The sequence below is a fragment of the Pseudomonas mendocina genome, from assembly GCF_003008615.1.
GTDB lineage: Bacteria > Pseudomonadota > Gammaproteobacteria > Pseudomonadales > Pseudomonadaceae > Aquipseudomonas > Aquipseudomonas mendocina_C.
Genome location: NZ_CP027657.1, coordinates 57672 through 112725, shown reverse-complemented (window position 1 = coordinate 112725; position 55054 = coordinate 57672). Strand labels below are relative to the sequence as shown.

Annotated in this window: 56 protein-coding genes, 3 tRNA genes and 1 riboswitch (2 of these 60 only partly in view); of the genes, 38 read left to right on the top strand and 21 right to left on the bottom strand. The window is 63.6% G+C overall.

What is annotated here, in order from left to right; genetic code table 11:
• The 3 genes from C7A17_RS00625 to C7A17_RS00615 all read right to left on the bottom strand — a co-directional run.
• Positions 1 to 290 carry the 5' portion of a cytochrome b gene (locus tag C7A17_RS00625; protein ID WP_106742656.1) on the bottom strand. 259 nt of this gene lie to the left of the window's left edge, so the window shows 290 of its 549 coding nt (coding positions 1-290); the start codon lies at positions 288 to 290; the stop codon falls past the left edge of the window.
• A 135-nt stretch (positions 291 to 425) separates the two neighbouring features.
• A tRNA-Met gene (locus tag C7A17_RS00620) sits at positions 426 to 502 on the bottom strand.
• Between the two features lie 116 nt (positions 503 to 618).
• A tRNA-Met gene (locus tag C7A17_RS00615) sits at positions 619 to 695 on the bottom strand.
• A 144-nt stretch (positions 696 to 839) separates the two neighbouring features.
• Here C7A17_RS00615 and dinB point away from each other — a divergent pair.
• Positions 840 to 1892 (top strand): DNA polymerase IV, encoded by a 1053-nt coding sequence (dinB, locus tag C7A17_RS00610; RefSeq protein WP_106736153.1) that lies wholly within the window; start codon positions 840 to 842, stop codon positions 1890 to 1892.
• 83 nt (positions 1893 to 1975) lie between these two features.
• On the opposite strand, the gene C7A17_RS00605 is transcribed toward dinB, so the two are convergent.
• Genes C7A17_RS00605 through C7A17_RS00590 form a run of 4 tightly spaced genes read right to left on the bottom strand, consistent with a single transcriptional unit; the run spans position 1976 to position 6593 of the window.
• Entirely contained in the window at positions 1976 to 2374 is a 399-nt protein-coding gene (locus tag C7A17_RS00605; RefSeq protein WP_106736151.1) for an META domain-containing protein, read from the bottom strand.
• A 4-nt stretch (positions 2375 to 2378) separates the two neighbouring features.
• Entirely contained in the window at positions 2379 to 2810 is a 432-nt protein-coding gene (locus C7A17_RS00600; protein ID WP_037004099.1) for a hypothetical protein, read from the bottom strand.
• A gap of 27 nt (positions 2811 to 2837) precedes the next feature.
• Positions 2838 to 3833, bottom strand: a complete 996-nt coding sequence (locus C7A17_RS00595) for a 2-hydroxyacid dehydrogenase (protein ID WP_106736149.1) — start codon at positions 3831 to 3833, stop codon at positions 2838 to 2840.
• A 9-nt stretch (positions 3834 to 3842) separates the two neighbouring features.
• Entirely contained in the window at positions 3843 to 6593 is a 2751-nt protein-coding gene (locus C7A17_RS00590) for a response regulator (protein WP_106736147.1), read from the bottom strand.
• 119 nt (positions 6594 to 6712) lie between these two features.
• Between C7A17_RS00590 and C7A17_RS00585 the strand changes: the two genes are divergently transcribed.
• The 7 genes from C7A17_RS00585 (at position 6713) to C7A17_RS00555 (ending at position 15059) form a co-directional block, all read left to right on the top strand.
• On the top strand, positions 6713 to 7423 hold the full coding sequence (locus tag C7A17_RS00585) for a response regulator transcription factor (protein ID WP_394337059.1): 711 nt from the start codon (positions 6713 to 6715) through the stop codon (positions 7421 to 7423).
• Entirely contained in the window at positions 7420 to 8757 is a 1338-nt protein-coding gene (locus C7A17_RS00580) for a sensor histidine kinase (protein ID WP_106736145.1), read from the top strand. Before C7A17_RS00585 ends, C7A17_RS00580 begins: the two co-directional genes overlap by 4 nt.
• Positions 8758 to 8855: 98 nt before the next feature.
• Positions 8856 to 9761 (top strand): cysteine synthase CysM, encoded by a 906-nt coding sequence (gene cysM / locus C7A17_RS00575; RefSeq protein ID WP_106736143.1) that lies wholly within the window; start codon positions 8856 to 8858, stop codon positions 9759 to 9761.
• Positions 9761 to 11119, top strand: coding sequence for a 23S rRNA (uracil(1939)-C(5))-methyltransferase RlmD (rlmD, locus tag C7A17_RS00570; RefSeq protein ID WP_106736141.1), 1359 nt, complete (start codon positions 9761 to 9763; stop codon positions 11117 to 11119). The genes cysM and rlmD overlap by 1 nt, the downstream gene beginning before the upstream one ends.
• 134 nt (positions 11120 to 11253) lie before the next feature.
• Positions 11254 to 13497 (top strand): GTP diphosphokinase, encoded by a 2244-nt coding sequence (gene relA / locus C7A17_RS00565; protein ID WP_106736139.1) that lies wholly within the window; start codon positions 11254 to 11256, stop codon positions 13495 to 13497.
• Between the two features lie 12 nt (positions 13498 to 13509).
• The gene (gene mazG / locus C7A17_RS00560) at positions 13510 to 14340 is read left to right on the top strand and encodes a nucleoside triphosphate pyrophosphohydrolase (RefSeq protein ID WP_106736137.1); all 831 of its coding nucleotides are present in this window, start codon (positions 13510 to 13512) and stop codon (positions 14338 to 14340) included.
• A gap of 179 nt (positions 14341 to 14519) precedes the next feature.
• Entirely contained in the window at positions 14520 to 15059 is a 540-nt protein-coding gene (locus C7A17_RS00555) for a DUF2058 domain-containing protein (RefSeq protein ID WP_106736135.1), read from the top strand.
• Positions 15060 to 15162: 103 nt separating this feature from the next.
• Here the strand turns inward: C7A17_RS00555 and C7A17_RS00550 are convergent, their stop codons facing one another.
• Both C7A17_RS00550 and C7A17_RS00545 read right to left on the bottom strand, forming a co-directional pair.
• Complete coding sequence (locus C7A17_RS00550; protein ID WP_106736133.1) at positions 15163 to 15435, bottom strand: Rho-binding antiterminator; 273 nt, start codon at positions 15433 to 15435, stop codon at positions 15163 to 15165.
• Between the two features lie 122 nt (positions 15436 to 15557).
• The gene (locus C7A17_RS00545) at positions 15558 to 16805 is read right to left on the bottom strand and encodes an OprD family porin (protein ID WP_106736131.1); all 1248 of its coding nucleotides are present in this window, start codon (positions 16803 to 16805) and stop codon (positions 15558 to 15560) included.
• Positions 16806 to 17128: 323 nt separating this feature from the next.
• Between C7A17_RS00545 and C7A17_RS00540 the strand changes: the two genes are divergently transcribed.
• Positions 17129 to 18268, top strand: a complete 1140-nt coding sequence (locus tag C7A17_RS00540) for a DUF5610 domain-containing protein (RefSeq protein WP_106736130.1) — start codon at positions 17129 to 17131, stop codon at positions 18266 to 18268.
• A 48-nt stretch (positions 18269 to 18316) separates the two neighbouring features.
• On the top strand, positions 18317 to 18553 hold the full coding sequence (locus tag C7A17_RS00535; RefSeq protein WP_106736128.1) for a glutaredoxin family protein: 237 nt from the start codon (positions 18317 to 18319) through the stop codon (positions 18551 to 18553).
• A 62-nt stretch (positions 18554 to 18615) separates the two neighbouring features.
• Here C7A17_RS00535 and C7A17_RS00530 read toward each other — a convergent pair.
• The 3 genes from C7A17_RS00530 to mobA form a co-directional block, all read right to left on the bottom strand.
• Positions 18616 to 18692 (bottom strand) — tRNA-Pro (locus C7A17_RS00530).
• 131 nt (positions 18693 to 18823) lie between these two features.
• Complete coding sequence (locus tag C7A17_RS00525; protein ID WP_106736126.1) at positions 18824 to 19045, bottom strand: YgdI/YgdR family lipoprotein; 222 nt, start codon at positions 19043 to 19045, stop codon at positions 18824 to 18826.
• Between the two features lie 88 nt (positions 19046 to 19133).
• Positions 19134 to 19724 (bottom strand): molybdenum cofactor guanylyltransferase MobA, encoded by a 591-nt coding sequence (gene mobA, locus C7A17_RS00520; protein WP_106736123.1) that lies wholly within the window; start codon positions 19722 to 19724, stop codon positions 19134 to 19136.
• A gap of 68 nt (positions 19725 to 19792) precedes the next feature.
• On the opposite strand from mobA, the gene moaB reads away from it, so the two are divergent.
• The 22 genes from moaB to C7A17_RS00415 all read left to right on the top strand — a co-directional run bounded on the left by moaB (position 19793) and on the right by C7A17_RS00415 (position 39127).
• Positions 19793 to 20332: a molybdenum cofactor biosynthesis protein B gene (gene moaB / locus C7A17_RS00515; RefSeq protein WP_106736121.1), complete on the top strand. Its 540-nt coding sequence runs from the start codon at positions 19793 to 19795 to the stop codon at positions 20330 to 20332.
• On the top strand, positions 20329 to 21543 hold the full coding sequence (locus C7A17_RS00510; RefSeq protein WP_106736119.1) for a molybdopterin molybdotransferase MoeA: 1215 nt from the start codon (positions 20329 to 20331) through the stop codon (positions 21541 to 21543). The genes moaB and C7A17_RS00510 overlap by 4 nt, the downstream gene beginning before the upstream one ends.
• Before the next feature lie 149 nt (positions 21544 to 21692).
• Positions 21693 to 22316 (top strand): C40 family peptidase, encoded by a 624-nt coding sequence (locus C7A17_RS00505; RefSeq protein WP_106736117.1) that lies wholly within the window; start codon positions 21693 to 21695, stop codon positions 22314 to 22316.
• 127 nt (positions 22317 to 22443) lie between these two features.
• Positions 22444 to 22968: a C40 family peptidase gene (locus C7A17_RS00500; protein ID WP_106736115.1), complete on the top strand. Its 525-nt coding sequence runs from the start codon at positions 22444 to 22446 to the stop codon at positions 22966 to 22968.
• A 6-nt stretch (positions 22969 to 22974) separates the two neighbouring features.
• A complete protein-coding gene (locus tag C7A17_RS00495) occupies positions 22975 to 23295 on the top strand; it encodes a hypothetical protein (RefSeq protein WP_106736113.1) in 321 nt (106 codons plus the stop codon).
• A 33-nt stretch (positions 23296 to 23328) separates the two neighbouring features.
• A riboswitch (cobalamin riboswitch) is annotated at positions 23329 to 23538 on the top strand.
• A 192-nt stretch (positions 23539 to 23730) separates the two neighbouring features.
• Positions 23731 to 24342, top strand: a complete 612-nt coding sequence (gene cobO / locus C7A17_RS00490) for a cob(I)yrinic acid a,c-diamide adenosyltransferase (protein WP_106736112.1) — start codon at positions 23731 to 23733, stop codon at positions 24340 to 24342.
• Positions 24342 to 25634: a cobyrinate a,c-diamide synthase gene (locus tag C7A17_RS00485; protein ID WP_106736110.1), complete on the top strand. Its 1293-nt coding sequence runs from the start codon at positions 24342 to 24344 to the stop codon at positions 25632 to 25634. The genes cobO and C7A17_RS00485 overlap by 1 nt, the downstream gene beginning before the upstream one ends.
• Positions 25631 to 26284, top strand: coding sequence for a 5,6-dimethylbenzimidazole synthase (gene bluB, locus C7A17_RS00480; protein WP_106736108.1), 654 nt, complete (start codon positions 25631 to 25633; stop codon positions 26282 to 26284). The genes C7A17_RS00485 and bluB overlap by 4 nt, the downstream gene beginning before the upstream one ends.
• Before the next feature lie 3 nt (positions 26285 to 26287).
• Positions 26288 to 27196, top strand: a complete 909-nt coding sequence (gene cbiB, locus C7A17_RS00475; protein ID WP_106736105.1) for an adenosylcobinamide-phosphate synthase CbiB — start codon at positions 26288 to 26290, stop codon at positions 27194 to 27196.
• Positions 27189 to 28199, top strand: coding sequence for a threonine-phosphate decarboxylase CobD (cobD, locus tag C7A17_RS00470; protein ID WP_106736103.1), 1011 nt, complete (start codon positions 27189 to 27191; stop codon positions 28197 to 28199). Before cbiB ends, cobD begins: the two co-directional genes overlap by 8 nt.
• A complete protein-coding gene (locus C7A17_RS00465; RefSeq protein ID WP_106736101.1) occupies positions 28199 to 29650 on the top strand; it encodes a cobyric acid synthase in 1452 nt (483 codons plus the stop codon). The genes cobD and C7A17_RS00465 overlap by 1 nt, the downstream gene beginning before the upstream one ends.
• Positions 29651 to 29707: 57 nt before the next feature.
• Positions 29708 to 30229, top strand: a complete 522-nt coding sequence (gene cobU / locus C7A17_RS00460; RefSeq protein WP_075746796.1) for a bifunctional adenosylcobinamide kinase/adenosylcobinamide-phosphate guanylyltransferase — start codon at positions 29708 to 29710, stop codon at positions 30227 to 30229.
• Complete coding sequence (cobT, locus tag C7A17_RS00455) at positions 30226 to 31281, top strand: nicotinate-nucleotide--dimethylbenzimidazole phosphoribosyltransferase (protein WP_106736099.1); 1056 nt, start codon at positions 30226 to 30228, stop codon at positions 31279 to 31281. The genes cobU and cobT overlap by 4 nt, the downstream gene beginning before the upstream one ends.
• On the top strand, positions 31278 to 31853 hold the full coding sequence (cobC, locus tag C7A17_RS00450; RefSeq protein ID WP_199796429.1) for an alpha-ribazole phosphatase family protein: 576 nt from the start codon (positions 31278 to 31280) through the stop codon (positions 31851 to 31853). The genes cobT and cobC overlap by 4 nt, the downstream gene beginning before the upstream one ends.
• Positions 31850 to 32581 (top strand): adenosylcobinamide-GDP ribazoletransferase, encoded by a 732-nt coding sequence (locus C7A17_RS00445; protein ID WP_106736094.1) that lies wholly within the window; start codon positions 31850 to 31852, stop codon positions 32579 to 32581. Before cobC ends, C7A17_RS00445 begins: the two co-directional genes overlap by 4 nt.
• A 72-nt stretch (positions 32582 to 32653) precedes the next feature.
• A complete protein-coding gene (locus C7A17_RS00440; RefSeq protein WP_106736092.1) occupies positions 32654 to 33058 on the top strand; it encodes a MarR family winged helix-turn-helix transcriptional regulator in 405 nt (134 codons plus the stop codon).
• A gap of 52 nt (positions 33059 to 33110) precedes the next feature.
• Positions 33111 to 34316, top strand: a complete 1206-nt coding sequence (locus tag C7A17_RS00435; protein ID WP_106736091.1) for an MFS transporter — start codon at positions 33111 to 33113, stop codon at positions 34314 to 34316.
• A complete protein-coding gene (locus tag C7A17_RS27175) occupies positions 34313 to 34438 on the top strand; it encodes a hypothetical protein (RefSeq protein WP_267895744.1) in 126 nt (41 codons plus the stop codon). Before C7A17_RS00435 ends, C7A17_RS27175 begins: the two co-directional genes overlap by 4 nt.
• 221 nt (positions 34439 to 34659) lie before the next feature.
• On the top strand, positions 34660 to 35211 hold the full coding sequence (locus C7A17_RS00430) for a glutathione peroxidase (RefSeq protein ID WP_106736089.1): 552 nt from the start codon (positions 34660 to 34662) through the stop codon (positions 35209 to 35211).
• A gap of 126 nt (positions 35212 to 35337) precedes the next feature.
• The gene (locus tag C7A17_RS00425) at positions 35338 to 36264 is read left to right on the top strand and encodes an esterase/lipase family protein (protein ID WP_106736087.1); all 927 of its coding nucleotides are present in this window, start codon (positions 35338 to 35340) and stop codon (positions 36262 to 36264) included.
• A 44-nt stretch (positions 36265 to 36308) separates the two neighbouring features.
• Positions 36309 to 37367, top strand: coding sequence for a lipase secretion chaperone (locus C7A17_RS00420; protein ID WP_106736085.1), 1059 nt, complete (start codon positions 36309 to 36311; stop codon positions 37365 to 37367).
• 11 nt (positions 37368 to 37378) lie between these two features.
• Positions 37379 to 39127 carry a hybrid sensor histidine kinase/response regulator gene (locus C7A17_RS00415; RefSeq protein WP_106736083.1) on the top strand — a complete coding sequence of 583 codons (1749 nt, stop codon included), beginning with the start codon at positions 37379 to 37381 and terminating at the stop codon, positions 39125 to 39127.
• Here C7A17_RS00415 and C7A17_RS00410 read toward each other — a convergent pair whose 3' ends face one another.
• The 4 genes from C7A17_RS00410 to C7A17_RS00395 form a co-directional block, all read right to left on the bottom strand.
• Positions 39128 to 39739 (bottom strand): response regulator transcription factor, encoded by a 612-nt coding sequence (locus C7A17_RS00410; RefSeq protein ID WP_106736081.1) that lies wholly within the window; start codon positions 39737 to 39739, stop codon positions 39128 to 39130.
• Between the two features lie 63 nt (positions 39740 to 39802).
• The gene (locus C7A17_RS00405; protein ID WP_106736079.1) at positions 39803 to 41077 is read right to left on the bottom strand and encodes an OmpP1/FadL family transporter; all 1275 of its coding nucleotides are present in this window, start codon (positions 41075 to 41077) and stop codon (positions 39803 to 39805) included.
• 151 nt (positions 41078 to 41228) lie between these two features.
• Entirely contained in the window at positions 41229 to 41708 is a 480-nt protein-coding gene (locus tag C7A17_RS00400; protein WP_106736077.1) for a hypothetical protein, read from the bottom strand.
• Between the two features lie 200 nt (positions 41709 to 41908).
• Positions 41909 to 42763 (bottom strand): sulfurtransferase, encoded by an 855-nt coding sequence (locus C7A17_RS00395; protein ID WP_106736075.1) that lies wholly within the window; start codon positions 42761 to 42763, stop codon positions 41909 to 41911.
• Between the two features lie 308 nt (positions 42764 to 43071).
• Between C7A17_RS00395 and gdhA the strand changes: the two genes are divergently transcribed.
• The gene (gdhA, locus tag C7A17_RS00390) at positions 43072 to 44409 is read left to right on the top strand and encodes an NADP-specific glutamate dehydrogenase (RefSeq protein ID WP_106736073.1); all 1338 of its coding nucleotides are present in this window, start codon (positions 43072 to 43074) and stop codon (positions 44407 to 44409) included.
• Positions 44410 to 44487: 78 nt separating this feature from the next.
• On the opposite strand, the gene C7A17_RS00385 is transcribed toward gdhA, so the two are convergent.
• Positions 44488 to 45387: a LysR family transcriptional regulator gene (locus C7A17_RS00385; RefSeq protein WP_106736071.1), complete on the bottom strand. Its 900-nt coding sequence runs from the start codon at positions 45385 to 45387 to the stop codon at positions 44488 to 44490.
• 93 nt (positions 45388 to 45480) lie between these two features.
• Between C7A17_RS00385 and C7A17_RS00380 the strand changes: the two genes are divergently transcribed.
• Entirely contained in the window at positions 45481 to 46224 is a 744-nt protein-coding gene (locus C7A17_RS00380) for a sulfite exporter TauE/SafE family protein (RefSeq protein ID WP_106736069.1), read from the top strand.
• Positions 46225 to 46253: 29 nt separating this feature from the next.
• Positions 46254 to 46730, top strand: a complete 477-nt coding sequence (locus tag C7A17_RS00375) for a PaaI family thioesterase (RefSeq protein ID WP_106736066.1) — start codon at positions 46254 to 46256, stop codon at positions 46728 to 46730.
• A gap of 79 nt (positions 46731 to 46809) precedes the next feature.
• Here C7A17_RS00375 and C7A17_RS00370 read toward each other — a convergent pair whose 3' ends face one another.
• Positions 46810 to 47862, bottom strand: coding sequence for an SMP-30/gluconolactonase/LRE family protein (locus C7A17_RS00370; RefSeq protein ID WP_106736064.1), 1053 nt, complete (start codon positions 47860 to 47862; stop codon positions 46810 to 46812).
• 161 nt (positions 47863 to 48023) lie between these two features.
• On the opposite strand from C7A17_RS00370, the gene rnd reads away from it, so the two are divergent.
• Genes rnd through C7A17_RS00355 form a run of 3 tightly spaced genes read left to right on the top strand, consistent with a single transcriptional unit; the run spans position 48024 to position 50383 of the window.
• On the top strand, positions 48024 to 49157 hold the full coding sequence (rnd, locus tag C7A17_RS00365) for a ribonuclease D (protein ID WP_106736062.1): 1134 nt from the start codon (positions 48024 to 48026) through the stop codon (positions 49155 to 49157).
• Entirely contained in the window at positions 49154 to 49447 is a 294-nt protein-coding gene (locus tag C7A17_RS00360) for a YcgL domain-containing protein (protein WP_106736060.1), read from the top strand. Before rnd ends, C7A17_RS00360 begins: the two co-directional genes overlap by 4 nt.
• A 3-nt stretch (positions 49448 to 49450) precedes the next feature.
• The gene (locus tag C7A17_RS00355; RefSeq protein WP_106736057.1) at positions 49451 to 50383 is read left to right on the top strand and encodes a D-2-hydroxyacid dehydrogenase; all 933 of its coding nucleotides are present in this window, start codon (positions 49451 to 49453) and stop codon (positions 50381 to 50383) included.
• A gap of 88 nt (positions 50384 to 50471) precedes the next feature.
• Here C7A17_RS00355 and guaD read toward each other — a convergent pair whose 3' ends face one another.
• The 3 genes from guaD to xdhB all read right to left on the bottom strand — a co-directional run.
• The gene (gene guaD, locus C7A17_RS00350) at positions 50472 to 51779 is read right to left on the bottom strand and encodes a guanine deaminase (protein ID WP_106742651.1); all 1308 of its coding nucleotides are present in this window, start codon (positions 51777 to 51779) and stop codon (positions 50472 to 50474) included.
• A gap of 123 nt (positions 51780 to 51902) precedes the next feature.
• Positions 51903 to 52733 carry a xanthine dehydrogenase accessory protein XdhC gene (gene xdhC / locus C7A17_RS00345; RefSeq protein ID WP_106736055.1) on the bottom strand — a complete coding sequence of 277 codons (831 nt, stop codon included), beginning with the start codon at positions 52731 to 52733 and terminating at the stop codon, positions 51903 to 51905.
• Positions 52734 to 52943: 210 nt separating this feature from the next.
• On the bottom strand, positions 52944 to 55054 hold the 3' portion of the coding sequence (gene xdhB / locus C7A17_RS00340) for a xanthine dehydrogenase molybdopterin binding subunit (protein WP_106736053.1). 286 nt of this gene lie beyond the right edge of the window; only the last 2111 of its 2397 coding nucleotides appear in the window; the start codon falls outside the window, past its right edge; its stop codon occupies positions 52944 to 52946.

Here is a 55054-nt window from a genome sequence, read left to right as displayed (position 1 = left end):
AGTGCCAGGTGCATGAGCTTGGCGAGCAGGTTCTGCCAGCTCGGTGGCGCGGGCTGGATGGCCGGAGTAGGGCTCAGCGCGCGCGCGAGCAGGCGCAACCAGACCAGAGCAAAAACGCTGAGGCCGAGCATGAAGTGCCATTGCTTGAGCAGTTCACGGGTATCGCTGCCCTTGGGGAAATTGCCCTTGAGCTCGATGCAGGCGTAAACGGCGGCGATCAGGATCAGCATCAGCCAGTGCAGGCCGATGGACAGGCTTCCATAGCGTGGTGGGGTGTTCTTCCAGTTCATACAGGCTTCCTCGGTAATGTCCTGCATCTGCGGCAGGTGTCTCCAGCATAGGCTCGTCTGGCTTATGTGAAGCTGAGGAAGATCAATATCCGGAAACGAAAAAGGCCACTCGATTGAGTGGCCTTTATCTGAAGGTGGTTGCGGGAGCAGGATTTGAACCTACGACCTTCGGGTTATGAGCCCGACGAGCTACCAGACTGCTCCATCCCGCGTCGGCAATTCTACGCTTACTTAGAGTGCTGTCAATCGATTTGTTTGCTTCGATCAAAAAAATTAATTTTCCACCAAAGCAAAAAGGCCACTCGATTGAGTGGCCTTTTTGTGAAGCTGGTTGCGGGAGCAGGATTTGAACCTACGACCTTCGGGTTATGAGCCCGACGAGCTACCAGACTGCTCCATCCCGCGTCTGTGGGTCGGCATTCTACAGTCAGATGCTCGGCTGTCAACCGCTATTTTCAAGAAAAGTGTTTTCAACTCAGGTGCTTAGCGTCAAACAGCTGTTAGACTTCCTGGCTCCAGGCCAGGCTGGACAAGGCTTCCGAGGGTGTTGTGCGCAAGATAATTCACGTGGACTGCGACTGCTTTTACGCCGCCATCGAGATGCGTGACGACCCGAGTCTGGCCAGTCGTCCGTTGGCGGTGGGTGGTTCGGCTGATCGACGTGGGGTGATTGCCACCTGCAACTACGAGGCGCGCGCTTATGGGGTGCGTTCGGCGATGTCGTCGCGGCATGCGCTGAAACTGTGCCCGGATTTGTTGATCGTCAAACCACGTTTCGAGGCGTACCGCAGTGTCTCGCGGGAAATTCACGCCATCTTCCGCCAGTTCACCGACCTGATCGAGCCGTTGTCCCTGGACGAAGCGTATCTCGATGTCAGCGACTCGCCGCATTTCTCCGGCAGCGCCACGCGCATCGCCCAGGAGATTCGCCGCCGTGTGGCGCAGGAGCTACACATCACGGTGTCGGCTGGTGTGGCGCCGAACAAGTTCCTGGCCAAGATCGCCAGCGACTGGCGCAAACCCAATGGGCTGTTCGTCATCACACCGGATCAGGTGGACGATTTCGTCGCGGCGTTGCCGGTGAGCAAGTTGCATGGCGTTGGCAAGGTCACGGCCGACAAGCTCACGCGTCTGGGCATTCGCACCTGCCTGGATTTGCGTGAATGGAACAAGCTGGCGCTGGTGCGCGAGTTCGGCAGCTTTGGCGAGCGTCTATGGCGGCTGGCGCATGGTATCGACGAGCGTGCGGTACAGGTGGACAGCCGTCGGCAGTCGTTGAGCGTCGAGAATACCTACGATCAGGATCTGCCGGATCTAGACAGTTGTCTGGAGAAGTTGCCGGCGCTGCTCGAGGAGATGAACGGCCGTCTGCTGCGCCTGGATTCGAGCTATCGGCCGGACAAACCCTTCGTCAAGATCAAGTTTCATGACTTTACCCAGACCACCCTGGAGCAGGCCGGCGCCAGCCGGGATCTGGAGAGTTATCGGCAATTGCTGAGCAGTGCCTTTGCTCGCGGAGGCAAGCCGGTGCGCCTGCTCGGTGTTGGTGTAAGGCTGCACGACCTGCGTGGGCGTCAGGAGCAACTGGATCTGTTCGCGTAGCCCAGGCGTGTAGGGCGGGGGCAACCTGCCATCCGTCGTCAACCCGGCGGGGTTTCCCCGCCCTGCGAAACGTGCAGTGGCTTCTATTCAGCCCAGAGACGAATCGGCTTGCCGCTGGCTGGCCACAGTTGCAACTGGCCGATGCCATTGAAGTCCCAGCGCTGCACTTCGCCCAATGCTGTCAGGAAGCGTTGTTCCTGCTCCATCAGTGCTGGTGCGCACATCTTGCGGGTGCTGCCTGGAGCATCGAAGCGAATGGCCTCACCTTTGAGCGAATAACCGGCGAACCAGTGGTTGCAGCCGGCATGCCCATGGGCGCGACCATCCGCGGCGAAGGTGATGGTCAGGTGGCTGCGATCGATCAGCGGGCGTTCGCCGATCCATTCCACGCGGTAGCTGCGTTCGGTTTCCAGCTGCGGTGCGTCGCTGGCGCAGCCGGCCAGCGTGGCGGCGAGCAGGGCGAGGGACAGGGCGCGGTACATGGTGTCAGGCCTCCTGGCAGGTTCGACACAGATGGCGGCCGGCGTCGTTGCGCCAGCCCAGTTCGGCGATACGGGCCTCGGCAGCTGGCGCTTGCGCGGCCTTGCCAAGCGCCGCGTCGACGGCGAACTCGAAATCCAGCTGCTTGCCGCAACCATCGCAGTTCACTTGCCAGTTGTGGATGGCCAGCTCCTTGAATTGCGGGCCTTTGCACACGGCCAGCCACTGGCCGGGCGGGTTGATCAGATGGCGAACCTTCTCCACGTCCAGGCGCATGTGCAGGTCGCGACTGCCTTTGAGGGTGACCAGCAGCGTGTCATTGGCCTGGATCGAGCCACCGTTGCCGGTGACCTGATAGCGGCCTGGCGCCAGGGCGCGGCATTCGGTGAGGGTGTGTTGCGGGTTGAGCAGGGAATAACGGAAATCGTGTTCGGCCATGGGTCCTCCGGATCAGCCGGCATGCTATCACGCGTCGGCCTTGACCTCATTGCTCGGGCTGCCGGCGATCCAGGCGGCGATGTTGTCCAGCGTGGTGCGGGCGATGGCGTCAAGCGCTTCGCGAGTGAGAAAGGCCTGGTGCGCGGTAATGATCACGTTGGGGAAACTCAGCAGGCGGGCCAGGGTGTCGTCCTGTAGGGGCAGGTCGGAGTGATCCTCGAAGAACAGCTCCGATTCTTCTTCGTAGACGTCCAGGCCCAGGTAGCCGAGCTGGCCGCTTTTCAGTGCCTCGATCAGGGCCGGGGCATCGACCAGTGCGCCGCGGCCGGTATTGATCAGCATCGCGCCGCGTTTCATCTGGGCCAGGCGTGCGCTGTCTATCAGGTGGTAGCTCTCGTCGGTCAGCGGGCAGTGCAGGCTGAGGATGTCGCTGTTGGCGATCACTTCGTCCAGTGGTGCCTGGCGTGCGCCCAGGGTATCGAGACCGCTCAGCGGGAACGGATCGTAGATCAGCACTTGGCAACCGAAGCCCTGCATGATGCCGGCGAATACTTGGCCGATCTTGCCGCCACCGACCACGCCGACGGTCTTGCCGTGCAGGTCGAAGCCGGTCAGGCCGTGCAGGGAGAAATCCCCCTCACGGGTGCGGTTGAAGGCGCGGTGAGTGCGGCGGTTCAGCGCCAGAATCAGGGCTACGGCGTGCTCGGCCACGGCATGCGGTGAATAGGCCGGCACGCGTACCACCGGCAGGCCGAGGCGCTGCGCTGCTGCCAGATCGACATGGTTGTAGCCGGCCGAGCGCAGCGCGATCAGGCGCGTGTCGTTGGCTGCCAGTTGTTCCAGCACCGGGGCCGACAGGTCGTCGTTGATGAAGGTGCAAACCACTTCGCAGCCGCTGGCCAGCGCCACGCTGTCGACCGTCAGGCGCGTGTCGTGAAACTGCAGGTGCCAGTCAGGCGGGCAGTTCGCTGCGAGGAACGAGTCACGGTCGTAGGGCTTGCTGCTGAACAGGCAGATACGCATCTCGGCTCCTCAGGCACTTTGTGCTGCGGCTTCGGTCAGGCGCGCGATGGCATCGTCCAGATCGTCCAGCGCGCGTTGGGCTTCAGGGTCGTCCTGCTTGAGCAGCGTCTCGCTGCGTTGGCAGGCGGCGCGCAGTTGCGGAACGCCGCAGTAGCGAGTGGCTCCGTGCAGGCGATGAACCCGCTCGATCAGCGCGGTGCGTTCGCCGGCGTCGCGAGCCTGGCGGATGGCTTGGCGATCACCGGGCAGGCCGGCCAGCAGCATGCTCAGCATGTCGGCTGCGAGGTCGGCCTTGCCGGCCGCCAGGCGCAGGCCTTCCTCGGCATCGAGTATTTTGGGTTGCGATGGCGTCGGTGCGGGTGGCGCGATCTTGCTGCTGGGCTGGTTGCGCAGGTTCAGCCCCGTCCACTTGAGTACGACCTGAGCCAGTTGGCGTTCGTTGATCGGTTTGGTCAGGTAGTCATCCAGGCCGCTTTGCAGCAGGGCACGTTTTTCGTTGGCCAGGGCGTGGGCGGTGAGGGCGATGATTGGCGTGGCGCTACGGGCCTGTTCGCTTTCCCACTGGCGGATCGCTTCGGTGGCCTCGCGGCCGTCCATGCCGGGCATCTGCACGTCCATGAACACTAGGTCGAAATTGTCCTCTCGTACCGCGTCGATGGCGGCGTAACCGCTGTCCACGGCCTTGACCTGGGCGCCCAGGTCATCGAGCAGAGTCTGCACCAGCAGCAGGTTGGCCGGGTTGTCGTCGACGCAGAGAATCTTCGGCCGACGCGTTTCGTTCATCACCACCGGCTCGTTGACCGGACGCTGTGGGCAGACCATCTCGACCAGTGCCTTGTGCAGCTTGCGTGTGCAAGGCGGCTTGGCCTGCAACTGGGTGTAGGCATCAGGCAGCGATTCGTGGAACAGCCCCAGCTCGGTGGTTGGGCACAGTACCAACGCCTTGCAGCCGAGGCGGTCGAGATCCCAGATGCGCTGGCCAAGTGCGTCGGGTTGCAACTGACCAGCGGTGAGCCCCAGCACGGCGAGGCTCAGCGGATGTTCGCGCTGCTGTTGATTGAGCACGGCCTCGAACAGTTGGCCCAGATCGGCGAAGCTTTCCACCTCCAGGCCGCAGTCCTCCAGTTGGTGAGCCAGAGCCTGGCGCGCCAGTTCGTGGCTCTCCAGTACGGCCACGCGGCGCCCTTGCAGTGGTGCGCGGGGAAGATCCTCGGCGTCGTCGCGTGCTTTGGGCAGGGTCAGGCTGATCCAGAATTCCGAGCCTTCGCCGGGCGTGCTGTCGACGCCAATTTCTCCGCCCATCTGTTCGATCAGGCGCTTGGAAATCACCAGGCCCAAGCCAGTGCCACCGGCCTGGCGGCTGAGCGAGTTGTCGGCCTGGCTGAAGGCCTGGAACAGGGCACGCAGGTCTTCATCCGACAGGCCGATGCCGGTGTCCATCACGCTGATGCGCAGTTGTGCGCTGTCAGCGCTCTCGTCCTCGACCATCGCACGCATGACGATGGTGCCCTCGCGGGTGAACTTGATCGCGTTGCTCACCAGGTTGGTCAGTACCTGCTTCAGACGCTGCGGGTCGCCGCGCAGGGCCAACGGGGTATCGCGATAGATCAGGCTGACCAGCTCCAGCTGCTTTTCATGGGCGGCAGGGGCGAGGATGGTCAGGGTGTCCTGCAGCAGATCGCGCAGGTTGAAGGGGATGGATTCGAGCACCAGCTTGCCGGCCTCGATCTTGGAGAAATCGAGCACCTCGTTGATGATGCCGAGCAGGCTGTCAGCGGATTTCTCGATGGTCGACAGGTAATCCTGCTGGCGCGGGCTGAGCTCGCTCTTTTGCAACAGGTTGGTGAACCCGAGGATGCCGTTGAGCGGGGTACGGATCTCGTGGCTCATGTTGGCCAGGAACTCGGACTTGATGCGGCTGGCCTCCAGGGCTTCCTTGCGCGCGAAGTCCAGCTCGATGTTCTGGATCTCGATGGTTTCCAGGTTCTGGCGCACGTCCTCGGTGGCTTGTTCGATGCTGTGCTGCAACTCTTCCTGGGCATTCTGCAAGGCTTCGGCCATGCGGTTGATGCCGGAGGCCAGCTCGTCCATCTCATGGCTGCCCAGTGGCGGCAGACGGGTTTCCAGATGGCCGTCCTTGAGCTGGGCGACGCCTGCCTTGATCTCCCGCAACGGGCCATTGATGCTGCGACTCATGCGCAGGGCGAGCAGGGCGGTGACAGCAAGGCCGCCAGCGATCAGCAGCAGGCTGGTGAACAGGCTGCGATAGCCGATCAGCAGGGTGCCCTGGTGCGACAGTTCCAGTTCGACCCAGCCAAGCAGGCCGGTGCTGCGCTCACTTTCCGCTTCGCCGCTGAGCACCAGGTGCTGGTCGTAGACCGGTAGCAGAAAACGTGTGGCGTCCTGGCCGCTGAGCAGGCTGATACCCGCCTGGTTGTCGGGCACGGGGTTGAGCATGCTTGGGCCGGCATGCGCCAGCTGCGTGCGTTCGGCGGCGAGGAAGGTCACCGCGCGGACATCGGGGTGTTCCAGCGCCTGCTGAGCGATGCGTTCGAGCAGATCCTGATCCTGCTTTTCCAGGGCCGGGGCAGCGAGGGGGGCCAGGTGTTCGACCAGCATCTCGCCGCGTTGCAGCAGTTGCGCCTGCAGCCCCGAGAGTTGCACCCAGGTGAAATAGCCGCCCAGTACCAGCGCCAGCAGGCTGGTGGGCAGCAGGGTGAGCAACAGTACACGGCCTTTGATGCTTAGATCCTTGAACACGACCTTCCTCCTTCAGAACATCTGGGCAGTGTAGCGATTCGGCGTGCTGGAATCTGTAGGTGAGCGATTGCTGTTTAATAGGTAGAATTGTTCTCATTCTGCTCGCTCGGTTTTCCGCCATGATGATCCGCACTCCCACCTCGGCTCGTATCCTTGCCGTCGAGGACGACCCTCTGCTTGCCAGTCATCTGCAATCGCATCTGATTGGCTGCGGCTTCGACGTGACCCTGAGCCATGACGGCAGTGAGGGTTTGCATCTGGCCGAAAGCGAGGATTTCGATCTGATCCTGATGGATATCCTGCTGCCTGGCACCAATGGTCTGGAGGCGCTGCAACGTCTGCGCGAACACCGCAGCGTGCCGGTGCTGCTGATGTCGGCGCTGGGGGACGAACAGAATCGCATCGCCGGTTTCAGCCGCGGTGCTGACGACTATCTGCCCAAGCCCTTCAGCCTGGGGGAGTTGAGCGTGCGGGTGGAAGCCATTTTGCGTCGGGTCGCCTATGAGCGTCGCGAGCAGCAGCCGAGTGGTCCTGACGATGCCCTGCAGTTCGACGAGGGGCGCAGCGATGTCGCTTTTTCAGGTAAGTGGGTCGGCCTGACACCCAGCGAGTACCGCGTGCTTGAGCTGCTCTGGCGGCATCAGGACGAAGCGCTGAGCAAGCCCTTCCTTTATCAGCAGGCATTGCGCCGCGCCTATGCTCAGCATGACCGCAGCCTGGATATGCACGTCAGCCACATTCGCCGCAAATTGCAGGCGGTGGGGTACGAGGCGATGCGTGTCGATACGGTCTGGGGCAAGGGCTATATCCTGGCCCAGGCAGGAACGTGAGCCTGCCGGGGCGGCACTCGCTGCTGTGGCGTTTGGCAGGCGCGCTGGCGCTGTTCTGCCTGCTGCTGGTCAGTCTGCATGTCGACGTTGGTCGTGTGTTGCTCGACGCCACGTCCTACTTGCCCAATTCAACTAAGCAGGTTCTCCGCGGCTATGCCCGGGATGCCGAGGCCGCATGGCGAGAAGAGGGCGCGGCGGGTGTCGATGCCTTTCTGCAACGCCTGCAGGCGCGTGAGCGAGTTTGGGCGGTGGTGGTCGACTCGCACAAGGACTCGCTGTCCTCGCAGCCGCTGACGCCCGAGGAGTCGCTGCGCCTGGATTTCGTGCGCAAGCTGGACTTTCCCGTGGGTCGGCCGGGAGGCACGCCGACCTTCTATGCGCCTTTCAGCGACGGCTCGGCTCGCCTGGTCATGGAGCTGCCGCAACGCTTGAATCCGCGCAAGTACAACGAGCTCTGGGAGTTGCTGCTGCAGCGTGTGCTGCCGGCCGTCCTGGCCATTGTCGTGGCGATCCTGTTGTATCGCCTGTTGATTTCCCCTCTGGCGATTCTCAGGCGTCAGGCTGCAGCCTTGAGTGCGGGTGACCTGTCCGCCCGGCTGGGCATGCAGATGACGCAGCGTAAGGACGAACTGGGCGAACTGGCGCGCACCTTCGATCATATGGCTGAGCGCCTGGAAGGCACCGTGGGGTTTCAGCGCCAACTGCTGCGCGATCTGTCCCATGAGCTGCGCACGCCGCTGAGTCGCTTGCGCGTGGCCGGGGAGGGCGAGCAGGACGCCGATGCCCTGCGTCAGCGCCTGGCGCGTGAGGTGCAGGAAATGGAGAAGCTGGTCGGCGACGCGCTGGAGCTGGTCTGGCTGGATACGGAGCGACCGAGTCTGCCCAGCGAGGAGGTAGATGTCGTCAGGCTCTGGGACGTTCTGCGGGAAAATGCCGGTTTCGAAACCGGCTGGCCGCTCGAGCGCATGCCCTGCGATCTGCCTTGCGCCTGTTTGGTGCGGGGCAATCTCAATGGCCTGGCGCAGGCGTTGGAGAACATCCTGCGTAACGCCATTCGCCATTCCCCGGACGGTGGCGTCGTGCGCCTGGGCGGTCAGCCTGATGATGGACAGTGGCTGTTGTGGATCGAGGATCAGGGGCCCGGCGTTGCCGAGGAAGAACTGGAGAACATCTTCAGGCCCTTCACGCGTCTCAGCGCCGCGCGTCCGGGTGGTGATGGCTTCGGCCTGGGCCTGGCCATTGCCCGCAGCATGATCGAGACGCAGGGCGGGCGGGTCTGGGCCGAGAACGGCAGTCATGGCTTGCGCGTATATATGTACCTGCCGGCTGCCTGAGCGCGCCGAGCAGCCTCTGGTTACGTTCGCTGGGTGATGCCGCCGCGGGTTCGGCGTATCATGATGCCCCTTCGCGTCAGTCTGGATTCGAGCGACCCATGACCCTGCAATTCCCCACCATTGCCGACTGCATCGGCAATACCCCCCTGGTACGCCTGCAACGTCTGGCGGGTGAAACCAGCAACACCCTGCTGGTCAAGCTGGAAGGCAACAACCCGGCCGGTTCGGTCAAGGATCGTCCGGCGCTGTCGATGATCACCCGCGCCGAGCTGCGGGGCGATATCCAGCCCGGCGACACCCTGATCGAAGCCACCAGCGGCAACACCGGCATCGCCCTGGCGATGGCGGCGGCGATCAAGGGTTACAAGATGATCCTGATCATGCCGGACAACTCCACTGCCGAACGCAAGTGGGCGATGACCGCCTATGGCGCCGAGCTGATCCTGGTCAGCAAGGAAGAGGGCATGGAGGGCGCGCGGGATCTGGCCGAGAAGCTGCAGGCCGAAGGCCGCGGCAAGGTGCTTGACCAGTTCGCCAATGGTGACAACCCGCAGGCTCACTACACCGGTACCGGCCCGGAAATCTGGCGGCAGACCGGCGGCAGCATCACCCACTTCATCAGCTCGATGGGCACCACCGGCACCATCATGGGTACTTCGCGCTACCTCAAGGAACAGAACCCGGCGATTCAGATCGTCGGCCTGCAGCCGCAGGAAGGCTCGGCCATTCCCGGTATCCGTCGCTGGCCCGAGGAATACCTGCCGAAGATCTATCAGGCCGAGCGTGTCGACCAGGTAATGGACATGGGCCAGGCCGAGGCCGAGCACGTCATGCGTCGTCTGGCGCGCGAAGAGGGCATCTTCTGCGGCGTCTCGTCCGGTGGTTCCGTGGCGGGCATGCTGCGTCTGTCGCAGCAAGTGGAGAACGCAGTGATGGTGGCGATCATCTGTGACCGCGGCGATCGCTACCTGTCCACCGGTGTCTACGAAGACCCGGCGCACTGATGGCCAGACGCAGCTCCACTCTGCGCTTTCAGCCCAGCGGCGGCGCACGCGCGCCGCAGGTGCCGGTTGGCAAGAAGCAGAAGCTCTCCATCGAGCGCCTGGCCGGTGACGGCCGTGGTATTGCCTTCGAGGGTGGGCGTACCTGGTTCGTCAGCGGCGCCTTGGCCGGCGAGCAGATCGAGGCACGGGTGCTCGGTGCGCGCAGTCAGACTGTGGAGGCTCGCGCCGAACGCATCATCACCGCCAGCAGCGAGCGCCGCGAGGCGCCCTGCCGTCATGCCGATCGCTGTGGTGGCTGCAACCTGCAACATATGTCTCATGCCGATCAACTTGCCCTGAAACAGCGCACGCTGGCCGAACAGTTGTCACGCCTGGGCGGGGTTCAGCCGCAGGAGTGGGCGGCGCCGCTGACGGGCCCTGAGTTCGCCTACCGGCGCCGCGCACGGATCGCCGTGCGTTGGGATGCCAAGACGCGTCAACTGCACGTCGGTTTCCGCGCCGAAGCCAGCCAGGACATTGTTGCCATCGATGACTGCCCGGTGCTGGTACAGCCCTTGCAACCGATCCTCAAGGCGCTACCCGAGCTGTTACGGAGCCTGGAAAAACCACAGGCACTGGGGCACGTGGAGTTGTTCAGCGGCACCGCCGAAGCACTGTTGCTGCGTCACACCGCGCCGCTGACAGAGCATGATCTGCTTCGCTTGAGGGCTTTCTGCGTCCAGCACGCAGCACAGTTGTGGCTGCATGGCGAAGGGCAGCCGCAGGCCGATGATGCGAGCGCCGAACTGGGGTTCGAGCTGGCTCACTGGCAACTGCGTCTGGCGTACCGGCCAGGGGATTTTGTGCAGGTCAATGGTCTGGTCAATGAGGCGATGGTCGTTCAGGCGCTAGACTGGTTGGCAGTGCAACCGCGCGAGCGGGTGTTGGATCTGTTCTGTGGCCTGGGTAATTTTGCCCTGCCGCTGGCGCGCCAGGCGGCCGAGGTCGTGGCTGTGGAGGGTGTCGACGTGATGGTGGCGCGGGCTGCTGCCAACGCGCAAAACAATGGCTTGGGCAATGCGCACTTTTTCCGTGCCGACCTGTCCAACCCGCTGGTCGATGAAACCTGGGCGTGTGACGGCTTCGATGCCGTGTTGCTTGACCCGCCACGCGATGGCGCGTTGGAGGTCGTGCGGAAGATGAGTGGGTTGGGCGCACGGCGCCTGGTCTATGTCTCCTGCAACCCGACCACCCTGGCGCGTGACGCCGCCGAGTTGCAGCAACAGGGCTACCGCCTGCGCCGCGCCGGTATTCTCGACATGTTCCCGCAAACGGCGCATGTCGAGGCAATGGCTCTATTCGAGAAAGCCGAGGCCTAGGCCTCGGTCTAAAGCGGTACGTTCGGTACCGCAGGGATGTGCAGGATGCACATCCTTTCAGTTAATCCGACCGGCTCAGAGAAGGCCGGCGACTGCTCGGTGCGGCATATGCGCACCGTAGGGAAGGTAAGACGATGGTTCAGGTAAGGGCGCATCAGCCGGTCAACGACGACGGCAGCATCAATCTCGAGGCCTGGTTGGATCATGTAGCCAGCGTCGACCCGGCGCTGGATCGTCAGGCGCTCAAGGAGGCCTGCGAATTCGCCCGTGATGTGGAGCAGCAGGCTAACAGCATTCAGCATCACTGGAGCGAAGGCGCGTCGAGTTTCCGCGCCGGCCTCGATATCGCGGAAATCCTCGCCGATCTCAAACTCGATCAGGACTCGTTGGTCGCCGCAGTCATCTATCGCGGCGTACGTGAAGGTCAGGTTACCCTGGCTGCCGTGCATCAGCGCTTCGGCTCGGTGGTGGCCAAGCTGATCGAAGGCGTGCTGCGCATGGCAGCGATCAGCGCCAGTATCAACCCGCGTGAATCGGTGGTAGTCGGCTCGCAGACGCAGGTGGAGAACCTGCGCAAGATGCTGGTGGCGATGGTCGACGACGTGCGTGTGGCCTTGATCAAGCTGGCCGAGCGCACCTGTGCGATTCGTGCGGTCAAGGAAGCCGACGAAGACAAGCGTCAGCGCGTGGCGCGTGAGGTGTTCGACATCTACGCGCCGCTGGCGCATCGCCTCGGTATCGGCCATATCAAATGGGAGCTGGAGGATCTGTCCTTCCGCTACCTGGAGCCGGAGCAGTACAAGCAGATCGCCAAGCTGCTGCACGAGCGTCGCCTCGATCGCGAGCAGTACATCAACGACGCCATGGCGAATCTGCGCCAGGAGCTGGAAGCCACCGGCATCAAAGCCGATATCAGTGGCCGGGCCAAACATATCTATTCGATCTGGCGCAAGATGCAGCGCAAGGGCCTGCAGTTCAGCCAGATATACGATGTGCGCGCGGTGCGCGTGCTGGTTCCGGAGGTGCGTGACTGCTACACCACCCTCGGCATCGTGCACACCTTGTGGCGACACATTCCCAAGGAGTTCGACGACTACATCGCCAACCCCAAGGAGAACGGCTACCGCTCGCTGCACACCGCCGTGCTGGGCCCGGAAGGCAAGGTGCTGGAGGTGCAGATCCGCACCCACGCCATGCACGAAGAGGCCGAGCTGGGTGTCTGCGCGCACTGGCGCTACAAGGGCACCGACGTCAAATCCGGTTCCAACCACTACGAAGAGAAGATTTCCTGGCTGCGTCAGGTCATCGAGTGGCACGAGGAACTGGGCGATATCGGCGGCCTGGCCGAGCAACTGCGTGTCGACATCGAGCCGGATCGGGTCTACGTGTTCACCCCCGATGGTCACGCCATCGACCTGCCCAAGGGCGCCACGCCTCTGGACTTCGCCTACCGTGTGCACACCGAGATTGGCCACAATTGCCGGGGGGCCAAGATCAACGGCCGTATCGTGCCGTTGACCTACAGCCTGCAGACTGGCGAGCAGGTCGAGATCATCACCAGCAAGCAGGGTACGCCCAGTCGCGACTGGCTCAACCCCAACCTGGGCTACGTCACCACCAGCCGCGCGCGGGCGAAGATCGTCCACTGGTTCAAGCTGCAGGATCGCGATCAGAACGTCGCCGCCGGCAAGCAACTGCTCGAGCGCGAGTTAGCGCGCATGGCCCTGGTCGGCGCGGACTTCGACAAGTTGGCCGAAAAGGCCAACCTGAGAACTGCCGAAGACCTGTTCGCCGCACTCGGCGCTGGCGACGTGCGCTTGGCCCATGCAGTCAACCTGGCTCAGCAATTGGTCGAGCCAGAGCGTGGCAACGAACAACTGGAACTGATTCCACGCAAGGCACAGGGCTTCAAGCCGGGCAAGCGTGGCGATATCCAGATCCAGGGCGTCGGCAACCTGCTCACGCAGATGGCCGGCTGCTGCCAGCCGCTACCGGGCGACCCCATCGTTGGTTACATCACCCTGGGGCGTGGCGTCACCATTCACCGTCAGGACTGCCCAACGGCGTTGCAGCAGACTGCACGCGAGCCGGAGCGGATGATCCAGGTGAGCTGGGGGCCGGTGCCGGTGCAGACCTATCCGGTGGAGATCGTCATCAAGGCCTACGACCGTTCCGGTCTGCTGCGTGACGTGACCCAGGTGCTGCTCAACGAGAAGCTCAACGTGCTGGCGGTCAACACCCGTTCGAACAAGGAGGACAACACCGCCTCCATGTCGATCACCGTGGAGATTCCAGGGCTCGATGCCCTGGGTCGTCTGCTGGCGCGTATCGGTCAGTTGCCCAATATCATCGAGGCGCGTCGTCACCGCGTGGCTTAGCAGGAAGCTTTCATGTATCGACTCGACGACCTGCTGCACTTGATGGCCCGTCTGCGTGATCCGCAGTACGGTTGCCCATGGGATCTCAAGCAGAACTACGCGACCATCGTGCCCTATACCCTGGAAGAGGCTTACGAGGTCGCTGACGCCATCGAGCGTGGCGACTTCGATCACCTGCCGGGCGAACTCGGCGACCTGCTGTTCCAGGTGGTTTACTACAGCCAGCTGGCGCAAGAGGAAGGGCGCTTCGACTTTGCCCGGGTAGTCGATGGCATCACCACCAAGCTGATTCGTCGCCACCCGCACGTGTTTCCCGACGGTGATCTGTACGGGGCGCCTGATGCGGCGAAGCTGGAGGAGGCTGCGGTCAAGCAGCGCTGGGAAGAGCTCAAGGCCGAGGAGCGCGCCGAAAAGGCCGCTGCACCCGAGCAGCTATCGCTGCTCGATGATGTACCGACGGCGCTGCCGGCGCTCTCGCGTGCGGCCAAGCTGCAGAAGCGTGCTGCCCAGGTCGGTTTCGACTGGCCCGATGCGTTGCCGGTGGTGGACAAGGTGCGCGAAGAGCTGGATGAAGTGCTCGAAGCCATGAGTGAGAACGATGCCGAGGCGGTGGCTGAAGAGATCGGTGACCTGCTGTTCGTTGTCACCAACCTGGCGCGACATCTGAAGGTCGATCCTGAAAGCGCGTTGCGCGCTGCCAATGGCAAGTTCGAGCGGCGTTTTCGCTTCATTGAGCAAAGCGTGCGCGAGGCCGGCCGCCGCCTGGACAACTGCTCGCTGGAGGAGCTGGACGCGCTCTGGGGCGAGGCGAAGAAGCTGGAGAAGCAGTCTCCCGGTTGCTGAGCACCGTAACCCGGATGAAATCCGGGAGAGACGAATCAGCTCCTTCCCGGATTTCATCCGGGCTACGGTGGGTTTTCGGGCTGGAGCCGCTGCGCCTTAGCCCTTATGCTGGGCGCCTTGGATTGGCAGCGCGAATCTGCGTCGCTGCCGCAACTGAATCATGTTCGGGATCTTTAGTCATGGGTCTTTCCCTGCGCGACCAGCTGCTCAAAGCCGGCTTGGTCAATGAAAAACAGGCCAAGCAGGCTGGCAAGCAGCAGCAAAAACAGAAACGTCTGGTGCAAAAGGGTCAGGCCGAGCTGGATGACAGCACGCGTCAGGCCGCGCTGCAGGCGCAGGCCGAAAAGGCTGCACGCGACCAGGAGCTGAACCGTCAGCAGCAGGAAAAAGCCGAGCAGAAGGCCCGCACGGCGCAGATCAAGCAACTGATTGAGCGTTCGCGTCTGCCCAAGCTCGACGGCGAGGACTACTACAACTTCGTCGACGACAAGAAGGTCAAGCGCCTGCCGGTCAACACCCTGGTGCGCAACAAACTGTCCAACGGCTGGTTGGCCATCGTCCGTCATGGCGGTGGTTACGAAATCATTCCGCGTGAGGCGGCGCTGAAGATTCAGGAGCGTGATGCCTCGCGCATCGTCCTGCTCAATACCCACGTTGAAGAGCCGGATGCCGATGATCCGTACGCGGCCTATCAGATCCCTGACGATCTGATGTGGTAATGCCGCGTTTCTGCACGCTTGCCTAGGGTGCGCTGTGCGCACCGCAGAATAGTGCGATCGCTGTTGGTGCGTATGCTGCACCTTGCCCGTAGGTGCGCCGCCTTCAGCAGCGATTGCCGTTCAACAGCACTCGGCCAAAGCTGGCGCCTGCGTCCTGTGGCGTGATCGCCAACAGGCGATCCATACGCAGGCGCTGCTCGCCGTCGGCCGTACGCACCAGCAGAAACTCTTCCTTGCTCGCCGAGGTTTCCGTGGTCAGCGCCTGACCCAGCAGGCGGGAGCCATCGACCAGTTCGATAGCCAACTGATAACGGTGCATGCAGGCGATCTCCAGGTAGTCATAGAGATCGCAGGCCAGGGGTTGGTAGTCGTCCATCGAATCGTCCTCCGCGCTGGCCTAGAGCCTAGCCGAGAAATGACCCTGGCTGTTTTCCATACGCGATAAAAAACGCCGCAACCCTATGCAGGGTTACGGCGTTATCGTTTCGCTGGTAAGCCTTACATCAGCGGAATGGTGTAGCTGACGATCAGGCGGTTTTCGTCCAGGTCACCGATGCTCGCGTTGGAGCGCACCATCGCGTTACGCCAGCGTACGCCAAGGTTTTTCAGCGGGCCTTCCTGGATGATGTAGCTGATGTCGACGTTGCGCTCCCATTCCTTGCCGCTTGCGCCGCCCACACCATCGAAACCGTCACCGGTGACGTAGCGGACGAAGGCCGTCAGGCCTGGGATGCCGTAGCTGGCGAAGTTGACGTCATAGCGCGCCTGCCAGGATTTCTCGTCCTTGCGGGTGAAGTCGAGAATCTGGATGTAGTTGACGATGTACGGATCGGTTTCGGTCAGGAAGGGGAAGGCGTTGTCGCCGCCGACCTTCTGGTAGCCCACGCGGAAGGTGTGCGCGCCGATGCCGGCCCAGAGGTTGATCGAGGTCAGGTCGTTGTCCAGGTTGCCGCCGAGTTTGCGACCGTTGTCCTGCGAGTCGAAGTAGGCCAGGTTGCCGCCCAGTTTCCAGTCGCCGATCGGCTGTACATGGATCAGGTTGTACAGTTTCTGGTCGTAGATATCCTCCAGTTCGCCATACCACAGGCCGACGGTAGTATTGCCGTCATTGAACTTGTAATCGCCGCCGGCGAAATTGTAGCGGTCGCTCTCGCCGCCGACGTTGCTGGCGGTGATGTCGACCCGGTCGGTGGAGGCGCGCTGATTCACTTCACGCAGTTGACCGCCATTGAGGGTCAGTCCGTCGATCTCCTGCGAGGTGATCATGCCGCCAGTGAAGACCTGTGGCAGCAGGCGCGAGTCGCCGGAGCTCACGATTGGCAGCTTCGGCATGAGCCCGCCGACCTTGCCGACGGTTTTCGAGATGCGCGCTTTGACTGCCCCGCTGAGCTCGGAATACTCGTCCGGCCCCTCGTTGCCGAAACTGTTGGGTAGCAGCCCGGTGCCGGCGCGTTCGTCAGACGAGTCGAGTTTCAGGCCCAGGCCTGCATAAGCGTCCAGGCCAAAACCGACGGTGCCCTCGGTAAAGCCGGATTCGGCCTTGAGGATAAAGCCCTGTGCCCACTCCTCGCGCTTGGACTGCTGTGCAGCGGTCGTGTCGCGCAGGTCGCGGTTCATATAGAAGTTGCGCAGTTCCAGAGTGGCTTTGCTGTCGCCGATGAAGTCAGCCTGTGCCAGGCTCGGCAGGGTCATGCTTGCGCCCAGCGTGGCGAGGGCCACGGCACGGGCGAGGGGAGTCTTACTCATTATTGTTGTCTCCTCGTTGTTATAAGCAGGTCGGCCACGAAGTGACCGACCAGTTACGGCGCGGTGAAATAAAGCACTTAGCCTGCGAGTCGACTGTAAGACTTTAGTCTGGCGGGGCTTCGAGCGAAGTTGGCATATTGCTGCGCATAGGCTCTAGCTCGTGGTTGGCAGAGATTTCCCTGGGTTAGGCCATCTATCGGGAAAATTTCGCTCGAACGAAGTCGAGCTGAGAAAAATCGGCAACCGTTGGTCGATAAAGGTTAAAGCTTGCCTCCGTCCGGCCGCTAAGTTCGGCAGATAACCTGTTCGGGTACCCACCACTCATGAATCCTCTGAGCTCACTGAATTCCGCCGCCTCCCGCACTGCGCAGGCCAGTCAGTCGATGGCCTCGCGCAACAATGCTGCCGATGCACAGGCCACCTTGGCCAATCGCCTCGCCGAGAAGCTCGGCGTGCCGCCGGGCTCGCTCTCTGGGTCGCGTGATGACTACACCCCTGAAAAGGTTGCCGGGCGGATTCTCGGTTTCATCGAGCAGCGCCTGCAGAGCGAGGCGGCTGCCGGTGCTGACCCGGCCAAACTGGACAAGCTGCTGACCCAGGCCCGTGAGGGCGTGGAAAAAGGCTTCGCCGAGGCGCGCAAGATTCTCGATGGCATGGGCGTGCTGAAAGGCCAAGTGGCGGGTGACATCGACGACACCTACAAGCGCATCCAGGATGGCTTCGGCGATCTCGACAAGCGTTTCGGCAGCGCCGCCCCCAGCGCCCCGGACAAGGTGGCGGTAGCGGGTTACAGCGAGCGCTTCAGCGCGTTGGCGGAAACCTTCGACCTGTCCGTCACCACTCGCGATGGCGACCGCCTGCGTATTTCCGTGGCGCAGGCGTCGGCCAGTTGGTCGCAGAGCAGCTTCGCCGCGTCCAGCGATGGCAAGTCCACCAGTGTGGTGGGTAGCAGCCAGTCCGGCAGCATGCAGATCGGCGGCTGGCAGGTGGACGTCGAGGGCGAGCTTGATGACGATGAGATCAAGGCGCTGGAGAAACTCTTCAGTCAGGTACAGGATCTCTCCGACAAGTTCTACGCCGGTGATCTGGCAGGCGCCTTCGACCGCGCCATGGCGCTGGATATGGATGGCGAGCAATTGGCGTCGATGTCGCTGCGCCTGACCCAGACCAGCGTGCGCCAGGCTACCGATGCCTATGGCGCGGTGGCCGGGCAGGGCGCCAGTGCGGTCAACAGCGGTCTGCAGGACTATGCCCAGGGGCTGCTCGATGCGCTGCGCAGTGCTGGTGACCTGGCTCAGGATGCTGGCGGTATGCTCAAGGAACTGCTCAAGGGCGGCTTCTCGCTCGATGAGCGCTTCGATTTGCCGCGCCTGGAGAAGGCCGACAGCCTCAACCGCAGCCTGCTCGATGGCCTGCAGTCGCTGATCGCTGGTCAGCCTGGCAAGGACGCTGACGCGAGCTGATTGCCGCCGGTGCTAAACTGCGCGCCTTGCTGATAGTGAGGTGCGCTCATGACGCCTGAATGCCAACTTTTCGGAACCCTGGGCTGCCATCTTTGTGAGGTGGCCGAGGCACTACTCATGCCATTCGTCGAGAACGGCCTGCTGGTCGAGTTGATCGATATTGCCGAGCATGAAGGGATGGTCGAGCAGTACGGTTTACGCATTCCGGTACTGCGTCGCTGCGACAACGCAAGCGAACTGAACTGGCCGTTCGATGCCGAGCAGGTGGTGGCCTTTCTGAGCTGAGAAGGGCGCGTCAACGAAACGCAGGCAATAAAAAACCCGCCGATTAAGGCGGGTTTTAAATTTGGTCGGAGAGACAGGATTCGAACCTGCGACCTTCTCGTCCCGAACGAGACGCGCTACCAAGCTGCGCTACACTCCGAATGCCGCGTATTCTACCGAAAAACTTTTACTGCACAAGGGGTTAGCCCGAAAAAAACTACGAGCCGGCAACCCGGTTGCCGACTCGTATCATCCTTATGGCTGGCCGATCCAGGCGCTCAGGCTGTTGCCTCAGAGCTCCTTGACGGTCTGAACCTGATCCTTGTTGATCGTGGCACGTTTGCCGTCGAGTTGCTCGAACTCGTAGAAGCCGGATTCTTCATCGAATTTGGGCTTGTCCACGGTCTGGATCTCACGGCCGTCATTCAGCGTTATTACCGACGGGCTGGAGCAGCCGGCCAAAGCGGCAAGGCCGAGGGCAATCAGCAGGGCGGGGATGATCCGTTGGTTCATGGTCTGTCTCCTTGGGTAATACAAAGGTGTGCTTTACCCTGGCTCAGACGTAAAACCATCGTGCGAGTTCCGCCAAGGCTCTTTCAGCCTAGTCTTCCGGTGGCGTGCTCGCGAGCATCTCCGGTGTATTGAGGTTGGCCAGGCGAGTGTCGTCGAGCGAGCAGTCGATGGCCACCGGCTCAAGTCGGCCGAACCAGCGTTGCGGGCTGCGCTCGCCAGACTGCCAGGCACGTTCGAGATCCTCTTTGAGCACCGTGGGCAGCAGGCAGAACAGCGGCTGCCAATAGTTGCCCTGGCGGATCACCACCGGCCGGCTCCCGGCGTGAGTCAGCAGTGATTCGATCAGTGCGCGGTCTACCAGTGGGGCGTCGCACGGCAGCACCAGCATCTGTTCATGACGCGCTGCGGTCATGCCCGCGCGAATTCCTGCCAGCGGGCCCTGGAAGTCCTGATCCTGATCGGTCACCAGTTGATCGGCATACGGTGCATAGCGGTCATTGTTGCGGTTGCAGGAGATGATCAAATCGTCGCTCAGTGGCCTGGTCAGATCATGCAACCAGGCAATCAGCGGCTGGCCGCGCCACTCCAGCAAGCCCTTGTCGCGGCCACCCATGCGCTGGCTTCGACCGCCGGAAAGCAGCAGCACCGAGCAGGTGGGGAGGGCGTTGGGTACGGGCATGCGGGCAGTCTCCGGGGGCAGGCTGTGTGATATAACAGCGCCCATTGTCTACTAATTGGATGCCTGCCATGAACCACAAGGCCGATGCGGTTTTCGTGCCGCTGAACATCGCCGTGCTGACTGTCAGCGACACGCGCACGCTGGAGACCGACACCTCGGGGCAACTGCTGGTCGATCGCCTGACCGGCGCCGGTCACCAACTGGCCGCTCGCGTGCTGCTCAAGGACGACCTGTACAAGATCCGCGCCCAGGTGGCGACCTGGATTGCCGAGGATCAGGTTCAGGTGGTGGTGGTCACGGGCGGTACCGGTTTCACCGGGCGCGACAGCACGCCGGAAGCAGTCACCTGCCTGCTGGACAAGCAGGTCGATGGCTTCGGCGAGCTTTTCCGGCAGATTTCCGTGGCCGATATCGGTACTTCTACCATCCAGTCGCGCGCATTGGCCGGATTGGCCAACGGCACGCTGGTTTGCTGCCTGCCGGGTTCGACCAATGCTTGCCGCACCGCCTGGGACGGAATCCTCGGTGAGCAGTTGGATGCGCGGCACCGTCCATGCAACTTCGTCCCGCACCTGAAACAGGTAGGTGCCTGCGAGACCCGTGGATGAGCGGTTGCGATCATCCTGGTCTGTTGCCGATGGAGGCGGCGCTGGAGCGCCTGTTGGCGTTGGCAGAGGCGGCACCCATCGAGCAGAACGAGCTGGTTGCGTTGGCCGAGGCCGATGGTCGAGTGTTGGCCGAGCCGCTGATCGCGGCGCTGGATCTGCCGCCCTGGGCCAACAGCGCGATGGACGGCTACGCCTTGCGTCTGGCTGATTGGACGGGCCAGGCGTTGCCGGTCAGTCAGCGTATTCAGGCTGGCACTGCGCCTGTCTCCCTGCAGACGGGAACCTGCGCGCGCATTTTTACCGGTGCGCCGCTGCCCGAAGGTGCCGATACCGTCGAGATGCAGGAAAACGTCGAGCTGGATGAGGCTGGAAGCGTGCATTTCCGCGAGCCGCTCAAGGTCGGGCAGAACGTACGTGCTCAAGGTCAGGAAACCCGTATCGGAGAATGCGTGCTGCCGGCCGGCACGCGTTTGGGGCCTATCGAGCTGGGGTTGGCGGCGTCTTTGGGCGTAGCGCAATTTTCGGTGCGTCGGCGACTGCGCGTTGCCGTGCTGTCCACGGGGGATGAGCTGGTCGAGCCGGGTCAGGCACTTGGCCCTGGGCAGATCTACAACAGCAACCGGCGTTTGCTGATCGCCTGGTTGCAGCGGCTGGGCTGCAGCGTGGTGGATGCGGGAATATTGCCCGATGACCTGCAACGTACCCGCGAAGCGCTGGGTGCCTTGGGCGAAGTCGATCTGATCCTGTCCACGGGTGGCGTTTCGGTGGGTGAGGCGGATTTTCTCGGCATGGTTCTGCGTGAGGCGGGCGAACTGTCGCTGTGGAAGCTGGCGATCAAACCGGGCAAGCCGCTGACGTTCGGCCATTACCAAGGTGTTCCGGTCATCGGCTTGCCGGGCAACCCGGCTTCGACGTTGGTCACCTTCGGCTTGCTGGCGCGTCCCTATATGCTGCGTCGTCTTGGTGTACAGCGTGTCGAGCCCATGGGTTTTGCGGTGCCGGCAGGTTTTACCTGGGGCAAGCCGGGCATGCGCCGCGAGTACCTGCGAGCGCGTTTGGAGAATGGCCGCGTGGTGCCTTATGCCAACCAGAGCTCTGGCGTGCTGCGCAGTGCCGCCTGGGCTGAGGGCCTGGCCGAGGTCATGGAAGGCAGTACGCTGGCCGAAGGTCAGATGCTGCGGTTTATCCCGTTGAGCGAGATTCTCGGTTAGGTTCTGATTCGCCCGGCCAGGCAGATGGTCGGGCGCTTTAGATGGCGCGGCGAAACCACTGGGTCACATTTCTAACGATAGAATTTGCAAATGAGCGTTATAGAAGGCATAGTCGCCAACTTGTAAATTCAACCGACACGGTCGTGCCCATGCTAAAACGCTTCGCACCCCTCGTGCCTCTTGCACTCACAGTCTTTCTCGCTGCCTGCGCCGGCCACTCGCCGCAACCGCAGATCAGCGAAGCCACGGCCGAGCCAGTCACTCGCCCGCTCTCTCATCGGGTCATACCAGCCGATGACGATGAAATCACCGCACTGATCGACGACAAACCCTACGAAATGCCGCAATTGGCCGACAGCCTGCTTGATCTCGGCCGTTCGCTGATCGGTACTCGCTATCGCTACGGTGGGACCTCGGTACAGTCCGGGTTCGATTGCAGCGGCTTCGTCGGTTACCTGTTCCGCAAAGAGGTCGGTCTCGAATTGCCGCGCTCCACTCGTGAATTGATCAATCTGGATGCGCCGAAGGTGGCCCGTGCCGACCTGGAGCCAGGTGACCTGATTCTGTTCAACGATCGCGGCCGCGGTCGCGTCAGCCACGCCGGCATCTACCTGGGAGATGACCAATTCATCCATTCCAGCAGCAGTCGCAGTGGTGGCGTGCGCATCGACAGCCTGGACGACAGCTACTGGAATCGCAGTTACCTGCAAGCCAAGCGCGTGCTCGCCCTGGCTCCGGTTGAAGATCAGGTCGCTGCCAAGCGTCATAACTGATGTATACGGCGTAACCGCAGAATCTGTTCAAGGGCTGTTTCGATAGGTCTTGAACGGAGCTGAGGGTTGCGCCGTTCGTCGTGAATCGGCAGAGTAGAGCGCATTCAGGCTCTGGATCGCCTCGCTTATGCCCGTCACGACCCGTGTCGTCCTTATCTCCCTCGTTCTGCTACTGAGTGCGTGTAGCAGTCGTGCTCCCTCTCCTCAGCCTACCTACAGTCCTCCAGTCTCTTCTTCGTCCTATCAGGGCGGCGCCGAAGATGTCTTGTTCCGCGCCCTCGGTCTGGTCGGTACGCCCTATCGTTATGGCGGCAATACCCCGGAAGGCGGCTTCGACTGCAGTGGTCTGATCGGCTACGTCTACCGCGATGCAGCCGGTATCAGCCTGCCACGTTCGACCCGTGAGCTGAGCGCGATGCGTACCCCGGATGTTCGGCGCGATGCCCTGCAGAGTGGTGATCTGGTGTTCTTCGCCACCAATGGCGGTCGTGCCGTCAGTCATGCCGGCATTTATGTCGGCGAGGGGCGTTTCGTCCATGCGCCGTCCAGTGGCGGTACCGTGCGCCTGGACAGCCTCGATAACGTCTACTGGCAGCGTGTCTACCTCGATGCCAAACGAGTCATCACCCCAGAGCTCGCTCGTAACCCCTGACCCTCCATGAGCGAGCCCATTCGCCTGCCGCCTCAGCCTGAGCTCTGTGAGCTGTGCGCGCGGTCTGTCGCACTGACCCGCCATCACCTGATTCCCAAGGCGCTGCACGACAAGGTCTATGTGCAGAAACGCTTCGCTCGTCATGAGCGCATTACCGCCACGCTTTGGGTCTGCCGCGCCTGCCATAACCAGATTCACCGTCTGTTCAGCGAAAAGGAGCTGGCGCTGACTTACAACAGCCGCGAGGCGCTGCTGAGTGATGAGCGTTTGCGGACTTTCGTCGATTGGTTGGCGAGCAAACCGCCTGGGTTCATGCCCAGGCACTGAGCGGCGTTGACGGGTAGGGCTGCCAGCCTCTACCCTGCGCGCCTTGCTTCAGGTGCCCCGAGTCGCTGCGAATGACGGCCGAGGGGTGAAACAGGGAAGCCGGTTCGAATGCCGGCGCTGCCCCCGCAACGGTAGGTGAGTCAAACGCTGCTCGAAGCCACTGTGCTATGCACGGGAAGGCGCGGTGTCGAACCTTTGGGTTCGCTCACGAGCCCGGAGACCGGCCTGTCGCAGTTTCACGGCATCGCGGAGGGCGCTGTCCGGCTAACGCTCCGGTTTGACCGGGGCGTTCGTGTTTTCTGTCTTCCGCTCGCCTGACCAGCCATTGGCACCTGGATGAGGATGTGCGGATCATCGCGACCTTCTTCCTCATTGCCGTTCGCACTGTTTATCGATCAACAGGCGGCGCGGGTGCCTGACGTACAGGAGCACAGCATGAGCGAGTCCACCGAGCGCGATGCCCGCCACAAGGCGCGCATGCAGCGCAAGAAAGCCCTGATCGACGAGAAGATCGCCCAGGCTCAGGACGAATACGGCCTGCTGCTGGTGCACAGCGGCAATGGCAAGGGCAAGAGCAGCAGCGCTTTCGGCATGGTCGCGCGCGCCCTCGGTCATGGCCTCAAGGTCGGCGTGGTGCAGTTCATCAAGGGTGCCGCCAGCACCGGTGAGGAAACCTTCTTCCGCCGCTTTCCCGAGGAAGTCAGCTATCACGTGATGGGCGAGGGTTTCACCTGGGAAACCCAGGATCGCCAGCGTGATATCGCCAAGGCGCAGGAAGCCTGGGCCATTGCCAGGCGCTTGCTTGGCGATGAATCCATCGGCCTGGTGGTGCTGGATGAGCTGAACATCGCCCTCAAGCATGGCTATCTCGAACTGGATGCGGTGCTGGCCGATATCGAAGCGCGGCCGCTGCTGCAGCACGTGGTGGTAACGGGGCGGGGCGCCTTGCCGGGGATGATCGAGGCGGCCGATACGGTCACCGAGATGAGTCTGGTCAAGCATGCGTTCAAGTCCGGAGTGAAGGCGCAGAAGGGCATCGAATTCTGATGGAAGCACGTCACTGCCCGGCGCTGCTGATTGCCGCGCCAGCTTCGGGTCAGGGCAAGACCACCGTCACCGCCGCGCTGGCGCGCCTGCATACGCGTCAGGGGCGCCGGGTGCGAGTGTTCAAGTGCGGCCCGGACTTCCTCGATCCGATGATCCACGCCCGCGCCAGCGGCGCGCCGGTGTACCAGCTCGACCTGGCCATGGTGGGTGAGGCGGAGAGCCGCCGGCTGTTGTGGCAGGCCGCGGGCGAGGCCGATCTGATCCTGATCGAAGGGGTGATGGGCTTGTTCGACGGCAAGCCGTCGGCGGCCGATCTGGCCCGTTACTTTGGCGTACCGGTACTGGGCGTGATCGACGGTGCAGCCATGGCGCAGACCTTCGGCGCGCTGGCTCACGGCCTGGCCACCTTCCAGCCGGATCTGCCGTTTGCCGGAGTGCTCGGCAACCGCGTCGCCAGTACCCGCCATGGCGATATTCTGCGTGATGCCTTGCCATCGAGCATCCGCTGGTTCGGCGCTTTGCCGCGCAGTGCCGCGGTGGAGTTGCCGAGTCGGCATCTGGGCCTGGTGCAGGCAACTGAGCTGGCCGATCTGGAAGCACGCCTGGACGCCGTCGCCGACGCCCTGGCGGCCAGCGCCGATGTCGATCTGCCGCCGGCGGTGAGCTTCGCCGCGCCGCAGATCGACGAACCTGCGCCCTTGCTCCAAGGCGTGCGGATCGGTGTGGCGCGGGATGCCGCGTTCGCCTTCCTTTATCAGGCCAATCTCGACCTGCTGCAGGCGCTGGGGGCTGAGCTGCGCTATTTCTCGCCGCTGATCGATCAAGCGCTGCCGGACGTGGACAGTCTCTACTTGCCTGGCGGTTATCCCGAGCTGTACCTGGCAGAGCTGGAGGGCAACCAGGCCATGGCTGCGGCGATCCGTACCCATCACCAGGCCGGCAAGCCACTGCTCGCCGAGTGTGGCGGCATGCTCTATTTGCTCGATGAGCTGCGCGACAAGCAGGGCGGCAGTGGCCGCATGCTTGGCCTGCTCAGCGGCAGTGCGGCTTTGCAGCCACGGCTGACGGCACTGGCCCTGCAGGAAGTGACGCTGCCGGAAGGCGAGCTGCGCGGCCACAGTTACCACCACTCTCGCCTGGAAAGTCCCTTGCAGCCCCTGGCGCTCGGCCGTTGCCCGAACGGCAAGCCGGTGGCCGAGGCGGTCTATCGCCTGGGTCGGCTGACGGCCAGCTATATCCACTTCTACCTGCCGTCCAATCCGGAGGCGGCCGCCGCGCTGCTGCGTCCATGAGCGAGCATGCTTTCACTCCAGCAGAGCGTGCGGCGGTATACCGCGCCATTGCCGAGCGCCGCGACATGCGCCACTTCGCCGGCGGGCAGGTACCGCCTGAGGTGTTGGCGCGGCTGCTCGAAGCGGCGCACCACGCGCCCAGCGTCGGCCTGATGCAGCCGTGGCGCTTCCTGCGTATCAGCGATCCGCAATTGCGTGAGGCGGCCCATGCGCTGGTGGAGGTGGAGCGGGTACGCACCGCCGAAGTCCTGGGCGAGCGCTCGGATGAGTTCATGCGGCTCAAGGTCGAGGGTATCCGCGATTGCGCCGAGCTGCTGGCGGTGGCGCTGATGGAAGGGCGCGAAGCGCATGTCTTTGGACGACGCACGTTGCCGGAAATGGATATGGCTTCGGTGGCCTGCGCCATTCAGAATCTGTGGCTGGCTGCGCGGGCCGAAGGGCTGGGCCTGGGCTGGGTGTCGTTGTTCGACCCCGAAGCGCTGGCCGGGCTGCTGGGTATGCCGGCTGGCAGCAAGCCGGTGGCGCTGCTGTGCCTGGGGCCGGTGCACGCCTTCTACGAGAAACCGATGCTGGTGGAAGAGGGCTGGGCCACACCTCGGCCGCTGTCCGAATTGCTGTTCGAGAATCGATGGGGATCCTCTGGTGAGTGAACGATGAGCCTGGCGCTGATCACCTGTGCCAGCGTGGCGCTGGATGCCTTGCTGGGCGAGCCACGCCGCGCGCATCCGCTGGTTGCCTTCGGCCGCCTGGCCGGGCGCCTGGAGCAGCGCTTCAATCCCGCTGGTGGTGGCTGGCGTAGTCATGGCGTGACGGCCTGGTGCCTGGCAGTGCTGCCGCTGACCTTCATCACCTGGCTGCTGGTGCAGGTGAGCTCGTTTGGTTGGGCGGTGGAGATCTTTGCTTTGTACTTCGCCCTTGGCCTGCGCAGCCTGTACGAGCACGCACAGCCGGTGGCGCAGGCGCTGCGCCTGGGCGATCTGGCCCTGGCGCGTGAGCGGGTCGGCTGGATGGTCAGCCGTAACACTGCCGAACTGGACGCCACGGGCGTGGCCCGCGCCGGCACCGAGTCGGTGCTGGAAAATGGCTCCGATGCGGTATTCGCCGCCTTGTTCTGGTTTATCGTCGCCGGCGCCCCCGGCGTGGTGCTGTACCGCCTGAGCAACACCCTCGACGCCATGTGGGGTTACCGCAACGAACGCTTCGAGCGCTTTGGCTGGGCGGCGGCGAAGATCGATGATGTGCTCAATTACATTCCAGCGCGCCTGGTTGCGTTGACCTACGCCCTGCTCGGGCACACCGCTCTGGCCCTGCGCTGCTGGCGCAAGCAGGCGCCCTTGTGGGACAGTCCCAATGCTGGCCCGGTAATGGCGTCTGGCGCAGGCAGCCTGGGTGTCAGTCTGGGCGGTGTGGCGGAGTATCACGGCGAGCGGCATGAGCGCCCGCAGTTGGGCGAGGGCCCGGCGCCGCGTGCGCGGGATATCGAGCGGGCGATGAATCGAGTCGTCGCGGGCGTTGGCTTATGGCTGGTATGCCTGATCGTATTGGAGGTCTGGGTTGCTTGAGCATGGAGGTCGACTGCGCGCCGCTGCGCAGCGCTATGGCATCCCCCTTGAAGACTGGCTGGATCTGTCCACCGGAGTTGCGCCTTACGGCTGGGATCTGCCGGCCGTCCCCGGTTCGGCTTGGGCTCGCCTGCCTGAAGCGGACGATGGGCTGGAGCAGGCGGCGCGCGACTACTACGGCGCCGTCAGCCTGCTGCCGGTAGCCGGTTCGCAAGCGGCGATCCAGACTCTGCCACGTCTGCGCCGCAATGCCAGTGTCGGCATCATCGCGCCCACTTACGCCGAGCACGCCGCAGCCTGGCGTCGTGAAGGCCATCGTGTCACCAAGCTCAGCGAGGGTTCGGTGCATCGCGCGCTGCCGCAGCTGGATGTGTTGCTGGTGGTCAACCCGAACAACCCGACTGGCCGCCTGATCGAGCCGCCCCGTCTGCTCGACTGGCACGATGAGCTGGTCGAGCGCGGCGGCTGGCTGGTGGTCGACGAAGCCTTCATGGATTGCACGCCGGAGCACAGCCTGGCCGCCTACAGCGACATGCCGGGGCTGATCGTGCTGCGTTCGTTCGGCAAGTTCTTCGGCCTGGCCGGCCTGCGTCTTGGCTTCGTCCTGGCCGCTCAGGCGCTGCTGGATGAACTGGAAACGCTGCTCGGCCCATGGGCCGTCAGCGGCCCGGCACGCAGCGTGGCGCTGAGCCTGCTGGTCGATGGTGAGGGCCAGCGTCGCCAGCGTGAACGCCTGCTGGCCGACGGCGAGCGCCTGCAGGCATTGCTGCGTGACTGTGGCTTGCCATCGAGCGGCGGCTCGTCGCTGTTCCAGTTTTGCTGCACCCGGCGCGCCGTGCCCTGCGCCGAGCTGATGGCGCGCCGCGGCATCCTGGTGCGCCTGTTCGCCGAGCTGGACAGCCTGCGCTTCGGCTTGCCGGCGGACGAATCTGGCTGGCTGCGCCTGGAACAGGCGCTGCTGGAATGTGCGCCGATACTGGCGAGTCTCGAGGAAACGCCCTGATGGCCACCCTGATGGTGCAGGGCACCACCTCCGACGCCGGCAAGAGCACGCTGGTGACGGCGCTGTGCCGCTGGGCGCGGCGTCAGGGCATTTCCGTGGCGCCGTTCAAACCGCAGAACATGGCGCTCAATTCCGCCGTGACCGCCGACGGCGGCGAGATCGGCCGCGCGCAAGCGGTGCAGGCGCAGGCGGCCGGTCTGGAGCCGCATACCGACATGAACCCGGTGCTGCTCAAGCCCAACAGCGACATGGGCGCTCAGGTGATCATCCACGGCCGCGCCATCGGCAACATGCAGGCGCTGACCTATCACGGCTACAAGCCGGTGGCCATGGCAGCGGTGCTGGAATCCCATGCACGATTGCAGGAGCGCCACGAGCTGGTGTTGGTCGAAGGCGCCGGCTCGCCCGCCGAGATCAACCTGCGGGCCGGCGACATCGCCAACATGGGCTTCGCCGAAGCGGTGGATTGCCCGGTGATTCTGATTGCCGATATCGACAAGGGCGGCGTGTTCGCCCATCTGGTCGGCACCCTGGAACTGCTCAGCCCGAGCGAGCAGGCGCGTGTCCAGGGCTTCGTGATCAACCGTTTTCGGGGCGACATCGCGTTGCTCAAACCGGGGCTGGACTGGCTCGAACAGCGTACCGGCAAGCCAGTGCTGGGCGTGCTGCCGTACCTGATGGATTTCCACCTGGAAGCCGAAGACGCCGTCGATACCCGTCAGCAGGCCAAGGACGCACAGGCGTTGCGCGTGGTGGTGCCGGTTCTGCCGCGTATCAGCAACCACACCGATTTCGATCCGTTGCGCCTGCACCCACAGGTGCAGCTGACCTTCGTCGGGCCGGGCCAAGCCATTCCCCCGGCGGATCTGATCATCCTGCCTGGCTCCAAGAGCGTACGTGCCGACCTCGCGCGCCTGCGTGAACAGGGCTGGGATGCAGCCATCGCCCGCCACCTGCGCTACGGCGGCAAGGTTCTGGGTATTTGCGGTGGTCTGCAGATGCTTGGTCGACAGATTCACGACCCGCACGGCCTGGAGGGTGTTGCCGGCAGTAGCGAAGGCCTTGGCCTGCTCGATTTCGAGACGCTGCTGGAACCGGAGAAGCAGTTGCGCAACGTGCGTGGCCGGCTGTGTCTGGAGCAGGCGCCGGTCAGCGGCTACGAGATCCATGCCGGCGTCAGCCATGGGCCGGGTCTTAACGGCGCCGTGCAGCTCGATGACGGCCGCAGTGACGGTGGTCTCAGTGCCGATGGGCAGGTACTTGCTACCTACCTGCATGGCCTGTTCGAGCAACCGTCGGCGTTCGCCGCGTTGTTGCGCTGGGCCGGGCTGCCCGAGGTGCAGACGGTGGATTACCAGGCGCTACGCGAGCGCGATATCGAACGCCTGGCCGATCAGGTGGAATTGCACCTGGATACCGAAAAACTCAAGGCGCTTTACGGCCTGGGGTAGGGGCGCGGCACCCGCAGGTTTTGAAATGGTGCGCACAGCGCACCCTACGGAGTGAAGATGCTTGAATTGATCCTCGGCGGTGCTCGTTCCGGCAAGAGCCGGCTGGCCGAGAAGCTGGCCGACGAGTCCGGGTTGGAGGTCGTCTACATCGCCACCAGCCAGCCGCTCGATGGCGAGATGAATGCGCGCGTTGCTCAGCATCGCGCACGTCGGCCTGCGCACTGGGCGTTGGTCGAGGAGCCAGTGGCGCTGGCCCGTGTGCTGCGTGAACAGGCTGCGCCCGGTCGTTGCCTGCTGGTGGACTGCCTGACCCTGTGGCTGACCAATCTACTGATGCTGGAGGATTCGGCGCGGCTTGAGGCTGAGCGCGAGCTGTTGCTCGGCTGTGTGGATGCGTTGCCAGGACGCATCCTGCTGGTCAGCAACGAAACCGGGCTGGGCGTGGTGCCGCTGGGCGAGCTGACTCGCCGTTATGTCGATGAGGCCGGCTGGCTGCACCAGGCGCTGGCAGAGCGTAGCCAGCGTGTGCTGTTCACCGTGGCCGGGTTGCCCATGGTGCTCAAGGGGGATGCGTTATGAGTCTGCAATGGTGGCAAGGGCCGTGTCAGCCGCTCGATCATGTTGCAAGGGCCAAGGCCGAAACGCGGCAGCAGCAGTTGACCAAACCCACGGGTTCGTTGGGGCGCCTGGAGAGTCTCGCCATCCATCTGGCGGCGTTGCAGGGGCGCGAGCGGCCGAGCCTGGACAAACTGTGGATCGGCATCTTTGCCGGTGACCATGGCGTGGTGGCCGAGGGCATTTCCGCCTATCCGCAAGCGGTGACCGGGCAGATGCTGGCCAACTTCGTCAGCGGCGGCGCCGCCATCAGCGTGCTCGCGCGTCAGTTGGATGCGGCGCTCGAGGTGATCGACCTGGGCACCGCCGAGCCGTTGCCGCCGTTGCCTGGCGTGCGACACCTGCAGGTCGGCGCCGGCACGCAGAATTTTGCCCGCGATCCGGCGATGACCCTGGCCCAGGTAATGATCTGCCTGGAGGCCGGGCGCGACAGCATCCAGCGCGCCCGTGCCGTTGGTTGTGATCTGTTCGTTGGCGGTGAGATGGGCATTGGCAACACCACGGTAGCGGCGGCGTTGGCCTGCTGGCTGCTGGATTGCCCGGCGAGCGAGCTGGCCGGCCCAGGTACGGGGCTGGACAGTTCCGGTGTAGCGCACAAGGCGCGGGTGATCGATGCTGCGTTGGCACTGCACCGGGCGCAAATCGACGGGCCGTTGCAGGCACTGATCCACCTGGGCGGCTTCGAGATCGCCGCACTCACCGGCGCCTACCTGGCCGCCGCGCAGCAAGGCATGGCGGTATTGGTCGATGGTTTCATCTGCAGCGTTGCGGCCTTGCTCGCCGTGCGCCTGAATCCTGGCTGCCGCGACTGGCTGCTGTTCGCCCATCACGGCGCCGAGCCGGGGCATGTGCGCGTACTGCAGGCGCTGGAGGCGCAACCGTTGCTGGAACTCGGTTTGCGTCTGGGTGAAGGCAGTGGGGCCGCGTTGGCCGTGCCGTTGCTGCGCCTGGCTTGCGCCCTGCATGGGCAGATGGCGACCTTCGCCGAAGCCGCCGTGGCGCAGAGGCCGAGCTGATGCTGCAGCTGGAACTGCTGCGCCATGGCGAGACCGAGCAGGGTGGTGGGCTGCGCGGTAGCCTGGACGACGCGTTGACCGAGCAAGGCTGGGCACAGTTGCGTACCGCCGTGCAGGATGCCGGCCCTTGGGATCGCCTGATCAGCTCGCCGCTGCAGCGCTGCGCACGGTTTGCCGAGGAAGTGGCCACGGCCCATGCCCTGCCGCTGCACTATGAGCCAGGCCTGCAGGAGTTGCATTTCGGTGACTGGGAAGGGCGCAGCGCTGCCGAACTGATGCAGAGCGATGCTGAAGCACTGGGCCAGTTCTGGGCCGACCCCTATGGTTTCACGCCGCCCAATGGCGAGCCGTTGCTGCAATTCGAGGCGCGTGTACTGGCTGCGTTACAACGATTGCAGCACGACCATGCGGGGGAGCGTCTGCTGCTGGTCACTCATGGTGGCGTGATGCGCCTGCTGCTGGCGCGGGCACGCGGCCTGCCACGCCAGGATCTGCTGCAGGTCAACGTCGGCTATGCCCAGCGTTTTCGCCTGAGCCTGGCTGCCGACGGGCAACTGACGGAATTGCCATGATCACGCTACTGATCGCTCTACAGTTTCTTACCCGTTTGCCGGTCAGCCTACCGGGCATGCCGACGCCGGAGCAGGTGGGGCGCTCGCTGCTCTGGTACCCGGCGGTGGGATTATTGCTCGGCCTGCTGCTGTGGGGGGCTCATCTGTTACTGGGGCAGACTTCGGCGCTACTGCAGGCGGCGATCATTCTGGCTCTGTGGGTGGCGCTGAGTGGCGGCCTGCACCTGGACGGCCTGGCCGATACGGCCGATGCCTGGGTGGGCGGCTTCGGTGATCGCGAGCGGACGCTGACGATCATGAAAGATCCGCGCAGCGGCCCCATCGCGGTCGTGGTGCTGGTGCTGCTGTTGTTGCTCAAGTTCGCCGCTCTGTTCACGCTGCTGCAAGCCGGGCAGGGCATTTACCTGATGCTGCTGCCCTGGTTGGGACGCAGCCTGTTGCCGTTGTTGTTGGCGACCACGCCCTATGTGCGGGCCGGTGGGCTTGGCCAGGCGCTGGCCGATCATCTGCCGCGTCGGCAACTGCCCTGGGTGTTGGGTGCTCACGTGGCGGGCATGCTGCTGTTCGGCTGGCAGGGGCTGCTGGCCCTGACGACTGGCTTGTTGCTGTTCGCCTGGTTGCGCCGCGCCTTGCTGCAACGCCTCGGCGGCACTACTGGCGATACGGCCGGTGCACTGGTCGAGCTGGCCGAGTGCGGCGCGCTGGTGGCCATTGCGTTGAGCCTCTGACACAACTGTTATGCCGATGCAGCGCGTAACTGTATGAGTGTGAATGGTCGATGCGGGTATATACCTGTATCCATGTTGCCGACCTCCTGCCTCTGTACCCAATTACGCCGCGCCAGTCGCGGCGTTACCCGTCTCTACGACGATGCGCTTGCCACTGTTGGGCTCGGTGTCGCGCAGTTTTCCCTGCTGCGTCACGTGCAACGGCTCGGGCAGCCGAGCATTTCCGTGCTGGCCGAAGCCATGGGGCTCGATCGCAGTACCCTGGGACGCAATCTGCGGGTGCTGGAGGAGCAGCGACTGTTACAGCTGGGGGAGGGGCGCGACCTGCGCGCCCGCGAGGTACGGCTCACAGAAGCCGGCCTGCAACGCATCCAACAAGGGCTGCCACTGTGGGAACAGGCGCAGCGTGAGTTGAATGCGCAGTTGGGTGATGAACGCCGTGCCGAACTGATGAAACTACTTGAAGAGCTGGCCTGATGGCCGAGTCACTGCCTACACGGTCGCTAACGGCCGTACGCTGGAGATAACGATGACAACTGTATGGCGTTCAACCACCTGGCTGCTGCTTGGCGCGTCGCTGATCCTGGCGCTTTCGCTCGGCACACGCCACGGTTTTGGCCTGTTCCTGCCGCCGATGAGTGCCGAGTTTGGCTGGGGGCGTGAGGTCTTCGCTTTCGCCATTGCCCTGCAGAACCTGATCTGGGGCATCGCCCAGCCAATCACTGGTGCGCTGGCCGACCGCTTTGGTGCGCGCAAGGCCATCGTTACCGGCGGGGTGCTGTACATGCTCGGCCTGGTGCTGATGGGCATGGCCGATTCGCCGCTGTCGCTGTCGTTGAGCGCCGGTCTGCTGATCGGTATCGGCCTGTCCGGCACCTCGTTCTCGGTCATCCTGGGTGTGGTCGGGCGCGCCGTGCCGCCGGAGAAACGCAGCATGGCCATGGGCATCGCCGCGGCGGCAGGCTCGTTCGGCCAGTTCGCCATGCTGCCGGGTACGCTCGGGCTGATCGGCTGGCTCGGCTGGTCGGCTGCACTACTGGCCTTGGGGCTGCTGGTGGCGTTGATGATCCCGCTCGCGGCGATGATCAAGGAAACGCCGCCACCCACTAGCAATGTCCCGCAGCAGACGCTGGGCGAAGCGCTGCGCGAGGCTACCAGTCACTCGGGTTTCTGGCTGCTGGCGTTGGGTTTCTTCGTCTGTGGTTTTCAGGTGGTGTTCGTTGCCGTGCACCTGCCAGCCTACCTGGTCGATCATCACTTGCCGGCTTTGACTGGCACCACGGTGCTGGCGCTGGTAGGGCTGTTCAACATCTTTGGCACCTACATCGCTGGCTGGCTCGGTGGGCGCATGTCCAAACCTCGCCTGCTCAGCGCCCTGTACCTGGCACGTGGTGTGGTGATCACCCTGTTCCTGGTGGCGCCCCTGACGCAGTGGAGCGCCTACGTGTTCGGCATCGCCATGGGCCTGTTGTGGCTGTCGACGGTGCCGCTGACCAATGGCACGGTGGCGACGATGTTCGGGGTGCGTAACCTGTCCATGCTGGCCGGCATCGTCTTCCTGTTCCATCAACTCGGCTCGTTTCTCGGTGGCTGGATGGGCGGTTATCTCTACGACACCACCGGCAGCTACGACCTGGTCTGGCAGATCTCCATCGGTCTGAGTGTGATGGCAGCAGCCCTGAACTGGCCGGTGCGTGAGGTACCGGTCGCACGTCTGCAAGGTGCACCGGCGTGAGCCGCAAGGCATTGCTCTTCGCCGGTCTGACCTTGGGCCTCGGCCTATTGTTGGCGTTGGCCTGGTGGGGCTGGCGTCAGGGTGGGTTGGCGCTGTTGCAGTTGGGCGTGGGTATCTGCTAGCAGGCTGTTGAGAAACTATCTGCGTTGGCAATACTGCGTTAAAAATGGCCTCGCGTGCGAGCCCAGTCAAAATGCTCATTTACAGCACGTAAATTACGCTTTTTCGGCCATTTTCGCCTTGTCTTGCCTGCCTCGCCTACGTTTTCAACGGCCTGCTAGTTGCCTGGGGCGTGACCTGCGAGTAGCGTGATGAAATCGCGTTATCGCTCGAGGTCACGGTTATGTCACTGCATCGTTTTGCCTGCTGTTTGTTGCTCTCCAGTCTGGCGTTGCCGGTGCTGGCCGCTGAATGCCCGGCCATGCTCCAGGGCGAGCTGCCCAAGCTGCGTAGCAAGGACAGCAGCGTCGATCTCTGTCAGTACGCCGGCAAGCCGTTGGTAGTGGTCAACACGGCCAGCTTCTGCGGCTTCACCCCGCAATTCAAAGGGCTCGAAGCGCTCTATCAGCGCTACAAGGATCAGGGCCTGGAAGTGCTGGGCGTGCCGTCCGACGATTTCCGCCAGGAATCCGCCGACAGCAAGGAGACGGCTACCGTCTGCTACGTCAATTACGGCGTGACCTTCACTATGACCGAACCGCAGCCGGTCTCGGGTGCCAACGCCATTCCGTTGTTCAAGGGACTGGCCGAGCAGAGCCGGCAACCGCGCTGGAATTTCTTCAAATACGTGGTCGACCGCCAGGGCAAGGTGGTGGCCAGTTTCTCCAGCCTGACCAAACCGGACGATCCTGAGCTGATCGCCGCGGTCGAGAAGGCGATCGCTTCGCAACCCTGATCTCGTTCTTGCCTCCCGGCCCTTCACCCATCTGGGCGATGGGCCGTACCCGCCTGCCTGCCTAGACTGGCCAGGCGCCGGACGCAGTTCACCCGGCGTGCCCACAAGAACAATAAGGAGGCACCCATGCGTCGCGTCTATACAACTGCCCTTGCAACACTCGCTCTGCTTGGCGCCGTCGAGGCCCAGGCCAACTACACCAAGACCAAGTACCCGATCGTGCTGGTGCACGGCGTAACCGGGTTCAACACCATCGGTGGTCTGGTCAATTACTTCCACACCATTCCCTGGAACCTCGAGCGCGACGGTGCTCGTGTGCATGTCGCCAGCGTTGCGGCGTTCAACGATAGCGAGCAGCGCGGCGCCGAGCTGGCCCGGCAGATCGTGCCCTGGGCCGCAGCCGGTGGTGGCAAGGTCAACCTGATCGGCCATAGCCAGGGTTCGCCGACCTCGCGTGTGGCCGCTTCGCTACGCCCGGATCTGGTGGCCTCGGTGACCTCGATCAACGGCGTCAACAAGGGCTCGAAAGTGGCCGATGTGGTACGCGGCGTGTTGCCGCCGGGCAGCGGTATCGAAGGCGGCGCCAATGCCATCGCCAATGCCCTGGGCGCGGTGATCAATCTGTTGTCCGGCTCGAGCAACCCTCAAAGCGGGATCAATGCGCTGGGTACCCTGACCACTGCGGGTACCAATGCCCTCAATGGTCGCCATCCATGGGGCGTCAACACCAGCAGCTACTGCGCCAAATCCACTGAAGTGCACAATGTGCGCGGGCACAGCATCCGCTACTACTCGTGGACCGGTAACTCGTCCTACACCAACGTGCTCGACGCCGCCGACCCATTCCTGGCCTTCACCGGCCTGGTCTTCGGTAGCGAGAAGAACGATGGCCTGGTGGGCGTGTGCTCCACCTATCTGGGGCAGGTGATCGACGACAGCTACAACATGAACCATGTCGATGCGATCAACCACCTGTTCGGTATCCGTGGCTGGACAGAGCCGGTTTCGCTCTACCGTCAGCATGCCAACCGCCTGAAGAACAAGGGCGTCTGATCCAGATGAACGCGGCGGGGTAATGCCCGCCGCAGTGAGGGTGCATGTCCAAGTTCTTCAGTCTTTCCCTGGTTGCCGTGGTGCTGGTGGGTGGTCTTACCCTGTACTGGCGCTGGCCGGCGGCCGTGTCCGAAACCGTACCCGTCGCATCGCTCGCAGCAGCGCCGACACAGGCCTCGCCGGGCGAGGTATCAGTCTCTTCCGCGGCAACACCAGATGATACGCAGGCGCCAGTGGCCGCGACCTTGCCCAGCCTGGTCGATACCGAGGTAGATGGCCAGTTGCGGACTGACGCAGCCGGTAATCTGGTGCTGGATCTGGCGGTTCGCGACTACTTCGATTACTTCCTCAGCGCGGTCGATCATTCCGGGCTCGATGCGGTGATCGAGGCGCTGCTGGCCGATGCCGGGCGGCGTTTGCCGGAACCGGCGCTTGGGCAGATGATCAGCCTGCTCGGCGATTATCTGGACTACAAGCGCGCCAGCATGGCGCTAATGCAGCAGCCGCTGGATGCGCAGCAGCAGGTCGAGCCGAAGGCGCAGTTGCAGGCACTGCAGTCGGCTTTTGCCCGTCTCGACGAACTGCGCCGTGCGCATTTCTCTGCGGCCGCGCAGGAGGCGCTGTTCGGCGCCGAACAGGCCTATGCCCGTTACACCCTCGATAGCCTGGCAGTGCAGCAGCGCGATGACCTCGGTGAAGCCCAGCGCATGCAGATGCTCGAACAGTTGCGTGAGCGTCTGCCTGACGCGCTGCGAGAAAGTGAGCAGCGCCAGCAACTGGCCCAGGAGCAACTGCTGCGCAGCGAGCAACTCTGGCGTGATGGCGCGGACGAGCAGCAGGTGCGCGAGTTCCTGGCGATGACCTATGATCCGGACACCGTGCAGCGCCTGCTGGATGAACAGCGTCGCGAGCGCGACTGGCAGCAGCATTACCAGGCCTATCGCAATGAGTTGGCCGGCCTGCAGGGGCAAGGGCTGAGTGCGGCCGATGGTGAGCAGTTGCAACGTCAACTGCGCGAGCGGCTGTTCAGCAGTGAAGACCGACACCGTGTGGAAACCTATGACGCCATCGCTGCGAAACAGCCGGAGCCGCTTGATCCCTGAGGGCGTTGCCCATGAGTGAGCGTCTGTTGCTGGCCCAGCAGCGCCGAGGCTATCGCTCACTGCGTTTCGTCGCAGAGCTGGAGGCGGACTTCGCCGAGCATCGGGTGCAACGCATACGTCGTCGTCTGCCCCTGATCGCCCCCACCGCAGCGCTGTTCCAGCTGATCTATGCAGCGCTGGATTTCATGCTCATGCCGTTGTCGGTCAGCCTGTCGGTTCTGCCGCTGCGCATGCTGGCCCTGGCCGCGGTCGTCCTGTCCTTCTTCTACTGTCGTCGCAGCGATGTGCCCACTGTCGGAGTGCCGCTGGCCTACGCTGCGGCCTACTGGCTCAACGGCGTCAGCGTCGCACTGATCGTGCACCTGTGCTGGCAGCAGGGCGTGCCGATGCCCTATGACGGCCTGTTCCTCATCCTGCTGTTCGGTTACGCCCTGCTGGGGCTGTCTTTCCGTGCGATCAGCCTGTGTAGCTGGAGCTTCTGCCTGCTGTTCATCGGCATGGGTGTGTTGTTCGGTGAGACCGGCGGCGAACTGGCCTATCAGGGCCTGTTTCTGTTCTGCGCCAACCTGATCGGCAGCGTTGGCGCCTACATGCAGGAGCATGGACAGCGCGGTGCCTGGCTGAACCTGCGCCTGCTCGATCTGGCGCGCCAGCGCGCCGAGGCTGATGACGCGCGCAAGCTGCGCCTGCTGGCGGCGGCCAGTCATGATCTGCGTCAGCCACTCAACGCCATGGGGTTGTACGCCGAACACCTGGTGGAGCAGGGCGGTGACCTGCAGACCCGGCGGATCAGCACGCGGCTGGCCGCTTCGGTGGAGCAACTGGGGCGACTGTTGCAGTCGCTGCTCGACTATACCCGCCTGACCTTGCCAGGTGGCGTGCAGGCCAGGCCGCATGCATTCGCCCTGCGCCCCTTGCTCGAACGGCTGATCGCTGAAGTGGCCCCGGAGGCGCAACAGCAGGGCCTGCATCTGGAGCTGCGTTGTGACGACTGTGGCGTGCGCAGCGACCCGCTGTTGCTCGAGCGACTGCTGCGCAACCTGCTGAACAATGCGCTTCTGCACGCGCAGGCGCAGCATCTGACCTTGAGTGCAAGACGTGATGGCGATGCTGTCGTGCTGACGGTGGCGGATGATGGCCGGGGCCTCAGCGAGGCGGAGCAGGCGCTGGTGTTCGAGGAGTTTCGCCAGTTGGACAATCCCGGTCGCAATGCCGAGCGCGGTCTCGGTCTGGGGTTGGCCATCGTGCGGCAACTGGCCGAGGTGCTGGAGCACCCCTTGCAGTTGCACTCCCAGCCTGGTGCTGGTGCACGCTTCGTCCTGCAGTTGCCGCTTGCTGAGGTGCCGGCGCAAGCGCCACGTATCGATGGTGCGCAGGCATTGCACGGACGCATCCTGTTGCTCGAGGACGACGCCACCGGGCGCGAAGCATTGGCCGGTCTGCTGCGCCGCTGGGGCTGCGAGGTGCAGGCCTGCGCCGACCTGGCCAGTGCGCTGCAGGCCTTGCAGCAGGAGGCGCCACAGTTGTTGATCAGCGACTATCGGTTGGCCGAGAAGGGTGATGGATTGCAGGCCATCGAGCGCTTGCGCGAGGCGGCCGGGCAGATGTTGCCGGCATTGTTGATCACGGCCGACCTGAGCCCTGAACTGCACGAGCGTTGTCTGCCCGCGCACGTCATTCCTCTGGGCAAGCCCTTGCTACCGGCGCGCTTGCGTCAGGTGCTGGCCACTCAGCTGCAAGTCCGCCCGGTGCTCAGCTGATCACAGCCAGCCACGCTGGCGAGCGGCGCTGACGCAGGCGGTGCGGGTGTGTACGGCGAAGGTCTCGAACAGCGCCTTGAGGTGGGTTTTCACCGTGTCTTCGGCCAGGCCCAACTGACGGCTGATGGCCTTGTTCGGCAAACCTTCTGCCAGCAGTCGAAGAATCTCCAACTGCCTGGGTGTCAGCGGTGAGGTGCTACTCGGTGCCGGCAGGGTTTCACCCAGCAGGACGCGGGTTACCGCCTGGCGCAGGGCGTTGCCGTCAGAACTCTTGGGGATGAAGCCGAGGGCGCCTGCCGCCAGCGCGGCCTGGGCGTCGAGTGCCGAGTCGCTGGCACTGAGGATCGCTACCGGCGTGCTTTCGCCGCGTGCCAGCCAGCGTTGCAGCAGCTCGAGGCCCGGTTCGTCGGGCAGGCGCAGGTCGAGCAGGATCAGGTCGTAGCCATGCTGGCGCAGGCATTGCTCCGCTTCGGCAGCGTTATGCGCGGTATGGATCTGCAGGTTCTGGCTCAGCGGCGACAGCGCCAGGGACAGGCCGTCGAGGAAGATCCGATGGTCATCGACCAGCAGCAGGCGGAGGTTGTCGGGCAGGGTGGTGCAGAGGGCAGTCATGATGTTCTCACGCGGCTTTTATTGTTGTTCTGCCGCGTGAGTGTAGCCAATGCTGCGCTGCGATTAGAAGCGATAGCTGAGCGATGCCCCCAGGCCGTGCGCGCTGTTCTTGTAGCGTGCGCGGTAGTCGCCACGGGTCGCGCTCTGATGGTTCACGTCCACCGACTCTTCCTGCAGGTAGGAGTAGGCCACGTCGATGGTCATGTCCTGGGTCGGACTCCAGCCGGCGCCGACGCTGAAAATGGTGCGGTCACCAGAGGGCACGCGTGGCGAGCGGTCGACGTTGTTGATCGGCGACTGGTCGATGGCGATACCGGTGCGCAGCGTCCACTGCGGGTTGACCTTGTACGACAGGCCAATCGCATGAGCCCAGGTGTCATGCCAGTTCTGTTCTTCGACGATGGTGGCGAGGTTGGCCGGCAAGGTGGCCGAGTCGTTCTCTACGCGGATTTCCTTGAAGCGGCTCCAGCGCGTCCAGGTGCTACCGACATGCAGCGTCAGGGCATCGTTCAGTTCGTGGGTGATGGACATATCCACCGATTCGGGGGTGGTCAGATCCAGATTGGCGTCGTACTTGCCGGCGATACCCGCCAGTGCGCCGCTGCCAGAAACCCGCGTATCGCCTTCCAGCTCGTACTTCACGCGCGAATGATAGGTCAGGCCGGCGCGGGTTTGCGGCGTGAACTCGTAGAGCACGCCGACGTTGAAGCCGACGGCCGTGTCATCGCCTTTGACCTTCACCTTACCGTCATTGCTGCCAGGGCTCAGCGGATTGAGCACGGAAGAGCTGAGTTCGCCTTCGATGTGGTTGAAGGTCGGGCCGAAACCGACCGACAACTTGTCGTTGAAGCGATAGCTCAGAGTCGGCTGCACGGTGATCACGCGCACATAGCTCTTGTTGGCGTGGTAGCGGCCCTGGAAATTGCTTTCGTAATCGGTCATCAGACCGAAGGGCACGTAGATACCAAGGCCAAAGGCGACCTTGTCGTCCAGTGGCTTGACGTAATAACCCATGGGCACGCCGGTAGTCGGCACCATGTCGCCATCGTTACTGCCGGACAGCGTCAGCGGGCCGGCGTTGGCGCTGGCGTGGCTGATGTCGCTCTTGGCATGGATGACGGCGGCACCGACATAGACTTCATCGCGCTTGAGACGCGACATGCCGGCCGGGTTGCCGAACACGGTACTGGCATCGTCTGCGGACGATGAGCGTCCGGCGAAGGAGGTGCCCATGCCGGAAATGCTTTGCTCGTTGAGGGCGAAGCCGCTGGCGAAGCCATGGCTCGATGTGGCGGTGATGGCGACGGCCAGACCGGTCTTGAGGAGGCGTTTGCTCACGGGGAAGCTCCTGTGGTGAGGCGAGGGGGGCGCACGCTACAGTTTTTCCTGACCCCTGCCAAGGCGCTGAAGTTCCCGAAATAGAGGGCTTTGTCGGACAATTTGCGAGATTTTGTGTGGATCTGCACGGAGGATTTTTCTAGCTATATGGTCAGGCGACTCGGCTGATGGGGGCGATACAGCGCTGCCAGGCATCGAGGAAATCACGTTGGTGCCCCTGAGGCTGAAAAACCTTGCACCAAATTCGGCTCATGGCCAGCAGGTCATCGGCTGCTGGCAACTCCAGCGCTTCGACTTCCACCAGCAGCCAGGCGATTGCCGTGGCATAACGCAGATTGACGGTCAGCTCCAGATGGGGCGCTTCCAGGAAAGCATGCTGACTGGCCAAGCCGCGAACCCGACTGGCCAGATCCGGATCGCGAGCCAGGTGTTGATCCCAGAGGGCTTGATGACGCTGAGCGCTGATGCAGTACAGACCGTGGCCTGCGGCGTCGCCCAGCGCGCTGCCGAGGGTCGATTGACAGGCCGCGGCTCCCAGCAGCAGTGCTTCCGCTGAGGCGCTATGACGTTCTAGGTAGAGAAGGGTAGGGCGGATCACATACTGGCTGAGATCGCAGGCGGCTATTCCCATGACATCCTCATGAAGGGTGCCGGTGGAGGCCGGGCGCGTGGCAGCTTTTCTGATGGTTCTTCGATAAAGGCCCCACCGGGAGCGGGGTTAGCCGCTCATTTTCAAGTCTAGTGCGATATTTCAGCTGCAAAGGGCTGTTTTTAAATTGATTCCGGACTTGAGTTATTGGGCATATTTCGAAAGGTGCTTAAAACAGTCGGTTAGTCTCCGGTGGCGACCGGGCGAGCAGGATCAGTGATCCATTCGCTCCAGGAGCCGGCGTAGAGCGGTGCCAGCGGATAACCGGCGAGGCTCATGGCGAACAGGTTGTGGCAGGCGGTGACGCCAGAGCCGCAATAAGCCACCAGGTTTTCGACCGGGCGAGTGCCACGCAGGGTGTCGAAACGCTCGCGCAGCGCTTCACGTGGTAGAAAGCGCCCATCGGCGCCCAGGTTGTCGGTGAATACTGCGCATTGGGCACCGGGGATGTGTCCGGCAACCGGATCGAGGGGTTCGACTTCGCCACGAAAACGTGGCTGGGCGCGGGCATCCAGCAGGGTCAGGTCGCTGCTGCCCAGGCGCAGGAGCAGTTGCTCGGCGCTCAGCAGCATGCTGTTGTCGGGCTTGGCGCTGAAGTCGCCGGGGGCGTTGCCCGGTGGCTGTGTGTCCACTTCGAGGCCCGCTGCGCGCCAGGCTTTCAGGCCGCCATCGAGCAGATACAGGCCATCACGCTTGCCCAGCCACAGCAGCAGCCACCAGGCGCGAGCGGCGAACGCGCCGGGGCCGTCGTCATACAGCACCACCTGGCTATCGTCACGCAGGCCGCAAGCACGCAGCCGTTCGACCAGCGCACTGGGATCAGGCAAGGGGTGGCGGCCGGTCACGCCCTTGATCACTGGTGCGGACAGATCCTGTTCGAGATCCAGGAAATGGGCGCCCGGAATATGCCCGTCGAGATAACTGCGGCGTCCGTATGTCGGGTCTTCGAGGGCGAAGCGGCAGTCCAGGATCAGCAGATTTTCCTGCCCCAGACGTTGTTGAAGTTGTTCCGTGCTGATCAGTTGAGCGAGCGGCATGATGCCTCCTGTGTCGTAGCAACGTTTGCTTGATCATACCGCCTAGCCCGCTGTTCGATCCTCCATTGAGATCGAACCGTGGCCCCGTCGTGCACAGCAGGTCAGATGGGTGGGCAAAATACGTGCAGCGCTGGTGTTGTTTTGGTGCGCCATAAGGCCATTAGAGTCGCGATATAGAGCCGTATCCAGTCTTGCTGTGCGAGTAAATGCACTAAAAAGTTTCATCAAGGCGACATTTTGATCTGTTTTGGTGCTTTGCCGCCTGATAGAGTGCCGGCCACTTTTTCTTTGTGGTGTCGAGGTGCCGCATGTCCTTGTCCGTCGATTCTTTCCTGTCGCGTCTGAAGCAGCGTGATCCCGACCAGCCCGAATTCCACCAGGCGGTGGAAGAGGTGGTGCGCAGCCTGTGGCCGTTCCTCGAAGCCAACCCGCGTTACCGCGAGGCCGGCATTCTCGAACGCATGGTCGAGCCGGAGCGCGCCATTCTGTTCCGCGTGCCGTGGGTCGACGACCGTGGTCAGGTACAGGTCAATCGCGGTTATCGCGTGCAGATGAGCAGTGCCATCGGCCCGTACAAGGGCGGTTTGCGGTTCCACCCGTCGGTGAACCTGGGTGTGCTCAAGTTCCTCGCCTTCGAGCAGGTGTTCAAGAACTCCCTGACCTCGCTGCCCATGGGCGGCGGCAAGGGCGGCTCGGACTTCGACCCCAAAGGCAAGAGCGAAGGCGAAGTGATGCGTTTCTGCCAATCCTTCATGAGCGAACTGTACCGCCATATCGGCGCGGATCTGGACGTGCCGGCCGGTGACATCGGCGTCGGCGGTCGTGAGATCGGCTACCTGTTCGGCCAGTACAAGCGCCTCTCCAACCAGTTCACCTCGGTACTGACCGGCAAGGGCCTGAGCTATGGCGGCAGCCTGGTTCGCCCGGAAGCCACTGGCTATGGCTGTGTGTACTTCGCCCAGGAGATGCTCAAGCGCATCGATCAGGGTTTCGAGGACAAGCGCGTGGCCATCTCCGGTTCCGGCAACGTCGCCCAGTATGCGGCGCAGAAGGTGATGGAACTGGGTGGCCGGGTCATCTCCCTGTCCGACTCCGAAGGCACGCTGTACGCCGAGGGCGGTCTGAGCGAGGAGCAGTGGCTCTACCTGATGGATCTGAAGAACGTACGTCGTGGCCGCCTGCGCGAAATGGCCGAGCACTATGGCCTGCCGTTCCTCTCCGGGCAGCGCCCCTGGGGCCTGCCGTGCGACATCGCGCTGCCCTGCGCGACGCAGAACGAACTGGACGGTGAAGACGCCCGCACGCTGCTGAAGAACGGCTGCATCTGCGTGGCCGAGGGCGCCAACATGCCCTCGACCCTGGAAGCGGTGGATCTGTTCGTCGAGGCCGGCATCTGCTACGCGCCGGGTAAGGCGTCCAACGCTGGCGGTGTGGCTACCAGTGGTCTGGAAATGAGCCAGAACGCCATGCGCCTGCACTGGAGCGCCGGTGAGGTGGACGAGCGTCTGCACGGCATCATGCAGAACATCCACCACGCCTGCGTACACCACGGCGAGGAGAATGGTCGCATCAACTACGTCAAGGGCGCCAACATCGCCGGCTTCGTCAAGGTGGCCGACGCCATGCTGGCGCAGGGCGTGGTCTGAGGGGCTGATCGCCAGGTTTCCCCGTAGGGCGCGCTACGCGCACCGCTCGTCCGGTAACGCTGGCGCGCATGGCGCCCCCTACTCAAGCGCGCGCGGCACACCGCCCAGGTGCTCGAGCAGGCTGCGCATCGGCGCAGACAGCTGTTCCCAGTCCCGGTAGCACAGGCACAGTTGCCGGCGCGCCCAGTCGTCGGCCAGCGCTAGCGTCCGGTAGCCATACCGGCGCTGCTGCCTTCTGGCGATGCCCTGCGGGACGATAGCCAGGCCGACGCCTTCGGCAACCATCTCGCACACCCCTTCGAACGTCTTCATGCGGATGCGCACGTTCAGCGTCTTGCCGATTTCGCGTGCGTGCGCGTCCACGTGATCCTGCAGGGCGCTGCCGGGCGACAGGCCGACGAAGGGCTCGTCGCTGGCCTCGGCGAAACGGATGCTGGTGTGTTCGGCGAGCCGATGCGTGGCGGGCACGATCAGGGCCAGGTGATCTTTCGCAATGGCTTGCAGAGTGAGGCCATCCGCCTCCACGGCATCGGACACGATACCGGCTTCGGCCAGCCCGGCGCCGATGGTTCGGACGATCTCGGCGCTGGTGCGCTCCTTCAGTTCGACATGCAGGCGAGGGCGCGCTGCCAGCCAGGGCGCCAGCCTGTGTGGCAGGAACTGCGTCAGCGCCGAGGTATTGGCATACAAGCGCAAGGTGCCCAGGGCGCCTGTGGCGAAATCGCGCAACTCCCCGCGTAGCAAGGCCTGCTGACGCAGGATCAGGCGTGCGTGGTGGGCCAGGGCATCTCCAGCCTCGGTGGTGACCACGCCGCGCGGCCGCCGCTCCAGCAGGGCGACGCCCACTGCTGCCTCGATGCTGCGCAGCCGCTCGCTGGCCGAGGCCAGTGCCAGGTTGGCGCGCACGGCGCCCTGGGTGATGCTGCCGGCATCCACCACACAAAGGAATAACTGAAGATCGGCAAGGTCGAGGCGCATATCGTCGCTCGTGGGTTCTGGCTTCGGATAATCCGAAGGATAGAGGGCAAGAACCGCATTGTGCCAAGTAGCCCGTTCGGCTCCAATACGGGCATGAACGAATACACCTTCCTCCTCCTGCTAACGGTCACCTTCCTGCTCGCCGGCCTGGTCAAGGGCGTCACGGGCATGGGCTTGCCCACCGTGGCCATGGGGCTGCTGGGTACTGCCATGGCGCCTGCCGCGGCGGCGGCGATTCTGGTGATCCCGTCGTTGTTGACCAACCTCTGGCAACTGCTGGCCGGGCCGGCGTTGCTAAGTCTGCTGCGGCGCTTCTGGGCAATGATGCTGGGCATCGTCCTGGGCACCGTGGGGGGCGCGGCGCTGCTGGTGCGGGTCGATCCGCTGTGGTCGGGCCTGGCGCTTGGTATCGCCCTGATGGGATATGCAGGCTACGCGCTGATCTCCCCGGCGCTTTCGATTCCGGCGCGGGCCGAGCCCTGGCTGTCGCCGCTGGTCGGCCTGGTCACCGGGATCATCACTGGCGCGACCGGTGTCTTCGTGATGCCGGCGGTGCCTTATCTGCAAGCGCTGCGCCTGGACAAGGACGAGCTGGTGCAGGCGTTGGGGCTGTCGTTCACGGTCTCGACCCTGGCGCTGGCCGCTGGCTTGCTGGTGCATGGTGCCTTGCAGGTGGATCAGTTGGGCCTGTCATCACTGGCCATCCTGCCGGCACTGGCCGGAATGTGGCTGGGGCAGCGGATTCGCGCGCGCATCAGCGCTCGGCGCTTTCGTCAGTGCTTCCTGCTGTTCCTGCTGCTATTGGGGCTGGAGCTGATATCACGGCCTTTTTTCTGACCTGCAATTCGGCGTAAACAGGAGATCGCATGAGCCAGACCCTTCCCGTGTTGGAGTACCTGCAGCGGCAGTTGGCCGGCACGCTGGCCGAGAACGAGGTGACGCATATGCGCTACCCCACTGCGATTTCGCAGTTGCTGGGTTTTCGCCTCGTCGCCCTCGGCGAGGCTATGGCCGTTATCGAACTGGAGGCCGACGCGCAGCGCCATGGCAATCAGCAGGGGACGGTGCACGGCGGGCTGCTCTGCGAACTGGCCGATGCCGCCATCGGTACGGCGCACTCGACGCTGATGCAGGAGGGCGAGAGCTTCACCAGCATCGAACTGAAGACGACCTTCCTGCGGCCTGTCTGGCAGGCGCGACTGCAAGCCCATGCCTGGGCGGAGCATCGCGGCCGGACGGTCAGCCACTATCGGTGTGAGATTCGCCGCGAGGACGGCAAGGTGATCGCCATCGTCACCAGCGCGCTGATGACTCTGCGCGGGACGTCTGCCGAGGGGCGATGAGCGGGGACGCGGAAACTCGTAGGGTGCGCCGTGCACACCGGGAAGCTGCCCCGACCCAATGGGTCGGGGCATTGGTATGTCAGTGCAGTTCCAGTCGGCCGATGCGGTCGTTGTCCAGGCTGCCGAAGTACAGGTAGTCGCCCACCGGTTTCACCGAGGTGACCATGCGCAGGTGCGTGCCGCTGGTGTCGTGCAGGCTGCGGACGATGTTGCCCTGCTCGTCGAGAGCGATGGCGAAACCGTAGGGCGTCGCCTTCGGCCACATGAAGCGCGGCATCTTCGCCAGCTGTGCCTTGAGCCAGGGATGACGGTGGAGGAAGTCGGCATCAGCCTTGCGTGGCGTGGGCAGGGCCACCCAGAAGGTGCCCTTGCGGTCGCCTTGCAGGTTGTCCGGCAAGCCGGGCAGGTTGTCGATGAAAATGTCGTGCTGGCCGGCCTTGTCGCCCTTGAGCCAGTATCGGGTGATGCGATAGCGATAGGTTTCGTTGACCAGCACGAAATCCTCGTTGGCTGACAGTGCCACGCCATTGGCGAAGTACAGATCCTTCAGCAGTACGCGGGTCTTGCCGGTCGCCGGATCAAAGGCCAGCAGGCGGCCATGCGGGCGGGCTTCGAGCAGGTCGAGCAGGTAGTCCGGTTGTTCGAAGCGCGAGGAGGCATCGCTGAAGTAGATGGTGCCGTCGCTGGCAATGTCCAGGTCGTCGGTGAAGGCGAAGGGCAGGCCGTCGGCTTCGGTGCTCAGCACCTTGATCTTGCCCTGTGCATCGATGTTCAGCAGGCCCTTGTAGGCATCGGCGACGATCAGGTTACCGCTGGCGTCGAAGTCCATGCCCAGCGGTCGGCCGCCGGTCTCGGCGAAGGTTTCCACGCTATCGTCTTTCAGTACGCGAACGATGCGCCCGTCATGCAGGCCGGCATAGACGCGACCCTCGGCATCCACGGCGGTATCTTCCGGGCCATGCACCTGGCCGCGCGCGAGCAGCTCGGCTTTCATCAGTGTGTCGTTGGGTTCCAGTACGCCGGTCATGGCTGGCGCCTTGGGCGCTTCCCAGGCCAGAGGGTCGATGGGACTGGGGAAGAACGCGATGTAGCCGATGGCGGCGACCAACGGCAGGAGCAGCAGTTTTTTCATTATTGGGGTTCCGTGTCGTGGAGACTGCCAGGTATCTGGCAGACCTGGTCGCGGCCAAGCTTACAGGTATCGGTGTTCGCTGTCGGCGGCATCGACGGGCCGAATGCCCAGCATCCGGCCAGGGCATATATACTGCGCGCCATTCTTTACGGGAGAGCCGCGTGGCTAACGACATTCACTGGATCCTCGACGACGCCAGCCTGGCCGAACACTGCGCTGCCTGGCAAACGCTGCCTTTCGTCGCGCTCGATACCGAGTTCATGCGCGTCGACACTTTCTACCCCATCGCCGGGCTGCTGCAGGTCAGTGGCGGCGAGCAGGCCTATCTGATCGATCCGCTGCGCATCAGTGACTGGACGCCGTTCTCTGCATTGCTCCAGGCCCCTGGTGTGGTCAAGGTGCTGCATTCGTGCAGCGAGGATCTGGAAGTCTTCCTGCGCCTGACCGGCAGCCTGCCAACACCACTGTTCGATACGCAACTGGCGGCCGGTTACCTCAATCTCGGTTTCTCCATGGGCTACTCGCGCCTGGTGCAGGCGTTGCTCGACATTGAGCTGCCCAAGGGCGAGACCCGTTCCGACTGGCTGCAGCGGCCATTGTCCGAACTGCAGGTGCGCTACGCTGCCGAGGACGTGCTGCACCTTGTCGAGGTGTACCGCGCGTTGATGGCCCGCCTGGCGCCGCAGAAGGTCGAGTGGATTCTGGAGGATGGCGCCGAACTGGTCGCCAACCTCGGTCGTGAAGTCGCTCCCGAAGAGGCCTGGCGGGATGCCAAGCTGGCCTGGAAACTGTCGCGTCAGCAGCAGGCCGTGCTGCGTGCGCTGTGCGCCTGGCGTGAGCGTGAGGCACGTGCGCGCAATCAGCCGCGTAACCGCATTCTGCGCGAGCATTCGCTGTGGCCGTTGGCGCGCACCCAGCCGGACAACCTGGTAGCACTGGCGCGGATCGAGGACATGCATCCGAAAACCGTGCGTCAGGATGGCGAGACCCTGCTGCAGCTGATTCGCGATGCGGCGGCGCTGCCGCCCGAGCAGTGGCCGCAGGCGCTGCCCGAACCGCTGCCGATCGAGGCCTCGGCCCTGCTGAAGAAACTGCGTGCCATCGGCCAGCAGGAGGGCGAGCGCCTGGACATCGTGCCCGAGTTGATGCTGCGCAAGAAAACCCTGGAGGCTCTGCTGAAAAGCGGTTACCCCAATGGCCCATACCAATTGCCCGACTCTCTGCGCGGCTGGCGCCGGGAGCTGATGGGCCAGGCACTACTCGATTGCCTGGCCAGCGAAGGAGAATCCGCGTGAAACGCATCTGTTCCATCTACAAGAGCACGCGCAAGAACGAAATGTACCTCTACGTACTCAAGGCTGAAGCCCTGAGCCGCGTTCCCGAAGGTCTGCTGAGCGTGTTTGGCGCCCCGGCGCATGCCTTTGACCTGGTGCTGAGCCCCGAGCGGCAACTGGCCCGCGAAGACATCACCCAAGTGCTGGAGAACCTGGAGAAACAGGGCTACCACCTGCAGATGCCGCCACCCGAGGAGGAGTACATCGAGCATCTTCCGGACGAATTGCTGCGTCGCAACGATCCGGTCTGAGCCATGCGCCTGCTGATTGCTGAGGATGACCACGCGCTCTACGCCGAGCGCGTCAGCACAGCTTGTCCCGAACTGGAGCTGGTGGCCGGTGATGATGTCCGGGCGTTGAGCTCGGCCGCAGGCAATTGCGACGTGTGGCTGGGCCAGCCGGATCTGTTGGTGCCGCTACTACGCCAGGGCTACCGCCCGCAGTGGCTGCAGTCGACCTGGGCGGGCATCACGCCGCTGCTGGCGGCCGATCTGCCGCGCGATTACCGCTTGAGCCGTGCCGTAGGGATTTTCGGTCAGGTGATGGCCGAGTATGTGCTCGGCCATGTGCTGGCGTATGAACGGCGTCTGTTCGCCCGTCTGGCGGCCCAGGTGGAGCAGCGCTGGGATCATGCCCTGCCACGCACTCTGAGTGGCCGCCGGGTATTGATCGTCGGTTGCGGCGATATCGGTCAGCGCGTCGCCGAGTTTCTCGCCCCGTTCGGCATCGTGCTGCGCGGCGTCGCCAGCCAGCCGCGTCAGCAGGCGCCGTTTACCGAAGTGCTGGGTTTGCAGGATTTACCGGAGCAGGTTGGCTGGGCCGATTACGTGATCAACCTGTTGCCGGACACCCCGGCCACGCGCGATCTCTACGATGCCGCGCTGTTGGCGCGTTTCAGTCCGCAGGCGGTGTTGATCAACGCCGGACGTGGCAGTGCGGTGGTGGATGCGGATCTGGTCGCGGCGCTGGAGCAGGGGCAACTGGCGGGCGCGGTGATCGACGTCTGTCGCGAAGAGCCGCCAGCCGCTGATCACTTGTTCTGGACGGCGCCGCGTCTGCTGCTCACTGGCCACAGTTCGGCGCCTACCGATCCGTCCCTGATGGCCGACCTGTTTCTCGACAACCTGGCGCGCTGGCAGGCCGGTGAAAGCCTGCGCGGCGAAGTGGATTTTTCACGCGGTTATTGAGTACGGACGTTGTCCTCGTAGGGCGGGTGAAACCCGCCATTGGCGCTGTGTCGGGTTGCACCCGCCCAACGATGTTTAGTGCTTTCCTTCAGCCTTCGCGCTGGTGCACCGATACCCCGGCCGCAAAGGTTTCCTTCACCGCGCGATCATCGCCGAGCATGGTCAGGGCGAACAGCTTTTCATCCAGGCTGCGCGCCTGCTGCATGCGATAACTCATCAGCGGCGTGGCGTTGTAGTCGAGCACCAGGAAGTCGGCGTCCTTGCCAGGTAGGAAGTTGCCCAGCTTGTCGTCCAGATACAGCGCATGGGCACCGCCCAGGGTGGCCAGGTACAGCGACTTGAACGGGTCGAGCTTCTTGCCCTGCAACTGCATCACCTTGTACGCCTCGTTCAGCGATTGCAGCTGGCTGAAGCTGGTGCCGGCGCCGACGTCGGTACCCAGGCCGACGCGCACGCCGTGTTGTTCCAGCTTGTTCAGGTCGAACAGGCCGCTGCCCAGGAAGAGGTTGGAGGTGGGGCAGAAGGCGACTGCCGAGCCGGTCTCGGCCAGTCGCGCGCATTCTTCGTCGCACAGGTGCACGCCGTGAGCGAACACCGCGCGCGGGCCGATCAGCTTGTGGTGGTCGTAGACGTCCAGATAACCCTTACGCGCCGGGAACAGTTCCTTGACCCAGGCGACCTCGGCCTTGTTTTCCGAGATATGGGTGTGCATGTACAGGTCGGGATATTCGCCGAACAGCTTGCCGGCCAGATCCAGTTGCTGCGGCGTGCTGGTAGGGGCGAAGCGCGGGGTGACGGCATAGTGCAGACGGCCCTTGCCATGCCAGCGCTCGATCAGCGCCTTGCTCTCGGCATAGCCGGATTCGGCGGTGTCGGTCAGATAGTCCGGCGCGTTGCGATCCATCATCACCTTGCCGGCGATCATGCGCAGGTCGAGCTTCTGCGCCGCTTCGAAGAAGGCGTCCACCGATTGCGGATGCACGCTGCCGAAGACCAGTGCAGTCGTGGTGCCGTTACGCAGCAGTTCCTTGAGGAAAATGTCCGCGACCTCGGCGGCGTGCGCCTTGTCTTCGAACTGTTTCTCGGTGGGGAAGGTGTAGGTATTGAGCCAGTCCAGCAACTGTTCGCCGTAGGAGGCGATCATGCCAGTCTGTGGGTAGTGGATATGGGTGTCGATGAAGCCGGGGGTGATCAGCGCATCACGGTATTGCTGGATCTCGACGCCGGTCAGCTTCGGTAGCAATTCGGAAGCTTCGCCGACCTGGGCGACCTTGCCGTTCTCGATCAGCAGGATGCCGTCCTCGAAATACTGGTAGGACTGCTCGACGCCGACGACGGCCGGGTCGGCAAGGCTGTGCAGGATGGCGGCGCGGTAGGCTTTGCGGGTGTTGCTCATCATTGAAGTCTCGTACGTGGGCGCGCGGGGCGCACCATGAAAAATGGGGCGGTGCGCACAGCCTAGGCGGCCCTGCGACACCCTAGGATCTTGGCCCGTAGGGTGCGCTGTGTGCACCAATAGTCAGGATCGACGTGAGGCTGGCAGCAGTCTGGCGACGCTGGACTCGCCTTTCTTCACCTCTTGGCCGAAGGTGGCGTTGTAGGTGGCGATCACTTCGCCGGCGATGGACACGGCGATTTCCACCGGCAGCTTGCCCTTCACCTCGGGCAGACCCATCGGGCAGCGCATGCGCGCCATCAAGTCCTCGGCGAAACCGCGCTCGCGCAGGCGGTGCTCGAACTTGACGCGCTTGGTCTTCGAGCCGATCAGGCCGTAGTAGGCGAAGTCGCCACGTTTGAGGATCGCCGCGGTCAGTTCAAGGTCGAGCTGGTGATTGTGGGTCATGACGATGTAGTAGCTGCCGGGCGGCATGTTATCCACTTCATCGACCACTTCGTCGTTGACGATCTTCTCTGCGCCGGTCGGTATCTGTTCAGGGAATTCGTTTTCCCGTGAGTCGATCCAGCGCACCTTGCACGGTAGGCTGGCGAGCAGCGGTACCAGCGCGCGGCCGACATGGCCGGCACCGAACACGGCGATCTGCGCCTGCGGCTGGCCCATGGGTTCGAACAGCAAAACGGTGGCGCCGCCGCAACACTGGCCCAGGCTGGCGCCGAGAGAGAAGCGCTCCAGGCGGGTCTCCTGGCTGCGGCTGGCGAGCATTTCGCGCGCCATCTCCATCGCCTTGTATTCCAGATGGCCGCCGCCGATGGTCTCGAAGATGCGATCGGCGGTGACCACCATCTTCGAGCCGGCGTTGCGCGGCGTCGAGCCACGCTCCTCGATGATGGTCACCAGCACGCAGGCTTCACCTTTGTCTTGCAGCTCGGCGAGAGCGCTGATCCAGCTCATTTGCTCAGCCTCCAGGAAGGCGTGGTCTGGCCCGGGCGCGGCAGGCGCCAGTTGCTCGGCGATGGATCGAGAATCGGCTCCGGCGCCGGGCGAGCGGGTGGATTATTCGGTTCGGTGTGTTTTGTCATTGTTGTACACCTCATTGTTTCCAGTCGTAGCCCGGATGCAATCCGGGGCAGGGTTCCCCCCGGATTTCATCCGGGCTACGTGTCAGGCCGGTTCGACCTCGGCAGCGCTGGCCGCCTTGGTCTGTGCTTTCAACTTGCGCATCTGCTCCACGCCCCACAGCACGCGCTCGGGCGTGGCTGGCGCGTCGATCTGCGGTTGCACCTTGTAGTCGGCCAGGCTGGCCACGGCGTCCTTCAAGGCGCACCAGGCAGCGATGCCGAGCATGAACGGCGGCTCGCCGACAGCTTTGGAGTGGAACACGGTGTCTTCCGGGTTCTTGCGGTTCTCCACCAGCTTCACCCGCAGGTCGATGGGCATGTCGGCAATGGCCGGAATCTTGTAGCTGGCAGGACCATTGGTCATCAGCTTGCCCTTGGCGTTCCACACCAGCTCCTCGGTGGTCAGCCAGCCCATGCCCTGGACGAAGGCACCTTCGACCTGGCCGATGTCGATGGCCGGGTTCAGCGAGTCGCCGACGTCATGCAGGATGTCGCCACGCAGCATGCGGTACTCGCCGGTCAGGGTGTCCACCAGCACTTCCACGCAGGCCACGCCGTAGGCGTAGTAGTAGAAGGGGCGGCCGGCAGCCTTGTTGCGGTCGTAGTGGATCTTCGGCGTGCGATAGAAACCGGTGGAGGACAGCGACACCTGGCCGAAGTAGGCCTTCTGGATCATCTCCTCGAACGACAGGAAGTGGTCGCGCACGCGCACCTGGCCATTGCGGAATTCGACGTCTTCCGGGGTGACCTTGTATTCGCGCACGAGGAAGTCCACTAGGCGCTGCTTGATGGTTTCGGCCGCGTTCTTCGCGGCCATACCGTTGAGGTCGGCGCCGCTGGAGGCTGCGGTGGGCGAGGTGTTGGGCACCTTGTCGGTATTGGTGGCGGTGATCTGGATGCGCGAGATATCGACCTGGAACACTTCGGCCACCACCTGGGCGACCTTGGTGTTGAGGCCCTGGCCCATCTCGGTGCCGCCGTGGTTCAGGTGGATCGAGCCGTCGGTGTAGATGTGAATCAGCGCGCCGGCCTGGTTGAGGAAGGTGGCGGTGAAGCTGATGCCGAATTTCACCGGGGTCATGGCCAGGCCTTTCTTCAGCACCGGGCTTTTGTGATTGAACTCGATGATGTCGCGGCGGCGTTTGGCGTATTCGGCGCTTTCCTCCAACTCGGCGGTCATCTCGTGGATGACGTTGTGCTCGACGGTCTGGTGGTAATGGGTGATGTTGCGCTCGGTCTTGCCGTAGTAGTTGAGCTTGCGCACTTCCAGCGGATCCTTGCCCAGGTGGCGTGCCACGGCGTCCATCACCTCTTCGATGGCGACCATGCCCTGCGGGCCGCCGAAGCCGCGGTAGGCGGTGTTCGAGGCCGTGTTGGTCTTGCAACGATGGCCGTTGATGGTGGCGTTGCCGAGGAAGTAGGCGTTGTCCGAGTGGAACATGGCGCGGTCGACGATGGAGCCGGACAAGTCCGGCGAGTAGCCGCAGTTGCCGGCCAGATCCATCTCGATGCCGTGCAGCAGGCCATCGTCATCGAAGCCGACGTCGTACTCGACGTAGAAGGGGTGGCGCTTGCCGGTCATGCTCATGTCTTCCATGCGCGGCAGACGCATCTTGGTCGGGCGACCGGTCAGGTGTGCGATCACTGCGCACAGGCACGCCGGGCCGGCGGCCTGGGTTTCCTTGCCGCCAAAGCCGCCGCCCATGCGGCGCATGTCGATGACGATCTTGCTCATCGGCACACCGAGCACTTCAGCCACCAGCTTCTGCACCTCGGTGGGGTTCTGCGTCGAGGTGTAGACCAGCATGCCGCCGTCTTCGCTGGGCATCACCGAGGAAATCTGGGTTTCCAGGTAGAAGTGTTCCTGGCCACCGATATGCAGGCTGCCTTGTAGGCGGTGCCTAGCGCCGGCCAGCTTGCTGGCCGAGTCGCCGATGCGGTGGGTGTGGCTGTCGAGCACGAAATGCTTCTTGCGCAAGGCCTCGACCACGTCGAGCACCGGTTCCAGATCCTCGTACTCGACGATGGCAGCCATGGCCGCCTTGCGTGCGGTTTCCAGGCTGTCGGCGGCCACCGCCAGCACCACCTGGCCAACGTACTCGACCTTGCCGTCGGCCAGCAGCGGGTCTCCGGCGACCACCGGGCCGATATCCA

Coding starts and splice junctions, on each gene's coding strand:
- C7A17_RS00505 (WP_106736117.1), top strand. CDS start 21,693: ATGCTAAAACGCTTCGCACCCCTCGTGCCTCTTGCACTCACAGTCTTT.
- gdhA (WP_106736073.1), top strand. CDS start 43,072: ATGTCCTTGTCCGTCGATTCTTTCCTGTCGCGTCTGAAGCAGCGTGAT.
- cobU (WP_075746796.1), top strand. CDS start 29,708: ATGCTTGAATTGATCCTCGGCGGTGCTCGTTCCGGCAAGAGCCGGCTG.
- guaD (WP_106742651.1), bottom strand. CDS start 51,779: ATGAGCAACACCCGCAAAGCCTACCGCGCCGCCATCCTGCACAGCCTT.
- C7A17_RS00485 (WP_106736110.1), top strand. CDS start 24,342: ATGGAAGCACGTCACTGCCCGGCGCTGCTGATTGCCGCGCCAGCTTCG.
- C7A17_RS00550 (WP_106736133.1), bottom strand. CDS start 15,435: ATGGACGACTACCAACCCCTGGCCTGCGATCTCTATGACTACCTGGAG.
- C7A17_RS00355 (WP_106736057.1), top strand. CDS start 49,451: ATGCGCCTGCTGATTGCTGAGGATGACCACGCGCTCTACGCCGAGCGC.
- relA (WP_106736139.1), top strand. CDS start 11,254: ATGGTTCAGGTAAGGGCGCATCAGCCGGTCAACGACGACGGCAGCATC.
- C7A17_RS00380 (WP_106736069.1), top strand. CDS start 45,481: ATGAACGAATACACCTTCCTCCTCCTGCTAACGGTCACCTTCCTGCTC.
- mobA (WP_106736123.1), bottom strand. CDS start 19,724: ATGCCCGTACCCAACGCCCTCCCCACCTGCTCGGTGCTGCTGCTTTCC.
- C7A17_RS00545 (WP_106736131.1), bottom strand. CDS start 16,805: ATGAGTAAGACTCCCCTCGCCCGTGCCGTGGCCCTCGCCACGCTGGGC.
- C7A17_RS00585 (WP_394337059.1), top strand. CDS start 6,713: ATGATGATCCGCACTCCCACCTCGGCTCGTATCCTTGCCGTCGAGGAC.
- C7A17_RS00425 (WP_106736087.1), top strand. CDS start 35,338: ATGCGTCGCGTCTATACAACTGCCCTTGCAACACTCGCTCTGCTTGGC.
- moaB (WP_106736121.1), top strand. CDS start 19,793: ATGAACCACAAGGCCGATGCGGTTTTCGTGCCGCTGAACATCGCCGTG.
- cbiB (WP_106736105.1), top strand. CDS start 26,288: ATGAGCCTGGCGCTGATCACCTGTGCCAGCGTGGCGCTGGATGCCTTG.
- cobT (WP_106736099.1), top strand. CDS start 30,226: ATGAGTCTGCAATGGTGGCAAGGGCCGTGTCAGCCGCTCGATCATGTT.
- cysM (WP_106736143.1), top strand. CDS start 8,856: ATGACCCTGCAATTCCCCACCATTGCCGACTGCATCGGCAATACCCCC.
- cobO (WP_106736112.1), top strand. CDS start 23,731: ATGAGCGAGTCCACCGAGCGCGATGCCCGCCACAAGGCGCGCATGCAG.
- mazG (WP_106736137.1), top strand. CDS start 13,510: ATGTATCGACTCGACGACCTGCTGCACTTGATGGCCCGTCTGCGTGAT.
- C7A17_RS00510 (WP_106736119.1), top strand. CDS start 20,329: ATGAGCGGTTGCGATCATCCTGGTCTGTTGCCGATGGAGGCGGCGCTG.
- C7A17_RS00535 (WP_106736128.1), top strand. CDS start 18,317: ATGACGCCTGAATGCCAACTTTTCGGAACCCTGGGCTGCCATCTTTGT.
- C7A17_RS00440 (WP_106736092.1), top strand. CDS start 32,654: ATGTTGCCGACCTCCTGCCTCTGTACCCAATTACGCCGCGCCAGTCGC.
- C7A17_RS00555 (WP_106736135.1), top strand. CDS start 14,520: ATGGGTCTTTCCCTGCGCGACCAGCTGCTCAAAGCCGGCTTGGTCAAT.
- C7A17_RS00495 (WP_106736113.1), top strand. CDS start 22,975: ATGAGCGAGCCCATTCGCCTGCCGCCTCAGCCTGAGCTCTGTGAGCTG.
- C7A17_RS00395 (WP_106736075.1), bottom strand. CDS start 42,763: ATGCCGCTCGCTCAACTGATCAGCACGGAACAACTTCAACAACGTCTG.
- C7A17_RS00400 (WP_106736077.1), bottom strand. CDS start 41,708: ATGGGAATAGCCGCCTGCGATCTCAGCCAGTATGTGATCCGCCCTACC.
- C7A17_RS00595 (WP_106736149.1), bottom strand. CDS start 3,833: ATGCGTATCTGCCTGTTCAGCAGCAAGCCCTACGACCGTGACTCGTTC.
- C7A17_RS00430 (WP_106736089.1), top strand. CDS start 34,660: ATGTCACTGCATCGTTTTGCCTGCTGTTTGTTGCTCTCCAGTCTGGCG.
- C7A17_RS00525 (WP_106736126.1), bottom strand. CDS start 19,045: ATGAACCAACGGATCATCCCCGCCCTGCTGATTGCCCTCGGCCTTGCC.
- C7A17_RS00600 (WP_037004099.1), bottom strand. CDS start 2,810: ATGGCCGAACACGATTTCCGTTATTCCCTGCTCAACCCGCAACACACC.
- C7A17_RS00445 (WP_106736094.1), top strand. CDS start 31,850: ATGATCACGCTACTGATCGCTCTACAGTTTCTTACCCGTTTGCCGGTC.
- C7A17_RS00500 (WP_106736115.1), top strand. CDS start 22,444: ATGCCCGTCACGACCCGTGTCGTCCTTATCTCCCTCGTTCTGCTACTG.
- C7A17_RS00410 (WP_106736081.1), bottom strand. CDS start 39,739: ATGACTGCCCTCTGCACCACCCTGCCCGACAACCTCCGCCTGCTGCTG.
- C7A17_RS00420 (WP_106736085.1), top strand. CDS start 36,309: ATGTCCAAGTTCTTCAGTCTTTCCCTGGTTGCCGTGGTGCTGGTGGGT.
- C7A17_RS00415 (WP_106736083.1), top strand. CDS start 37,379: ATGAGTGAGCGTCTGTTGCTGGCCCAGCAGCGCCGAGGCTATCGCTCA.
- C7A17_RS00385 (WP_106736071.1), bottom strand. CDS start 45,387: ATGCGCCTCGACCTTGCCGATCTTCAGTTATTCCTTTGTGTGGTGGAT.
- bluB (WP_106736108.1), top strand. CDS start 25,631: ATGAGCGAGCATGCTTTCACTCCAGCAGAGCGTGCGGCGGTATACCGC.
- rlmD (WP_106736141.1), top strand. CDS start 9,761: ATGGCCAGACGCAGCTCCACTCTGCGCTTTCAGCCCAGCGGCGGCGCA.
- C7A17_RS00540 (WP_106736130.1), top strand. CDS start 17,129: ATGAATCCTCTGAGCTCACTGAATTCCGCCGCCTCCCGCACTGCGCAG.
- C7A17_RS00605 (WP_106736151.1), bottom strand. CDS start 2,374: ATGTACCGCGCCCTGTCCCTCGCCCTGCTCGCCGCCACGCTGGCCGGC.
- C7A17_RS00465 (WP_106736101.1), top strand. CDS start 28,199: ATGGCCACCCTGATGGTGCAGGGCACCACCTCCGACGCCGGCAAGAGC.
- xdhC (WP_106736055.1), bottom strand. CDS start 52,733: ATGAGCTGGATCAGCGCTCTCGCCGAGCTGCAAGACAAAGGTGAAGCC.
- C7A17_RS00370 (WP_106736064.1), bottom strand. CDS start 47,862: ATGAAAAAACTGCTGCTCCTGCCGTTGGTCGCCGCCATCGGCTACATC.
- C7A17_RS00435 (WP_106736091.1), top strand. CDS start 33,111: ATGACAACTGTATGGCGTTCAACCACCTGGCTGCTGCTTGGCGCGTCG.
- C7A17_RS00375 (WP_106736066.1), top strand. CDS start 46,254: ATGAGCCAGACCCTTCCCGTGTTGGAGTACCTGCAGCGGCAGTTGGCC.